The organism is Streptosporangium sp. NPDC001681 (genome assembly GCF_040298085.1).
Taxonomy (GTDB): Bacteria; Actinomycetota; Actinomycetes; order Streptosporangiales; family Streptosporangiaceae; genus Streptosporangium.
In genome coordinates, this window is the sequence record NZ_JBEOZN010000076.1 from 1 (window position 1) to 48,198 (window position 48,198).

The window sequence follows — 48,198 nt, forward strand, 5'->3', positions numbered from 1 at the left end:
CTGCGCGTAACCGACGACGATGCCGGAGGCCTGGCATTCGTACTGGACGTTGTGCTGGCAGTCGGACATCTTGCAGGCGCCGCCGCCGCCGTCACCCGAACCCGTCAGCAGCCGGACTCGATGGTGTACGCGATGTAGCAGAGGTGCACCGTGAGGTAGCTCGTCCGCGGCCAGGCGCCGGGAGCGTCGCTCCCGGGGACCGCGGCGACCTCGGCGAGCGAGGTGTACGCCTCGGCACCCTCCATCAGCAGCTCAGTGGACATGTATGTCACCTCCCTTCTTGGTTCTCGTAGGGGCCGGTCCCGGGTTCGGGGCCGGAGGTCTCGAAGGGCGGCGTCGGCGAGCCGAGGTTGCGGTGCACCGCGTCGGGGTCGACCCCGGCGGCCCGCAGCGCCTCGCGCACCGCGTCGTCCCGGTCGCCGCCATGCTCGGCGTGGGCCAGCAGCCCAGCCGCGATGGCGTGCGAGCGGTGCTCGCCGAAGCTGAGCCTGCGTATCTCGGGCCGCGGATCCTGCGGCTCCCACGCCCAGCCGATGCCGCGGCCGAGCGCGGCGACATAGGTGGACAGATCCTGGCGCAGCCCGCCGGTCGCGGTGGCCGCCGCACCGATCTCCGGCACCGCGTGCCAGGCACGGCGTCCCAGGTAGACCACGATGCTGTCGCGGCGCGAATACAGATCGCGGGCGGAGAGCACCTTGGCCTTGTAGGGGAGTCGTAGCTTCTCCAGCCGGTCGAGCACCGCGCCCCACAGGGCGGGGGCGGCGTCGGCCGTCTCGGCGCCCAGGTACAGCCGCAGACACGTGTTCTCCTCCAGGCCGTGCCCCGCCGAGCCGCTCACCAGCAGGAACCCGGGCGAGACCGTCGGCTGGACGGCCGGCAGGCTGACCCGGCGAGCCGACCCCGTGGGGGTGGCGACCTCATCGCCGAGCCGGGACTCGGGGATCCGCACGCGCACCCCGTTCAGACGGACCACGTCGGGCGCTCCGGGCTCCACCACGGCCAGGGCGGGGGAGTCGTGGTGCGGGACCATGGCGCGCAGCCGGTGCTCGAAGTCCGGGTCGCGCAGTGACTTGTGCTGCGGTCCTTCCACGGGCTCGCGGCCGGTGTGGAAGGCGTTGTACAGCGCGTCGGCCAGCGCGCTGCGCAGCGCCTTGGGGCCGTCGGCGGTGACCTCGCGGTCGTCGACGGTGGCCGAGTTGAGATCCGCGTCGATGCGTACCCGGTCCAGCGGTTGCCTCATCGTCCCTCTCCCAGGCCCAGCGTGGTGGTGAGCTCGGCAGGGCGGAGCAGGGCGGTGCGGCCGACGCCGGCCACCGCGCGTTCCAGGGCACTCAGCCGGCCGCGCTGGTGGGCCGCGACGATGATCCGGTCGATCAGGTGCCAGCCGGCGAAGGCCGCCGCCCGGGCCGCCAGCTCGTGGTCGTCGCGGGCCGCGGGCCGGGCGTCGAGGTAGCCGATCCAGAACGCCTCGACGTAGGGGCGCAGGGCCTCGAAGCGGCGGGCGCCGTTGGCGATGACCTCGCGTTCGCTCATGCCGTCCTCCGGGCCTGCCATGCCGAGCACGCCGCGGTAGAGCCATTCGCCGGCGAAGGCGCCCACGTCCCGCGCGGCATCGGCGAGCCGGGCCTCTTCCCAGTCGGTCAGGTACAGCGTGCCGTCCTGCTGGAGGAACTGGTCGAGCCGCAGGTCGCCGTGGACCAGGACGTGCGGGCCGCGGCTTTCCCGGTCGCACAGGTCGCTGATCGCCTTGGTGATCACGGGGTCGTTGTGCAGGATCGCCCACACCTCCAGTTCCGCGCCGCTGGCGGCGGTGTAGACCTCCAGCGGCAGGACCGCCAGGCGGTCGCGCGGCGGCAGCGGCGGCTCGGAGGTGTCTGCCGCGATGGGCTGCGGTGCGCGGAGGGTGTGGAGCGTTCCGATCTGGATCCCCGCGGCGTGGGCGAGGTCCCAGGTGAAGGCGTCCTCCCCGGCGAGGTCGGCTCCGCTGTGCGCGTCCTGCAGCAGCGTGAAGGCCAGCAGGCCGGAGGCGTCGTCGCCGCCCAGGAAACGGGGCACGTTGATCACCGGGTGCGCGTCGAGCACCATGCCCATCGCCCTCGTGCGGTTCACCCTCCGGCGGACCTGGTCCGCCTCCCCGAGGGTCCGCTTGACGAAGACGGGGAGGCCTGCGTCGGTCACGCCCGCCCAGGTGTCGTTGCGGCCGAAGAACGCGGAGACCGTGTCCTCCCGCAGCACCCCGAGCTGGAGCGCCGTGAGGAACTCCGCGACCTCGGGGACCTGGTCGAGCGGCACCGGGATTGGTTTCGGCCCCTCACCCACGGCCATCACCGGCCCCGAGGCGGGAAACGCGGCGCGGCCGGGTGCCGGTGACCTCGCCGGTGTACGAGCACCGGCATTCCGTAAGCATGACTGTGTCTCTTTCGACGCCCGATGGATGACGATCGACGGCGGTGCCGCGCGGGGATGACGAAGACGAGCCCGAGGTGGGACCGGCGGCCTCGCCGCGGGCTCGTCGTCGCACGCGTTGCGGTGGCCGCGGCCGTCGGCGGGCCGCCGTCATGAGCGTCCAGCCTGGCCGTTCGGCGTTCGTCAGCGGATGGTCTCGGCGCAGGTGTTGTTCGTCCTGCAGGTGTGGCCGCAGGTGATCTCGCACGCGGCCAGCTGGCTCTCCGTCTGGGCGGGGAGCAGGTCGAGGGCCTTGATGTCGAGTTCCATGGCGTTTCTCCTTTCTTCGGTGGGGGATTTCCGCCTGCGCCGCGGCGGCCTTCGTGGCCGCCCATTGGCCGGCGGAGTTCGCGGAGTCGCACGGGCGTGATGGTCGCCATGCGCGCCCTGCGACGGGGTCAGTTGATGATGGAGCGCGCGGAGGTGACGCCGCTGCAGGTCACCAGGCAGGTGATCTCGCACTTGGCCAGCTGGCTCTCCGTCTGGGCGGGGAGCAGGTCGAGGGCGTTGATGTCGAGTTCCATCAGCTGCCCCGTCACTACTGGCTCGTGACTGTGCAGGTGATGGCGCAGGTGCCTTTTGGCGGACAGGTGATCTCGCACTTGGCCAGCTGGCTCTCCGTCTGGGCGGGGAGCAGGTCGAGGGCGTTGATGTCGAGTTCCATGGGGTCGTCCTTTCGTGGGAAGAGATCTCCGCTGATGCCGCAGTGATCACTAGGAGAGCTGGGTGACCCCGCAGGTGAACTGCTCGCAGGTCACGTCGCAGGTGATGGTGCAGGCCCGCAGGTGCTGCTCGGTCCGGCCGGGGAGCAGGTCCAGGGCGTTGATGTCGAGTTCCATTTCGTTCTCCTTCCATGCGCGATCGTTCCGCCGGCACGACGGCCGACACGGCGATTTCGTCGTGCGAGAGAAGCATGGTGACGGGTGCTTAGGAATCGCTTTCGGCTGGAATGACGCTGTGCTCCGGACTCTTGTCTCCGGATCTTGTCAAGGGCGGAGACGAGCCTCATGGGAAGCCCTCCGGCTTGCCTTTTTCCTGGTCACGGCGGTGTCCGGGATGCTTGCGAAAGCTAAAGAGCGTCTCGCATCGTGAGACGAGGGGCGATCGACGGACCGCCCGTCACCGCCGCCCGGTCCACACCGGGCCGCGGTCTGGCCGCCACCTGCCGTCGTGTGGCGCTCGCGGCCGTTCTCGGTGATGCCGGCGAAGGTGTCGCACCGCTCGCCCTGCCCTCGTGGCCGACCGTCGTGAATCGCCGCCGTTCCGGCCATGATCCGGATGCTTGACTCATACTTCGACAAGCTGTCAGGATCTTGTCAGGGCGCAGCCGGACGGCAGAGGGTGAACCTCTCCGGAGACCTGGGCATCTAACGGGGCAGGAGGCTCATCATGAACCGCACCCTCGTTCCCCTCGTGCTCGTCCCCCTCTTCCTGCTGGCCGGTTGCGGCTCGGACACGCAGACCGCGCCCCCGTCCTCGGGGGCCCCGGCGACCACGACCGCGGATCCCGCCGTCACTCCGACCTCCACGCCGGCCGGGCCACGTCCCCCGACGAGTACCAAGGAGATCGAGGTCGAGCGCACCACCGTTGCCTCGCCGGCCGTCACCGGGGCCAGGTTCGGCCGGCACCAGGGGTTCGACCGGGTGGTGATCGACCTGAACGGAGAGGTGCCCGGCTACACGGTGCGATGGGTGCCCGAGCTCGTCCAGGACGGCTCGGGCGATCGGATCGACGTCAAGGGCGGGGCCTACCTCCAGCTGACGATGAGCCCCGCCATCGCGCACACCGAGGCGGGCAAGCCGACCTGGACGGGCGGGCCGATCTTCCAGGCACAGCTCGGCAACGTGCAGAGCGTGGTCAAGACGGGTGACTTCGAGGGAGTGGTGAGCGTCGGCATCGTCCTCGACCGCAGGGCACCGTTCCGGGTGCTGGAGCAGAAGAACCCGAACCGGCTGGTCATCGACGTCGCGCACTGAGCGGCGCACCCCGTGACCAGTGACAGACTGGTCTGATGGTACGCAAAATCGACAACGCGACGCGGATTCCCGTTCCGGGCGGCAAGACGATCGACGAATACGTCGGCCGGGTCAACAGCGGCGACGATCGGATCTCGATCGCGCGGATGGTCGCCCCGGCGGGCTGGGAGGAGCCCGCCCAGACCCCGGAGTTCGCCGAGTACACCCTGGTGCTCAAAGGCACGGTGATCGTGGAGCACGACGGGGGCATCACCGAGGTCGGCGCGGGGGAGGTGTTCACCTGCGAGCCGGGGGAGCGGATCCGCTACCGTTCGGGGCCGGACGGCGCCGAGTACGTCGCCATCTGCCTGCCCGCCTTCTCTCCGGAGACCGCCAACCGCGACGACTAGTCGCCCCGTAGGGCATCGACCAGGCCCGCGGCACCGGGGCGGGCCTGGTCGTGAACACGTCACCCGAAACACGTGGGGCCGTCACGCACTCCGCCCCCGTGACTAAAGTCGAGGTCTCCCCGCTGGAAGAAGGATGTAGATGAGTCAGCCACCCACTTTTGAGCAGATCCGCCTGGCTCCGAAGGTGTTGCTCCACGATCACCTCGACGGGGGGCTCCGGCCGGAGAGCATCATCGAGCTGGCCCGCGAGTCGGGCTACGACAGGTTGCCGGCGACCGACGCCGACAGCCTGCGCGCCTGGTTCAGGGAGGCCTCCGACTCCGGCTCGCTGGTGCGCTACCTGGAGACCTTCGACCACACGGTCGGCGTCATGCAGACGCGCGAGTCGCTGGTCAGGGTCGCCGCCGAGTGTGCCGAGGACCTGGCCGACGACGGCATCGTCTACGCCGAGGTGCGTTACGCGCCCGAGCAGCACACCTCCAGGGGGCTGAGCCTCGAAGAGGTCATCGAGGCGGTCCAGGAGGGCTTCAGGGCCGGTTCCGAGGGGCGGGGCATCCGGGTGGGCACCCTGCTCACCGCCATGCGCCACCAGGCCAGGTCGATGGAGATCGCCGAGCTGGCGGTCCGCTACCGCGACGCCGGGGTGGCCGGGTTCGACATCGCCGGCGCGGAGGCGGGCTACCCTCCCACCCGTCACCTCGACGCCTTCGAATACCTCCAGCGGGAGAACGCCCACTTCACCATCCACGCCGGTGAGGCCTTCGGCCTGCCGTCGATCTGGCAGGCGATCCAGTGGTGCGGCGCGGACCGGCTCGGTCACGGCGTCCGGATCATCGACGACATCTCCGTCTCCGACGACGGGGAGCCCAAGCTGGGCCGCCTGGCGGCCTACGTCCGGGACAAGCGCATTCCGCTGGAGATGTGCCCGACGTCCAACCTGCAGACCGGTGCGGCGACCTCCATCGCCGAGCACCCGATCGGCCTGCTGCGCCGCCTGAACTTCCGGGTGACCGTCAACACCGACAACCGGTTGATGAGCGGTACGAGCCTCTCCGAGGAGTTCGCCAAGCTGTCGGAGGCGTTCGGCTACGACTGGGACGACATGCTGTGGTTCACGGTCAACGCCATGAAGTCCGCGTTCCTGCCGTTCGACGAGCGCCTGGCGCTCATCAACGGCGTCATCAAGCCCGGTTTCGCGCGCCTCAAGTGGCAGGCGTGACCGGGCACGTACGAGTGAAGTGAGCTTTCTCCCATGAAGCAGGTGTTCCGCTCCAACTTCGCGATGATCGTCGGTTGGCTCTGGATGGTGTTCGCCGCGGGCAACGCGGTGGATCTGTTCCTCCGCTACAACGGCCGTCCCTCGATGGTCGCCGCGGCGGTGCTGGGGGTGCTGACCGCGCTGGTCTTCGTCACCTGCCTGCGCCCGATGATCGTCATGTCCGAGGAGGGGGTGCTGGTCCGCAACCCGCTGCGGAACGCCTTCGTGCCCTGGAGCGGAGTGGACGAGGTCAAGGTCTCGCACTCGATCACGATCACCTCCGGCGGCCGGAGGGTCCGCTGCTGGGCGCCGCAGACCTCGGCCCGTGAGCGGGCGGCGGCGGCGCGCAAGGGAAGGCCCGCGCTCGCGCGGGGCCGCTTCAGGACCGAGCCGGTCCGCTCGAAGGCCGAGCAGGCCGCCGCCGAGGCGATGGCGGGCAAGACGCACGCCGACTGGGTGGCCGAGCAGATCACCGAACGTGCCAAGGCTGCCAGGCGGGCGGCCTCGGTCGCCGGGACCCCGGAGAGCGACGCGACCGTGCCCGAGGCGGAGGCCGGGGTCACGAGCGGGACCGGCACCGCCTCCGAAACAGGTGCGCTCAGGATGAACTGGGCACCGAGTGCCCTGGTCGCCGTGGCCGTCGCCGCTCTGCTGGTGGTCGCGGCCTTCCTGGTCTGATCGCCCCGATCGCGGTGGCGCCGGGTTCGGGGAGGTGGTGTGGCCGGGGACGATCACGGGGAAGCATGATCGTCCCCGGCCGTGGAACAGGCGCGGTCAGAGGCCGAGGGCCTTGGTGAGGTCGGCCTTCAGGGCGTCGAGATCCCGTACCGCCCGCCCGCGGGCCTCGGCGACCTCGCCGGTCACCGGGACCACGACCTCCAGGTAGCACTTGAGCTTGGGTTCGGTACCCGAGGGCCGGACGACGACCCGGGCGCCGCCGGACAGGTGGTAGCGGAGGCCGTCGGTGGGCGGGAGCCCGCCCGCGCCCTCGCTGAGGTCCTCGGCGGTCTCCACCTCGCGGCCGCCGAGCCGGGTGGGCGGCGTGGCCCGCAGCCGGGCCATGGCGCCGGTGATCAGCGACAGGTCGGCCACCCGGAACGACAGCTGGGAGGTGGCGTGCAGGCCGTGCCGGCGCGCCAGGTCGTCCAGGAGGTCGAGCAGGCCGCGGCCCTCCAGCTTGGCCCCGGCGGCGATCCCGGCCACGGTCAGCGCCGCACCGATGCCGTCCTTGTCGTGTACGGGCAGCCCGAGGTCGGAGCCGACGCTGTACCCCAGCGCCTCCTCGTACCCGAAGAGCAGGCCCGGACCGGCCTTCATGATCCATTTGAAGCCGGTCAGGGTCTCGGCGTAGCGCACACCGTACCCGGCGGCGATCTTGCCGAGCAGGGACGAGGAGACGATGGTGGTCGCCACCAGGCGGTCCTCGCCGGAGGTCCGCGTGATCACGTGCTCGCCCAGCAGGGCGCCCACCTCGTCGCCGGTCAGCATCCGGTAGCCGCCGCCGGGCAGCGGCACGCCCACCGCGCAGCGGTCCGCGTCGGGGTCGTTGGCCAGCACCAGGTCGGCGCCGACCCGCTCCGCCAGCTCCAGCGCGAGGTCCATCGCGCCGGGCTCCTCCGGGTTGGGGAAGGCGACGGTGGGAAAGTCGGGGTCGGGGGCGGCCTGGGCCTCGACGACGGCCGGCGCGTCGAACCCGGCGGTGGCGAAGGCCCTGGCCAGGGTGTCGCCGCCGACGCCGTGCAGCGGGGTGTACGCCACCCGCAGCTCGCGGGCGGTGCCGATCGGGAGCGCGGTCACCGCCTCCAGGTAGGCGGTCAGCACACCGTCGTCCAGCGTGGTCCACGCGGGATCGTCCGGGGAGCCGAGGGGCAGCTCGGAGACCGGCCCGACCGCGTCGATGGCGGCGGAGATCTCCGCGTCGATCGGCGGCACGATCTGGGAGCCGTCGCCCCAGTAGACCTTGTAACCGTTGTCGCGGGGTGGGTTGTGGCTCGCGGTGACCGTCACGCCCGCGTCGGCGCCGAGGTGGCGGACCGCGAAGGCCAGCACGGGCGTGGGCAGCGGCGCGGGGAGGACCGAGGCGCGCAGCCCGGCCCCGGTGAGCACGGCCGCGGTGTCACGGGCGAAGACGTCGGACTTGTGCCGGGCGTCGTAGCCGATCACGACGTGCCTGCCGGGACCGAGGACGCGGGCCAGACCGGCGGCGGCGCGCATGACCGTCACCCGGTTCATCCGGTTGGGGCCGGCGCCCAGCTCGCCGCGGAGCCCGGCGGTGCCGAACTCCAGCTTCGCGCCGAACCGCTCGCGCAGCGCGTCGCCGTCGCCGCGTTCCAGCAGCTCGGTCAGCTCCGCGCGGGTGCCGGGGTCGGGGTCCTGGGCCAGCCAGGAACGGGCGAGCCCCACGAGATCGCTGCTCATCGTCACCTCTCGGGCCGGGGCCCGTCGCCGGTTGAACCCTTGCAAGCAGGGTGATTCTTGAAAGCCGGGTGTTTCCCCGAAGGGAACCGATCCTCGCGTGTGGCCGGTTCCCGCGGCCGGGGGTGCTCCCGGACCGTGTGGTCTCGGCCGGTGCGGCCCCGGACCGTGCAGTCCCGGTCGTGTGGTCCCGGTCGTGTGGTCCCGGACCGTGCAGTCCCGGTCGTGTGGTCCCGGCCGTGGGGCCTACAGCTTGCCGACGACCCTGGCCAGCAGGCCGCCCATCCGCGTGGCGGTGGCGCGGCCGACCTCCAGCACCTCCTCGTGGTTGAGCGGCTCGCCCACCAGACCGGCGCCCGGGTTCGTGACCAGGGAGATGCCGAGCACCTCGGCGCCGCCCTCGCGGGCCGCGATGGCCTCGAGCACCGTGGACATGCCCACCATGTCACCGCCCAGGATGCGGCACATCCGGACCTCGGCCGGGGTCTCGTACGTCGGGCCGCGGAAGGCCACGTAGACGCCCTCGGCCAGCGAGGGGTCGGCCTCGCGGGCCAGCTCGCGCAGGCGCGGGGTGTAGACGTCGGTGAGGTCGACGAAGGTGGCGCCGCTGATCGGGCTGGCCCCGGTCAGGTTGATGTGGTCACTGATCAGCACCGCCTCACCGACCTCCTGGGTCTCGGGGCGCAGACCCCCGGCGGCGTTGGTCAGCACGACCGTGCCCACCCCGGCCCTGATCGCGGTCCGCACCCCGTGCACGACCGGCTCCACCCCGCGGCCCTCGTAGAGGTGGGTGCGGCCGAGGAAGATCAGCACGTTCTTGCCGGACTCGGTCCGCACGGCGCGGATCCGGCCCGCGTGGCCCGCCACGGCGGGCGGCGCGAAGCCGGGCAGGTCGGTGACCGGGATCTCGGCGACCGTCTCGCCGATCGCGTCGGCGGCCGGGACCCAGCCCGAACCCATCACCAGCGCGACGTCGAAGGAGTCCACGCCGACGGCGCTTCTCAGCGCGTCCGCGGCGTCCGTGGCGAGTGCATAGGGATCGTTGCTCACTCACCGAGCGTACCGGTCAGCGGTGCTGTTCCGTCCGCTCCGTACCGCTTCCTGCATGCCTGTCCATGGCCGTCCGGCGGACGGCCATGGACAGGCATGCTCCGCTCGCGGGCGGACCTTGGGCCACGGGAGCCTCGCAGGGCGTCTCGTTCGTGTCGCACATCGGCGTCTCCGGCGAGCGTCTGCCCCGGACGCCGGGGACGGCTCCGGCCTGGGGCAGGCGCTCGTCCGCTCAGCCGGCCCTGGTGTAGAGCATGAACTGCCGCGCGTACCCCTCGTCGTCTTCCGCGCTGGTGGCGAGCACCCGCTTCACCTGGCCCTTGAAGTCGATCACCAAGGCTTCGTGGCCCGAGCCCTGCTCGCGCCAGGCCACGATGTGCTGGTCGTCGTACCAGCCGATGATCCGGTCGGTCGCGAAAGGGATCCGGACTTTCGGTTTCCCGTCGTCGCCTGCGGTGGACAAGAGGCAGATCTCCTTGCCCGTCGTGCAGAGTGTGATCATCAGCGTGCCGGACGGGTTGGTGTCCTCCCCCTCGACCCAGATCGGGTCGCTCACATCCGGCAGGGTCTGCAGTGCGGTGCCCCGCAGGTCGTAGAAGCGGACGAGATCGGTGTCCCCGGTGATCGCCCAGGTGCCGACCGCCTGGCTGTCGGCCCGCCAGAAGTAGGGCCATCCCCCTACGTCCTTGTCTTTCACCCGGACGACCGATGCCTTCTTCGTGGCGATGTCGATGATCGTGTAACCGCGGACGCGTATCTCGGCGTCGCCCTTGACCGTCTCGTACAGGGTGACCAGGCCCTTGGTGCCGTCCGGCGACCACCGCGGGTAGTACCCGAAGAGCGGCGCCTTGGCGGTCTTCACGTCGCCCGCCTCCCCGGTCCTGTGGTCGACGATCGAGACGATCTCGTGGTTGTCCGCGCTGTAGGTGCGAGCTATGGCGAGAGCGTGTGTACCCGAGGAGTTCAATGTGTAATGGACGTACTCGTCGTTCTCGACGAACTCGTGGGTACCGGCCCCGCGGGTGTGGAGGCGGTACTCGTCTCCCGTTCCCAGGGTGTAGGAGGTCAGCCTGATCGGGTCCTTGTCACTCTCGTGGATCGTGATGGAGCCGCCTGGGAGCTTGATCTGCCGACCCTCGGCGGTGGCCGTCTGCGGGCCGTTGCCCAGTCCGGGGATGGCTCCGCCGAGGGCCGCCAGTGTGATCGCCACCGTGACAAGCGTGAGCACGAGTCCGGCACCGACCGCGGCCCAGACACGGCGCACGCGCCTTCTCCCGCCGGGGTACGGCTTCGCCCCCTGACTCGTGGCCCCGTACAACGGCGGGTACTCGCCCTGGTCGTTTCGGGGCGGGAGGAGAAAGCCGTTGGAGTCCAGGGCGACGCCACCTGTCTCCTCAGAGATCAGCAGGGCCGCCAGCTCACCTGTCGCGAGGATGTCCGGTGTGAGCGCGGCCGGATCCTCGACCTCTATCGAGTACTCGATGTTGCCGCGATACCGGATGAAAAGCACCTTGATCGGGCTCGTCTCGCTTCTGAACGAGATGGTCTCATCGTCGATCCAGTCGTGGAACCGCAGGCCCGGAAGCACCTCTGCCAGGAGTTCCACCAGCCGTTCGACGGGTATCTCGAGGCACTCGATCACCTCGGCGAGAGTGTCACGGGGCTCGGGCGCCGGATGCGCGCGTCCGTTGAGTCGCCGGGCCAGCCCCTCGACCACGTTCCACTGGAAGCAGTACCGCCCGCCGATGTCACGCCAGGTGTCCTCCAGCACGTAGGCCGTCCGCCACCCCGTCGGCAGGCCCGCCCGCGCGGCGAGGGACGGCGTGAGGTCGATCGGGCCGCGCAACCGCATCTTTCGCGTCACCCGGATCCCCTTGCGGTCCTGGTACGCGATCGGGCTGCACAACCGCACGGTCTCCAGCAACAGCGCCGGATCGGGCTGATAGCCGAGCAGCAGTGCCCGCCCGGCGCGTAGCCGCCTGGCCCGCAAGGAATCGGCAACACCCACGTGGAAGACCTCCGGTGACCTCGGTACTGGTCGTCATGGTCGGGCATCCGGCTTGTCTCCCACTTGGAGTCGGATGGTGTCCTGGGGCGAACGGGGTGTGCCGGCCCTCCACCGGAAGGCCGGCCGGGTGTACTCGGCGCTGCGGCGGGGCCTCTTGCCGGACTTGAACATCGGATACCCCGCCCGCGGGTGACCAGTGCCTGCTGGAGCGGCACCGACGACACCTCGTCCAAACTCAGGCCCAGGGGGCGACGACGGTGAGAGGGAGGCGGTGGTAGTGGATTAGGGTCAAATGGTGGCTGAATCGATCATCGTGGTCCGTGACGTGCGCGTGGAGTTGAGCGGTAATCCGGTCCTGCGGGGTGTCGACCTCACGGTCGCCCGAGGTGACATCGTCGCCGTGGTCGGGGTGAACGGCGTGGGCAAGTCGACGTTGCTGCGCTGCCTGGCGGGTCTCCAGCCGTCGAGGTCCGGCGAGGTCAGCGTCCTTGATCGGCCGCCGGCGGATGATCCGGACTTCTGGCGCGATGTCATCCTTGTCGGCGACGAACCGGCGTGGTACCCGGGGCTGACCGTGCGGGAACATCTGGAACTGATGCACGCCGTACACCGCTCGTCCCGTCTGGAGGTCGAGACGGTCCTGGAGGTGTTCGGCCTGGCGGGGCGAGGGGACATGGCGCCGCTGACGCTCTCCACCGGCCAGCGACAGCGGCTGTCGCTGGCGATGGCCCTGCTCCGGCCGAGCCGGCTGCTCCTGCTGGACGAGCCGGAGCGCGGACTCGACGCGACGTTCAGGAAGCGGCTGGCGACCATGCTGACCGAATACGCGGCGGCCGGTGGCGCCGTGGTGATGGCGACCCACGACCTCGACTTCGCCCACGTCACCCGCGCACGCCAGATCACGCTGGAGGCCGCCGCGTGAACGAGGTCCAGGCCGTGCGGGCGCTCATCCGGCCGGGTGGCCGGGCACCGATGAGCTGGTCGGACCGGTACGTCGCCCTGTTCGGGCTCGCGATGGCGGTGGCGATGCTGGCCCAGCCCGTCACCTCCGCAGTCGCGACCATGGCCGGGCAGGCGGATCCGTCGAGGCTCGGGGCCGGGGTGGCGTTGATCACCCTGGCCTACGCGGGCCTCCTCGCGCTCGCCCGCACGCTCGGCCCCGTCGCGCTGCCGGCCGCCGACGCCGCCTGGCTGCTGCTCTCCCCGCTCCCGCGCCGCGCCGTGCTGGGACGGAGCGCGGCGATCCTGCTGGCGATCTCCTTGCTGGCCGGCGCGGGACTGGGCCTGGCCCTGCTCGCCGTACTCGGTGCGCCGGATCAGTTGACGCCGCGGCTGGTCACCGCGGTGCTACTGGGAGTCTCGGCGGCGGCCGGCGGGATGGCGGCGGCCGTGCTGGCGCAGGCGTCCCCGCAGTGGGACTCATGGCTGCAGGGGGCGCTCGTCGTCCTCGTGATCGTGGCCGCGCTCGCGGCGGTGCTGGGCAGCGGTCCGGGGCGGCACCTGCTGGTCGCCGTCGCCGGCGCGCCGGTCTCGCTGGGCGCGGCCTCGGCGGCGCTCTGCGGCACCGTGACCGCCCTTCTGGTACGGCGGGCGTGGGTGGCACTCGGGCGTGTCCACGCGCGTACCGTCCTGGCCGCGTCCACCCGCGCCGGCGGGGTGGCCGCCGCGACGGTGGCCCTGGAACTCGGAGCCCTGACCTGGATCGCCGAGGACGGTCACTGGCGCGGGCGCACCCTGCGTTCCAGCCCGTGGCCGGCGCCGCTGTCGGGGGCCCTGTCGTGGCCGATGCCCCGGCTCCTGCGGCCCCTGTCCGCCCCGCCGGCCCTGGCCTGGCAGGACTGGCGCAGGCTGGGGCGCCGCCCAGGCCGGCTGGCCGCCCTGCTCGCGGCGGCCGCGCTGCCCGCGCTGGCCGCCCAGGCCGCAGGCGGTCTCTCCCCGGTCGCGATGATCCTGGTGGCCGGCGGAGCGCTGACCGCCGCGGCGGCATGCACCACGGGTGCGCGCCGCGACAGGGAGGACCCGAGTCTGGCGCGGCTCTTCGGCGTGGGCGCCCGTGCGGCGCTCACCGCACGGGCACTGCTGCCGATGCTGCTGAGCGCCGTCTGGCTCACCCTCGCCCTGGCCGGACTGACCGCGATGGGTGCCCTGCCCGCCGGTCCGTGGTGGCTGTTCGGCCCGCTGTCCGCGCCCGCCCTGGCCGCCGGAGCCCTGCGGATGGCCCGGCGGGGTTTCGTCGATCACTCGATGCCGGTCATCGACACTCCGATGGGCTCCGTACCCATGGGGCCGCTCGTCTGGGCGATGACCGGCGTGGACATCGCCGTGCTCGGCTGCGCCCCCGCGCTACTGGCCCTGATCACCGGGCCGTCCGCCCTCGGTGCCCTGGTGGTCGCGCAGGCGCTGTCCGGGGCGGCCGTGCTGACCGCGCTCCTGCTTCGCGCGAGGAGAGCCGTCGCCGGCACGACCCGCCTCGGGTGAGACAGCGGAGGCGTCGCGGACAGCCGTCCTGCGACGCCTCCGGGCATGCGACATCGTCACAGGCCCGATGCCGGGCGGAAACGCCAGGCCTAGCCTCCCAGGGAGGTGCAGGGGCGGCCGCGCATCTCCTTGACGTAGTCGTCGGGGGCGCCGGCGCGCTCGGCCGCCTCGGCCAGGATGCCGAGGTAGCGGGCCGAGGGCAGCCCGCCCTCGTATCCGTCGAGCACGTAGAACCAGGCCAGGACCTCGCCCTCCATGGTCTGCACCCGGAGTTTGACCTTGTGATAGAGGCCGCGCGCCGCGCCCTCCCACTGGTCGAGGGAGCTCTCGTCCCACTCGGGCACGTCATAGAGGACCACGAAGACCTGATCGGCGGAGTCCTCGACGATGGAGGCGAGGGCGCCCTCCCAGCCGAGATCGTTCCCGCCGAAGGTCAGACGCCAGCCCTGGAGCCAGCCCGTCCCCCTGATCGGGGAGTGCGGGGCCCGCTGGGCCATCTGCTTCGGGTCCATGTTGCTGCCGTAGGCGGCGTAGACAGGCACGTTGGCCAACACTAATCGAAGATCCGCGAGACGCTCACCCAGCCTCGAAGCCACGCCGATGTCTCGTGGAATTACGACGGTTTTGGGGGACTTTCGTGCTTTGAGAGGGATGCCGAGCGATGGCCGGTCGCGCGATGCGGGAGAATGGGGTACGTGACGAGGATAGTGATCATTGGTGGCGGACCCGGTGGATACGAGGCCGCGCTGGTCGCCGCCCAGTTAGGGGCCCAGGTCACCGTCGTCGAACAGGACGGCCCCGGCGGAGCCTGCGTGCTCACCGACTGCGTGCCCTCCAAGACGCTGATCGCCACCTCCGTACGCAAGCAGGCGCTTCTCGACGCCAGCATGCTCGGCGTGCACTTCACCGGCGGCCCCGACGGCGACGTCGGCGGCGTCATCGCCGACATGCCGCTGGTCAACAGGCGCGTCAAGGAGCTCGCCAAGGCGCAGTCCGCCGACATCGCCGCGCGACTGGCCGCCGAGGGCGTCGAGGTGATCAAGGCGCCGGGACGGCTGGTCGACCCGCAGGTGGTCAGGGCCGGAGACCGGACGATCCGCGCCGACGTCGTCATCGTGGCGACCGGCGCCACCCCGCGCATCCTGACCGGCGCCGAGCCCGACGGCGAGCGCATCCTCACCTGGCGGCAGCTGTACGACCTGGGGGAGCTGCCCGAGCACCTCATCGTGGTCGGCTCCGGCGTCACCGGCGCCGAGTTCGCGGGCGCCTACCGCTCGCTGGGCTCGGAGGTCACGCTCGTCTCCTCCCGCGACCGGATGATGCCCAACGAGGACGCCGACGCCGCCGAGGTCCTCGAAGAGGTCTACCGCCGCCGCGGCATGAACGTCATGGGCCGCTCCCGCGCGGAGTCCGTCAAGCGCACCGCGGACGGCGTGGTCGTCACGCTGGAGGACGGCAGGACCGCCGAGGGCAGCCACTGCCTCATGACCGTCGGCATGGTCCCCAACACCGCCGGGATCGGTCTTGAGGAGGCCGGGGTGACCCTCGACCGGGGCGGTTTCATCCAGGTCGACAAGGTCTCCCGCACCTCCGCCCCCGGCGTCTACGCGGCCGGAGACTGCACCGGGGTCCTGATGCTCGCCTCGGTCGCCGCCATGCAGGGCCGGATCGCCGTCTGGCACGCCCTCGGCGAGGCCGTGCAGCCGCTTCGCCTGGCCACCGTGGCCTCCGCCATCTTCACCGACCCCGAGATCGCCGCGGTGGGCGTCGCCGAGCGGGCGGTCGAGGCCGGCGAGATCGAGGCCAACATCGTCAAGCTGCCGCTGGCCACCAACGCCCGCGCCAAGATGCAGGGTTTCAACGACGGCTTCGTGAAGCTGTTCTGCCGCCCGCACACCGGCATCGTCCTCGGCGGCGTGGTGGTCGCCCCCCGCGCTTCGGAGCTGATCCTGGCGGTCTCGGTGGCCGTGCAGCAGCGCCTGACCGTCGACCAGGTCGCCCACACCTTCGCGGTCTACCCCTCCCTGTCCGGCTCCGTCACCGAGGCCGCCCGCCGCCTCATGCAGCCCATGACCCCCAGCGGCATCTGACCGGCCGCCACCCGGCTCATCTGGCCTCATCCGTCCCCGGAGCCGGCCGTCACGGGCGGGACGGCGTACGGGTACCCCCGATCTCATGCCGTGACCGGAAACCCCTGCCGGGATCATGGGCCGTGTCATGGTCGGCGATTCCCACCTGGGAGGCGCGGATGGCATGCTGGGAAACCTGCGATCACGAGGAGATCAGCGATGACCCACCCTCTCGGCACGTCGCCCGCGCCTCTGCGCACCCCGCTCAGCGCGGAGGAGAGGGCCCGGAGCGAGGCGAACTTCGCCCCCCTCGTCGCCCAGCAGCTCGTCGTCAACGGACGGTTCAGGGTGAGCGCCGACACGCCGGAGATGGTGGAGCTGTTCCAGGCGGTCGCCCGCCGGGTGGGCGAGATGCTCGGGCGGCCTGTGGTCAGCTACGCCAACGGCAGGTACATGGTGATCACCTTCGGCCAGGAGGAGGCCCTGACCTCACCGGTCGAGGCGCCCGCTCAGCACAGGGGTGACCGCCAGGTGTCGTCCATCTGGTGACTCCCGAGCCGGTGCTCGGCTCCGGCCGCGTTCCCCGACGCCCCCGGCCACCCCTCGTTCGAGGCGGAGGGGCCTCACCTCGCGGACGAGGGGAGAGGCCACCTGTCGCCTCTGCGTGCCGGGCCGACAGCGGATCCACGCGCCTTGAGCCGCCGCCGTCCTTCCGGTGATCACCACCTCGTCACGTTCGGCGGCCCGATGCACGCTCATCTGCGGCGACCAGCCCATCCGGTGCGGCGGCAACGAGACTCCGCGCAGGCCGTAGCGGATACGAAACAGCCGGGCGATCAGCTCGGTGACCCGCGCCGGTGTCCGGCGCTGATCTTCGATCCGGCCGTGCGCGACCGGTTCGGCATCGCGGCGATGTCGCTCCACCGGCACGTTCCCAGCCGCGATGCCGCGCCGGCTGAGTTCAGAGCCGGGCGAACCAGTCGAGCGGGAACGGCGGCCGGGCCAGGGGCGCCACCGCGATCCGCATGAGGGCGAGCGGGTTGTCGTCACCCGCGATGCGGTTGGTGTCGAGTGCTCCGCAGCCCGTGCAGTGGTGGACGAGGGCCCACTCGCCGTGGTGGCGGACGTGGACGGCTATCGGGGCCATCGACGACCCGCAGTCCGCCGCCCTGTCGCCTGGAGTGTTGTCCAGGTGCCTGCTCCACAAGCAGGTCGGGCAGTGGTTGCGGTGCGCCGTGCCAGGTGCGTCGGCGGGGACGTCGAGGCCGCAGTGGACGCAGCGGAAGGAACGGATGCGAGCGCGGTCGCGGGATGGGTTGCGGGACAAGGGGACTTCCTCAGGGATGATGATGGGCACAGGTCACCGGTGCCTTCGTCACGCCATGTCGTGGGCGTGCGACGGCGGCTTCGGTGCCCGCAGGCATCAAAATCCCCCCTTTCGAAAACTCGTCGCGACGATGCGAGTGAAGCGGAGGACGGGAGAGATATCAACAGGTTTTCCTCTTACTGCGAATCGCCCCGAAGCCGCGTTCTGCCCCGAAGCCGCGTTCGCCGGGAGTGACTCCGCGCCCGAGGTGACCGCCACGCGCACGAGGCGATGATCTGCTGCCCGAACCCGCACGCTCCCGGTTGTCGCCGTCCTGCCGGACGGCGTCAGCGGACGCGGGAGCGGAGGCGGTTCAGGGCCGCTCTGCCGTCCTGGACGGCGCGGGCCACGAAGTGCAGTTCCTCCTCGCGGCGGGCGATCGACAGGGCCTGCTTGGCGGCCTCGTAGGCGTCGAGGGCGTGCCGCCAGTCGTGGTCGGCGGTCATGCCGCCACGCCCGCTGATCTGGAACTCGTAGTCGAGCTGGTCGATCTCCTCGCCCAGCCGGGTGATGTCGTCCTCGGCGCCGCGCCGCACCACGGCGAACCGCGCGGCGCGCCGGGTCCGTTGCTGGGCGCTGACGCCCCAGGCCACCACGGTCAGCGCCAGGCCCACCGCGCTGAGCACGACCATGACGAGCCCCACGGACGGACCGGCGCTTTGCGCGGGCTCCGCCTGCGGAGTGTCCGCCTTCTCCGCGTCCTCGGTCTGGGAGGTGGGCAGCGAGGTCGGCAGCGGGATGGTCAGGCCCGTGGGGGTGCCCTTGGCGCCGGCGAGGTCGACGTCGTCGGCCTGGATGAAGGACGCCCCCTGGACCAGCGCGCCGGTGAAGTCGGCGCCCTTGAGCTCGGCCTGGGTGAACTCGGCCTCGCTCACGTCGGCGTACTTGAACGTCGCGTTGCGCAGGTTCGACTGGCTCAGCTTGGCCTCGCGGAGCTTGGCCCTGGTGAAGTCGGCCTTGCGGGCCTTGAGCTGGCCGGGGGTGCTCTCGTCGAGGTCGGCGTCGATCAGCTTGGCGCTGGTGAAGTTGACCTGGGTCAGCTCGGCCCTGGTCAGCTTCGCCCCGGTCAGGTTCGCGTGCGGGAATTCCGCCTGCCCGGCCTCGGCGTCGACCAGGATCGCCTTGCGCAGGTCGGCGTAGTCGGCGTGCATCTGACCCAGGTCGGCCTCGGTGAGGTTGGCGCCCCGCAGGTCGGCGTACTTCAGCGTGGCCTGGGTGAGGTTGGCCTGCCTGAGCGAGGCGCCGCGCAGGATCGCTCCGGTGAGGTCCTTCTGGATGAGCTCCACGTTGTTCAGCTTGGCCCCGGTCAGGTCGGCGCAGCGCAGGTCGGCGGGGAGCCGGGCGCCCCTGGTGAAGTCCCTGCCACGCAGGTTGGCGCCTTGGCCGGGCTTGCACGGCCCGGCCGCGGCCTGGGCGGGGGAGACGATCGTCCCCGACAGCGCGAAGATCGCGACAACGAGAGCCAGGGGGATGGAACGACGCACGGGGGAGCCTCCTTCAAAGCGGCCCCGATCGTGTCAGCAGATCATTGCATCACGCTAAACGACCACTTGCACCTTTTATTACCAGGTGCTCACGGGCAGTCCCTCCACCGGGATCCTCTTTCGCCGCGTGACGGCCGGTGTCCGCGTTCAGGCCGGGCCGAGCAGGTCCCATCGGTTGCCGGCGATGTCCAGGAAGACGGCGATCCGCCCGTAGGGCTCGGTGCGCGGTACGGTCACGAACTCGACGCCGGCCGCCGTCATCCGCGCGTGGGCGGCGTCGAAGTCGTCCACCCGCAGGAAGAACCCCACCCGCCCGGCGAACTGCTCCCCGACGGCGGCGGCCTGGCGCTCGCCGTCCGCACGGGCGAGCAGGATGCCGGTCTCACCGCCCGGCGGCCGGACCACGACCCACCGCTTCGGGCGGCCGTCGTTGGTCAACGACGGTGAGTCCTCGACCAGCTCGAAGCCCAGGGCGTTGACGAAGAATTCGATGGCCCGGTCGTAGTTCTCCACGACGATCGCCACCAGATCGATCCGCATCTTCATGATCGTAAATTTTACGGTCCTCCCACGGTTGCCGATCTCCAGGACGGAGCCACCGTGCCAAGAGCCGATGTGGACGTGGCGGATCGCGGCCGACACCCTGGCACCACTTCGAATGTTGTGACCATTTGGATTTTGTGAGTATCCTAATTTGGATTGTCCAGGGAAGGGGCAGTGATGGTTCGGCTGACTTGGGGTGCGGTGTGCTCGAACTTTCCGAGCAAGCCTGCGCCGGGTGGCGGGGACGAGCGTTGGCTCCTGCCATGCGCTATGGATCTGAGGCCCGGGATCTGACAATGGCGACTCGGCACCTGTACGTGATGCGGCACGGCGCGGCGGACCCGTTCGGCGAGTTGACCGATGTCGGGCAGCGGCAGTCGGAACTGGTCGGGGAGCGCCTGGCGGGCCTGCCGGTCGATGCCGTGTGGCATTCGCCCCTTCCCCGGGCAGTGCGCTCCGCCCAGATCGTAGGGAAGTACCTGCCGGGCGTTGCCGTGCGGGAAGCGGCCGAGCTGATTGACCACGTGCCGCACGTGCCGGACGAGATGCCCCCCGCGTGGGCGGGGTTCTTCGATGGTTACGACGCCGCGGAAGCCGCCGCGGGCGCAGGCCTCGCGGATGCACTGATCGACAGGTTCGCGCGCCCCGCCGAAACCGAGACCCATGAGGTCCTGGTCACCCACGCCTATCCGGTGGCCTGGCTGGTGCGGCACGCCCTCGACGCGCCGCCGGCGCGGTGGCTGGGGCTGAACTGCGGAAACACGGCGCTGACGGCGATCGAGTATCGCGACGGTGTGGCGCCGACGGTGCTGTTGTACAACGACATGGGTCACCTCCCGCCTGATCTGCGTTGGACGGGGTTCGGGCCCGGCGCGCGGCCATGAGCGGTGGTGTGGCAGAAAGCCGCACGATCAACCAGGACCGTCCCCCGTCCGGCGACGAGTGATCCTGTGGCGCTGCCGAGCGCTCAGACGAAGACGACGTGGACTACTTCACCAAGCGGCAGACCCCACCCAACTCGGTGATCGAACAGCCCCCGGGCAACTAATTCCCGCTTCTTTCGTTCGAGCATCCGAACGCGCCGGCCCGTCGTCCATGACCCGCGACCTCTAGCTCCGGCCGCGGATATCGATCCTTACCGACGGTACCGGTGGCGGGCGCCCCCTCGGCGCGCAGGCCACTGTTCTTCCCGTGCAGTGCCGCCTGCGGCTGGGTGACGCGCTGTTCGGCACGGCGGTGGGTGGCTTGGGCGTCCTGGCGGCGAGGACCGTCTTGGCACGTCCTGCCGGCGAGGCCGCCCGTTGAGACCGGCCTCGCCCTACACCTGGTGATGCGCGGATACGGCCGCGGTCAGCGGATGAGTCCCGGCACCACGAACGGGCCATCGTCACGCAGCGCGAACAGCTCCCTGCTCTCGCCCGTCCGCACGTCCACCGCGTACACCACCGACGCCGGCCCGTTCGGCTCCTGAGGTACGGCGAGCACGGTCAGTTCCGTGTCGTTCAGCCAGCTCCCGAGCCCTGAAGGAGCGAGCCCTTCCGGAAGACCGGATATCGGAATACGGGTCTCCCTGCCGCCACGAATCGCGTCGAAGATGACGATTGAGCCGTCCTGCCGCACCATCGGCTTTCGATTCCGATCGACGGTCTGCCCCAGCCGGACGAGCGTCCGCCCGTCGGGTGCGAGGGCGCTGTAGTAGTACGTGAAGTCCTGGATGGTGATCGGATCGTGGCCGAGCACCCACACCCGGCTGGTCATGTCATGCGGCTTGGCCAGCACGACGGGTCCGGACCCGTCCGACACGCTCACCGGCCACCACCCCCGGGCGAGGGTGGTCACGGTCTTGCGCTCCACGTCCACCAGCTTGTTCGGCTCTCGACGCCCGCCCCACCCCGACACGACAAACCGTAGCCCGCTGGGCGACAGCCGCAGCGTGTACTCGACCGCAAAGTCCTCCTCGGGCTGTTTCAGCGGTGCCTTCCACATCCTGCCGCTCGCCAGGTCGCGTACCACGATCCCGCGCTGCTTCGAGCTGTAGTACACGATCCTGCGGCCGTCCGCCGTGACTGCCAGCGGCCCCGTCGCCGCCTCGGCCAGCTCGTAGGTGTCGCCTTCACGCGTCACGATCCGCCAGGCGCCCTCGGTGCACGGCCCGCCGTTGCTTCGGCACCTGGGCCGGTACGCCTGCTCGGCCGGTCCGATTCCCTTCCCTGGCAGTGGGAGCACTGTGGTCTCCGGAGGTGTGAGCAGGACTTGGGGTGCGGGGGATACCTGCTGGAGCAGCGCGACGCCGCCACCGGAGATCACGCACAGCACGGCGGCCGTGGCCACGACCAGGCGGTTCACTCGCCTTCTGCGGGCGCCCTGAACCGCCCGAGCCGCCAGATCGACGGTGGGCGCCTGCTCGGCCAGCGTCCGCAGATCCTCACGCAGCGTTTTCATCGATACACCTCCTGAGGGGCGAGCGCGCGCAGTTTCGACAGCGCGTAGTTGGTCTGGCTCTTGACGGTGCCGATTGAGACGCCCATGAGCTGCGCGGTCTCGTGCTCGGTGCGATCCTCGTAGAAGCGCAGCACAATCACGGCCCGCTGCTTCGGCGTGAGCTGGGCCAGCGCGTGGTGCAGGGCGATGCGGCGCACGGTCGCCTCGTCATGCAGCTGCCCGGACTCGGCCCGCTCGGGCAGTTCGGCTCCGGGCAGCTCGACCTGCTTGCGTCGGCGCCACGAGATGGTCTGGTTCACCAGGGCTTTGCGGGCGTACGCCTCGGGGTTACCGCCATCGGCGAGCTTGGTCCAGTGCGCGGCGACACGGATAAGGACCGTCTGCAGCAGATCCTCGGCGAGATGGGCGTTCCCGGTGAGCAGGTACGCCGTCCGCATCAGCGATTGCTGACGAGCGCGTACGAACTCATGGAACCCCTCGTAACGGTCCATGTATCAGAACAACTCTGCCGAAGGGGGCCAGGTTGGAACGTCAGCGTATCGGTCGGGTAACGCGGCGGCGGGACCAGACATCGGTCAGGAGCTTGTACAGGCGTAAAAGAGCGCCACCCGGCTCGCCGAACTCTTCTGTCGTGACGCTCGACACCACGCGCCGCTACATACCGCCCACAGAAGCAACAGGGCAGCCGCACTGGACTCTTGTCACCGATCACCAGCAGAGCGAAGAAGTCAGGGCACGGTTCGACCGGGTGAACCTGCGGTGTGGGACACGTCACGAACTCGCTCTCACAGCGGAGTTCGCTCTCTGCTGTGCCAGCTGCCCGCCACGCCCTGGAGCACGCCCTGGAGCACGCCCGGGTGGCCGACGAGCTGGCAGCGCGCCGGGCCGACGAAAGCGAGCCTCCTGCGGCGCCGTCGCCGAGGCCGGACCGCTGACCTACGGCCCGGCAGCGAGATAGGTAATCAAGGGCCCTGATCGCGGTCCGGTCCCTCCGGGGCGCTGCGCTGAGCCGGCGAGCAGACCAGTTTCTGGACCTTCCGGACCCCCTACGCGCGGGCGCGCGAGGTCTATTCACAGAAGTCTGGTTCTGTGATCCCCTCCGGCGGATCAGCTGGTTCCCAACCGGCCTCCGGGGAGGATCGGACCGGATTTTGGTGGTAGGGCTGAAGCGGTGATGATCTACTGGGTCAGCGGGTCGGCCACAACCGCACCGTATTGTCGTAGCTGCCGCTGGCGAGGGTTTCGCCGTCCGGGCTGAAGGTCACCGAGGGGACCCAGGTGGTGTGGCCGGTGAGGGTGGCGACGGTTTCGCGGTCGGTCACGTCCCACAACCGCACCGTGCTGTCGTAGCCGCTGGTGGCGAGGGTTTTGCCGTCCGGGCTGAAGGTCACCGAGGTGACAAAGCCGGTGTGGCCGGTGAGGGTGGCGACGGTTTTGCGACCGGCCACATTCCACAACCGCACCCTGTTGTCGCTGCTGCCGCTGGCGAGGGTTTCGCCGTCCGGGCTGAAGGCCACCGAGGAGACCTCGTTGGTGTGGCCGGTGAGGGTGGCGACGGTTTTGTGGCTGGCCACGTCCCACAACCGCACCGTGTAGTCGCTGGCGCCGGTGGCGAGGGTTTCGCCGTCCGGGCTGAAGGCCACCGAGTAGATAGCGGCGTTGTGGTCGGTGAGGGTGGCGACGGTTTTGCGGTCGGCCACGTCCCACAACCGCACCGTGCCGTCGTTGCTGCCGGTGGCGAGGGTTTCGCCGTCCGGGCTGAAGGTCACCGAGGAGACCATGCTGGTGTGGCCGGTGAGGGTGGCGACGGTTTCGCGGTCGGCCACATTCCACAACCGCACCCTGTTGTCGCTGCCGCCGGTGGCGAGGAGTTTGCCGTCCGGGCTGAAGGCCACCGAGGAGACCACGCCGGTGTGGCCGGTGAGGGTGGCGACGGTTTTGTGGCCGGCCACGTCCCACAACCGCACCGTGCCGTCGAAGCTGCCGGTGGCGAGGGTTTTGCCGTCCGGGCTGAAGGCCACCGAGGTGACCCAGTTGGTGTGGCCGGTGAGGGTGGCGCTCGGTGCGAGGTTAGTGGCGCTCGGTGTGGGGTCGGAGGTGCTCGGTGTGGGGTCGGGGGTGATCGGTATCGGTATGACGGTGGTGCAGGCGGCCGTGGTCGGTACGCCGATGGCCAGGGCGAGCCCGCCCAGGAGCAGGGTGCGGCGAGATAGTGATCGGCGCTGCTGCGAAGGGGTCGTATTCACCCCCATAGGGGTAGAAGATCACGCTTGAGATTGACTTGTATACCTCTGCAGCACCTTCTGCCCGCCCGGGCCGAGCGGCTCGCCGGCGGCGAACGGCCTCGGAGCGCGGCCGCGCCCGGTATCACTACCGGGACCTCGATGCGCGCCCCGGAAAACCCGGTCCTACTGATTAGTAACTTGCGGGAAGTCCCGGTCGCAGGCCCCGTTGATGTGACAGGGAATCGGCTGCTCCCTGTCGCATCACGACCCCGGTGGCACCACATCCGAAAGACTCCCTGACCTGCCCGGACACGGCCCGCGTGTACCGATTTGCGCACTGCGTTCGGGGGCGTGACGCGGTATGGCAGCCTCGTCCAGGGGAACGGTGAGCCGGCTCGGGTTCGTGCCGGGTTTCAAGGCAGTGCCCGGCAGGCGGTCACCTCGATCTCAATCATGAGTTCGGGAAGAAGTAGCTGGTTCACCTGGACTGTCGTGGAGGTTGGGAATGGCCCGTTAGCGTAGATGCTCTTGCGGTACGGCAAGGCGTTGATCAAGGCAGGTATATCGGTTACGTACATGTTCTCGCGCACGACATTGCGAAAATCGAGGGCGTATTTGGCCAGGCTCTCCTTGATACGCTGGTAGATGAATTGCATTTGAGCAGCCAGGTCGCCGGGGGATACCGGGTTGAAGTCCGTGTCGAGGGCCGCCGTACCCGATAGCCACAGAGTGTTGTCCACCTGGACGCCCTGGGAGTAGCCGAGGGAAAGTTGCTGGGACTTCCAGTAGTAGAAGAGATCGGTGCGTTTGGAGGCCGTCGCCGGGGCTGCCGACGCGTCGGGGGTGGCGAGTTGACCGGCGATAGCGGCTACTCCCGCAGCGCCGACGCCGGTCAGGAGGCGGCGGCGGACTGCTCCGCTGTTGTGTAAGGCGTCGTTTGAGTCCGGCTCGCTCTGAGCGCTCATCTTTGCGTATCTCCTGTGGTGGGGGATGTCGATGTTGGGCGTCGGCTCCTATGGGCAGCGGGGCAACAACCAGGGGCGACCATCACAACACGCGCTGCGCCGCATCTAAAAGCGCAGGCGACTTTGGTCTTCGTGAGAAACGAGAGCGAAAATTATTTGCTGCTCACCGGGGGAGAGCAGCACCGTCTCGGACGAGCCGGGAACCCATAAGTAGTCATTGGCGTGAGTCGTACCCATGGCAAGACCTCCTGGCCGTTGTTTCGGTTACCCGAATCCGGCGCATTGGCGGATCTGAAACCACTGGGAAGAGTGTTTGTCCGCTGCGGAGCTATAGTCAAGGCCTGTGAGTCAAGATCTTTTAGGGCCTGTTGGCAGCGGCTTACGGTAAGGCCGGCCCGGCGCCACCGACCCCGCCTGCCAGACCGGCACGATCACCATCTCCAACCGCCGCCCGGCCGCCCCGCCGTACGATCCGTAGCAGCCGGTTGCCTTCATCGTCATCGATCTCACGTACGCGAACCCGTTCAGCCACACGCGGAGTCTGAAGCGATCACGCCGACCAAGGCAGGACCTCAATCGGCGTGTCACCACGAAACGGGGCAAACCCCAGCTGCTACCGCACTAGTCGTGACGAAGTACGGCATGGGCGGCACCGAGGCGCCGGGCTTCGTCGCGTTCGGAGTGGTCGCCCGATACGTCGTCGGCCCATTCGAGTAGCCGACGCAGGTGGGCGCCGGCCGTGGTCGTGACGATGCGGGGGCTGCCGAGGGCGACCTCGCCACCGGTCCCGTCGATGGTGACGAGGGTGCCCTCACCGATGGTGCGCCCGCCGGCTCTCACTGAGGCGATGTCAACGGTGAGGTCGCCGATCCCCACGACGGCGGGTTTTCCCATCGCTCGTGCGACGACCGCGGCGTGGCTGGCCGGCCCGCCACGGGCGGTGACGATTCCGGCGGCGACCGCCAGGCCGCGCATGTCGTGCGGGGAGGTCTCCGGCCGTACCAGGATGACCGGGCCGTCCGCGGCCATGCGCACTGCTCCGTCGGCCGTGGTCGCCACCCTGCCCACCGCGACACCGGGACAGGCACCCAGCCCTCGGGCCAGGATGTCGACCTGCTCGGTTGTCGCTATCCGGGGTGTGCGGACGTGCTGGAGATGCCGCGGTGAGATCCTGAGCAGCGCTTCGTGACGTCCGATCACACGCTCGTCGGCGAGGTCGGTCGCCACGCGGACAGCGGCCCCCCCGACGAACCGGCCAGGCCGGACCTGCAGAATCCACAGCTCCCCGGCCTGGAAGGTGAACTCGACGTAGCACGCGTCGCGGTAGTGCCCCTCGACCCGGCTCAGGGCATCGAGGAGGCCGGTCCACACCGCCGGTTCCCGGTCGGCGAGTTCGCGCAGGGGCCGGGTCAACGATCTGCCGGAGACGACGTCTTCGCCCTGGTGCCCGAACAGGACTTCGCCGAACGGGACGTTCTCCCCGGTGTTGGGGTCGCGGCTGAACGCGACTCCGGTGCCGCTGTGCTCATCGCGGTTCCCGAACACCATCGTCTGTACGATCGCGGCCGTGCCGAGATCGTGCGGGACGTCATGCAGCTCGCGGTAGGTTCGCGCACGCGGTGTGTCCCATGACGAGAACACGGCCTTGACCGCCAGCTCCAACTGCCGGGTCGCGTCGTCCGGAATCGGCCGGCCACATCGTTGCCGGATGAGGTCCTCGATCGCTCCGATCCGTGCCTCCTCGTCGCCGGTCCCTCGCCCTCGGGCTCCGCCGCCGTCCACGTCCTGGTTGGTGATCGCAGCGGCGAAGCTGGACAGGAACCGCAGCCGCGAGTTCAGCGCGAACCGCGAGTCGCCCGTCTCGGCCGCCAACCCGGCGGTGGCTCCGGTCGTGAGGCCGAGGTTGAGGATCGTGTTCATCATGCCGGGCATCGACACGCCGGCCCCGGAGCGAACGGACACCGCCAACGGCAGCCGTGCTCCCCCGAAGCGGCGCCCGGTGGCGGCTTCGAGGTCGGCGACGGCCGCCGCGAGCTCGTCGTCGAGCCCGTCGGGAAGACGCCCGTCACGCAGGAACGCGCGACATGCCTCCGTGGTGACCACGAACCCGGCGGGCACCGGCAACCCCAGACGGCGGAGGACCAGGAGGCCGTGTGCCTTGCCGCCCAGCAGCTCCGCCGTCTCCTCGACCCGCGTGGAGAGCGGGCGAATCCATCTCATCCCCATCGGGGGATCCCGAGTGTGGCGAGCAGGTCTTCGTGCAGCTCGGCCCACACGGTGTGGTACGACGCGGTGTTGTCGGCCACGTACTCCAACGCGCCGGAGCCGGCGCGATCGAGGGCTTCGGTGAGGCGGGCTCGGTAGCGGCCGAATCGAGGCAACGCCGCGGACAGCTCGGCGCCGACGACGGCGGCACGCTGGTCGAACTCGGCGAATCGGGCGAGGACCCGGGCGTCGTAGGAGGGATCGCCGTGGTCGTTGGCGGTCATGACACCGTCGATGGATCGGAGTTGCCAGGCCGTGCAGAGGTCGAGCAGTTCCGGGTTGAGCACCAGAAAGCCGTCGAACGCCGCTGTCACGGCGGCGCGAGCACCGGCCGACTCCAGCTCGTCGGTGATCCGTTCGGCATCCACGGCACGGCCGGTGTCCGTCAGACTCCACCCGCCGAAGTCGCCGGCCATATGCGTGACGAGACCGGCGACCGCGAGATCGATCAGCTCGGACTCGACGTCGGATTCACCAAGACCCGTGGCACCGGCCAGGCGGGCGAGGCCGGCGGCGCCGCCGCAGCGCAGGGCGTGGAGGACCAGCAGGCCGGTGCCGGTCGCGGGAAGCTCGGGCCGGGTCATGTCCGGGCACTCCGCGGCTGGGTGCCGTTCGACGCGTCGGCGGTCGATGCCGCGTACGCGGCGCCTCGCCCGTGGGCTCGGGCGACGATCGCGCCGCCCCGGACGCGTACGGCGGACTCCGTCTCGTCGTCGAGGTCCGTCAGGCCGATCGCCGACGCGGTCAGGGCTTCGTCATCGAGGACCAGCCGAACGCGCTGCCAGGCCTCGGGAGCGAACACCCGCCGCAGGCAGCCGATGAGGTCGGTGATCCTGAGCCGTACCAGGCGGCCCGTCTCGGCGGAGTCATTCGTGACGACGACCACCGTCACCTGCTCGCCGGGCCGGGCGGAACGGACGGCTTCCTCGGCGGCGGCGAGACGACCGGCCCCCAGCACCGCGATCAGACCATCGGCGCCGAAGTCGACCCGACCCCCGCTGATCTGATTCGCGAGTCCGGTGGGCGGATCCCATGCGTCCCCACACAGTCGTGCCGGAGCGACAAAGGGCAGATACGACGGCGTCCAGGTGTCGGCGAGATCGATCCCGGACAGATGCGCACACGCACGTGCCAGGTCGAAGGGGTCACCGAATCCCGGTGCGCTCTCAGCCAGGTGACCCGAGCCGTCCAGCAGCGTCAGCACCAGCTCGGCCAGCCGTACGCGCCGCACCGGCGTCGCCTGGGCCGGCTCGCACGATTCCAGCGCGATGGCGAGCAGCAACGCCTCCAGCCGGACGACCTGCGCCAGCACCGTGCGCCCGTGCTCGTCATCGAGGACGCCGACCAGAGAGCGCAGGTGCAGCCGCCCTCCCGAAGCCGTGTCGCCGACCAGGGGCAGCCGTTCAAGCCAGGTCCGGGCGAACACACCCAGCACCTCGGCCGGCGACGTCGGCGACGTCGCCGGCTCACCCGTGGCGGCGTTCTCCACCATGTCGATCAGCACCGCCAGATACAGCGCGCGCTTGCTCGGGAAGTTCGAGTACACCGCCCCGCGGGTCAGCTCGGCCCGCTCGGCGATCCGATCGACCTTGGCCAAGGCGTAGCCGTGCTCGGTGAACTCCTCCCTCGCCGCCGCCAGCACGGACCTCCGGGTGCGCTCCTGCTGCTGCACCCGAGTCAGTCGAACCATCGCAGTTCCTTTCCCTAGATCGCCGGTATTAGGATACTCTCAAAATCCAGATGTTAGAAACATCTGAATCGCGAAGTGACTGAGACGAGGGATGGTGACGGTGAGCGATCATGGGTTCGAGACCGAGGGACTGGCCAAGAGATTCGGCAAGGTCACCGCGCTCGACGGGGTCAGCCTGGCCGTCCCGCGCGGGCAGGTGCTCGGACTGCTGGGACCCAACGGTGCCGGCAAGACCACCGTGATCCGCATCCTGGCGACCCTGTTGCGTCCCGACAGCGGACGCGCATCCGTGGCCGGGTTCGACGTGGCACGCCGGCCGGGGCAGGTACGTCGGCGGATCGCACTGTCGGGCCAGCACACCAGCGTGGACGAGGAACTGACCGGGCTGGCGAACCTGGTCATGATCGGCCGGCTCCTCGACCTGCCCCGGCCGCAGGCTCTCCGGCGCGCCGCGGAGCTGCTGGCCCGTTTCGGTTTGGAGGAGGCGGCGAAGAGGTCGGTGGCCGGCTACTCCGGTGGCATGCGCCGCCGCCTCGACCTGGCCGCGAGCATGGTCGGACACCCCGAGGTGGTCTTCCTCGACGAGCCCTCGGTGGGATTGGATCCCGGCAAGCGCGACGAGCTGTGGCAGATGATCCGCGGCCTGAGCGCCGACGGCGTCACCGTCCTGCTGACCACCCAGTACCTCGAAGAGGCCGACGCCCTCGCCGACGCCATCACCGTCATCGACCAGGGACGGGTCATCGCCTCCGGCACTCCCGCGGACCTGAAACGAGAAGTCGGCGGGCACACCATCGCCGTGCGGCTGAACGACCCCGCCGACACCGACGCGGCCGCCGCCATCCTGGCCGATGTCGCCGGCCGGACCCCGGAACGCTCCACCCGCCACGAGTTGGTCGTGCCCGTCGCCGGTGACGAGGACTTCTTCGAGATCACCGCCCGGCTGCGCGAACACCGCATCGGCGTCTCCGAACTGTCGCTGCGTCTGCCCAGCCTCGACGAGGTCTTCCTCGCCCTGACCGGAACACCTACCGCCACCAACGAACCAACTAAGGCCGCCTGATGACCGCCATCGAACAACCGCGTACTCGCCCGCTCGCCTGGCTCCGGCACAGCCTCGTGCTCGCCCGCCGCAGCCTCGCCAAGACCACCCGCAACCCCGGCCCGATCATCAACGGGGTCGTCACACCCGCCCTGTTCATGGTGCTCTTCCTCTACCTCTTCGGCGGATCGGTGGCCGGCTCCACCGCCGGCTACCTCCAGTACCTCTTCCCCGGCATCCTCGTCATGGGCACCGGCCTCGCCGGGATGGTCTCGACCGGCACCAACATCAACCTCGACCTCAAGAACGGCGTCACCGACCGGTTCCGCAGCCTGCCGATCAGCCGCCTCGCGCCCCTGCTCGGCTCCGTGCTGGCCGACATCGTCCGCTACCTGCTCGCCGTCGCCATCCTCTTCGCCATCGGCGCACTCCTCGGCTTCCGTGTCCACGGTGGCCTCGCGGACGCCCTCGCCGCCGCCGGCCTGGCCATCGGTTTCGGCTTCTGCCTCAGCTGGGTCACCGTGTTCGTCGGCGTCCTGGTCAAGAACGCCGACACCGTCCTTGCGATCAGCTTCATCAGCTTCCTGCCGTTGCAGCTCGGCACCAGCCTCGCCGCCCCCGTCGAGACCCTGCCCGGCTGGCTGCGAGCCTGGGCCGAGATCAACCCCGTCACCCACGTCATGAACGCCTGCCGCGCCCTTCTCAACGGCACCCCGGTCGGCGGCACCGTCACCACCACGCTCATCTGGTGCGCGGCCCTCTTCGTGGTGTTCTGCCCCCTGGCCGTCCGCGCCTACAGCCGCCAACAATGACCCGGCCGGTTTTCGTGGTAACTCCTGATGAGTACTGTGATCCCGGCATCCGCGGACACCGACCTGGAGGAAGCCGCGGTGAAAACGCGGCGAGGGTGGTGGAGTGGTTCGGGGCCGTTCATCGCCACCGCTTCGCGCGGGGCGCTCTCGCCGGGGGGATGGGTGCGGGGACGGGCGCGGGGTCCGCAGGACGCCCGGTTCACGGGTCGCCCCCGGCCGACTCATCATGGAGCAGGCGCTCGCGTTCCTCATCCGATCGGCCGAGGCCGGTCTGACCTCCGGAATCGCCGCACACGTCATCACCACCGAGGGGGCCGTCCTCTTCGCGAAGGCGGCCCCTCCGCTGCACCCATCGCTCCTCACTACGTACGGGAGCGCGCCGCCAACCAGGCGCTCCCCACGGGTATCCCAGCACCCCGCATGGTGTGGGCCGATGACGTCGCTGACCGGCACCTACTCGTCAGCCCAGCACACTCGGGACGCAGCCCGTCACCTGACTCGCCAGGCGCGCCTCAAGCGGGGGTGATCTCGAGGACCAGGTCCCCGCCGTCGACCTGCTGCGTGCCGCTGAGGGCGATGCGCCGTACGGTGCCGGAGAATGGCGCGGTGATGGAGGCTTCCATCTTCATCGCCTCGATGGTGGCAACGGTGTCGCCGGCGGCCACGACGTCGCCGACCTTGACGACCGGGGTGACCACGCCACCGAACGGTGCGCCGACGTGCCCGGGGTCGGCCGGATTGACCTTCTCCTGGGCGGGTGCCTCGGTGGAGACGGCCCGGTCACGGACGTTGATCGGGCGGAGCTGGCCGTTGATCGTGCACATGACGGTGCGGATGCCGCGTTCGTCGGGGTCGCTGATCGACCGCAGGCCGAAGATGAGGGTCTTGCCCTCGTCGATGACGACCTCGTGCTCCTCGCCGGGCCGGAGTCCGTAGAGGTAGGCGAACGTGGGGAGGGTGGAGACGTCGCCGTACTTCTCGCGGGACTCGAGGAAGTCCCGGGTGGGGCCGGGGAAGAGCAGCGTGTTGAGGGTGAGCCTGGCATCCTTCTCCAGGCCGTGGCGTTCGTCGGGGGTCAGGCCGACGGTGGGGGCCTTGTGGGTGCGGCCGGCCAGTGCCTTGGTGCGGAACGGCTCGGGCCAGCCTCCGGGCGGGTCGCCGAGCTCCCCGGCCAGGAACCCGATGACGGAGTCGGGGATGTCGTACGCGCCGGGGTTGTCGGCGAAGGCGGCGGGGTCCGCTCCCACGGCGACCAGGTGGAGGGCGAGGTCGCCGACGACCTTGCTCGACGGGGTGACCTTGACGATGTTGCCGAGGATGCCGTTCGCGGCGGCGTACATGCTCTCGACCTGCTCGAACTTCTCGCCCAGACCGAGCGCGATGGCTTGCTGTCGAAGGTTGGACAGCTGGCCGCCGGGGATCTCGTGGGTGTACACGCGGCCGGTGGGGGACGGCAGTCCGGACTCGAAGGGGGCGTAGAGGCGGCGGGTGGCCTCCCAGTAGGGCTCGAGGTCGCAGACCGCGGCGAGGGAGAGCCCGGTCTCGCGATCGGTGTGGTCCGTCGCGGCGACCAGTGAGGAGAGCGCCGGCTGGCTGGTGGTCCCCGCCATGGCGGCGCAGGCGGCGTCGACGGCGTCGACCCCGGCGTCGATGGCCGCGAGGAGGGTGGCGAGCTGGCCGCCGGGGGTGTCGTGGGTGTGCAGGTGGACCGGCAGGTCGAAGCGCTCGCGGAGGGCGGTCACCAGTGTGCGGGCGGCCGGGGCGCGGAGCAGACCGGCCATGTCCTTGATCGACAGGATGTGGGCGCCGGCGCCGACGATGCGTTCGGCCAGGCGCAGGTAGTAGTCCAGTGTGTAGAGCGTCTCGCTGGGGTCGGACAGGTTGCCGGTGTAGCAGAGGGCGACCTCGGCGACAGCGGTTCCGGTGTCGCGGACGGCCTGGATCGCGGGGGCCATCTGGGACACGTCGTTGAGGGCGTCGAAGATCCGGAAGATGTCGATGCCGGTGGCGGCGGCCTCGTGGACGAAGGCCTCGGTCACCTCGGTCGGGTACGGCGTGTAGCCGACGGTGTTGCGGCCGCGCAGCAGCATCTGCAGACAGATGTTGGGGACCGCTGCGCGGAGCGCTTCCAGTCGCTCCCAGGGGTCCTCGGACAGGAACCGCAGCGCCACATCGTACGTCGCTCCGCCCCAGGCCTCCAGTGACAGCAGCTGGGGCGTGGTGCGGGCCACGTGTTCGGCGACGTTGAGCAGGTCCTTGGTCCGTACCCGGGTGGCGAGCAGCGACTGGTGGGCGTCGCGGAAGGTGGTGTCGGTGACCGCCACGGGGGTCTGCTGCCGCAGCGCCCGGGCGAACCCGACGGGGCCGAGTTCGAGGAGCCGCTGACGGGAGCCGTCGGAGAGGGCGCCCGGCCCGGTGGGCAGCTTGGCCAGGGGGTCGATGGTCGTCGGTGCCGGGCCGTGGGGCTGATTCACGGTCACGTCGGCGAGGAAGGTCAGCAGCTTGGTGCCGCGGTCGGCACTGGACCGGGCGGTCAGCAGCTGCGGGTGGGTCTCGATGAAGCTGGTGGTGAGCCGACCGGCCTGGAAGTCGGGGTCGTCCAGGACCGCCTGGAGGAACGGGATGTTGGTCGCGACGCCGCGGATGCGGAACTCCGCGACCGCGCGGCGGGCCCGGGCGACGGCAGTGGCGAAGTCGTGGCCCCGGCAGGTCAGCTTGGTCAGCATCGAGTCGAAGTGCGCCGACACCTCCGCGCCGGTGTACGTCGTACCCCCGTCGAGGCGGACCCCGGCCCCACCCGGCGAGCGGTACGTCGTGATCGTGCCCGTGTCGGGACGGAACCCGTTGGCCGGGTCCTCCGTGGTGATCCGGCACTGGAGGGCCGCGCCCCGCAGCCGCACCGAGTCCTGGGAGAGCCCGAGGTCGGCCAGGGTCGCACCCGAGGCGATCCGCAGCTGCGCCTGCACCAGGTCGACGTCGGTGACCTCCTCGGTCACGGTGTGCTCGACCTGGATCCGCGGGTTCATCTCGATGAACACATACGTGCCCGCCCGGTCGAGGAGGAACTCCACCGTGCCCGCGTTGACGTACCCGATCGCGCGCGCGAACCGCACCGCGTCGGCGCACATCCGGTCCCTCAAGTCCGGGTCGAGGCTCGGTGCCGGCGCGATCTCGACCACCTTCTGGTGCCGCCGCTGCACCGAGCAGTCCCGCTCGAACAGATGGATAACCTCGCCCGTGGCATCCGCCAGGATCTGCACCTCGATATGGCGGGGGTCGACCACCGCCTGCTCGATGAACACTGTCGGGTCCCCGAACGCAGCCTCGGCCTCACGCATGCACGTCTCCACCGCATCACGTAGACCAGTGGGCGAATCGACCCGGCGCATTCCCCGGCCACCACCACCGGCGACCGCCTTGACGAACAGCGGATAGGGCATCGCAGCGGCAGCCTCGACCAGGCTGTCCACGTCGGTCGACGGTGCGATGCTCGCCAGTGTCGGAACCCCGGCAGCCTTCGCCGCGGCGATGGCGCGCGCCTTGTTGCCCGTCAGGGTGAGCACATCGGCCGACGGGCCCACGAACGTGATGCCCGCCGCGGCACACGCCTCGGCGAGCTCAGGGTTCTCCGACAGGAAGCCGTAGCCCGGATACACCGCGTCCGCACCCGCGGACCGCGCCGTCTCCACGATCAGCCGCGGGTTCAGGTACGCCCGCACCGGGTGCCCACGCTCTCCGATCTGGTACGCCTCGTCCGCCTTCAGCCGGTGCTCCGAACCCCGGTCCTCGAACGGGAACACCGCCACCGTCTCGGCCCCCAGCTCGTACGCTGCGCGTAAGGCACGGATGGCGATCTCACCTCGGTTGGCGACGAGGACTTTGCTGAACATGGGGGGACCTAGCCTTCCTTGCGCTGGGAGGTCTCGGCCGGACATGCCAGACCCTGCAACAGACCATCGCACAACCCGGTGGCCCCGGACCATGGCGGGGCCAGGCCGTAGCGCCGCCCGTCGAGCCAGGCAAGCACCGGCGCATGGTCTTGATCGCCTTGTCGAGGCTTACCTTGTGTCTGCCCGTGCCGTTGATCGCGAGGCGGGCCGCGTTGATCGCCTTGACCGACGCGATCGCGTTGCGTTCGATGCAGGGGATCCGCACCAGGCCGCCGACGGGGGCGCAGGTGAGCCCGAGGTTGTGCTCGATCCCGACCTCGGCGGCGTTCTCCTCGTTGACCGCGAGCGCGAACAGGTTCACCCAGTCCATCAACCCGCAGCGGGTCGTCGGACCCGGCTCCGGACGCGAGATCGCGATGCAGCGCGGGCGCTCGGCGCGGGACCTTCAGTCCGCCCGGTCGTAGTCATCCACGACAATCGCTACCGAAGCGCGCATAGGACGGCGAGGGAGGGGGCGAGGACCTCGCTCCGGTCGCGCGTTCAGACCGTTTCGGCGCCGGCCACCCCGACCTGCCGCCACAGGTCATCGTCGAGTTGCTCGCCGATGACGACTGGCAAGTGGTGGAGGCGGCGGCCGCCAATCCGTCACTGCCGCTCGCGGTGATGTCGAAGCTGATGCCTTGACCGGTGACAAGGCGGATCGCAGGCTCCGGGCAGAGCACGCTGCTCGGCACCGCCCCCAGGGGCCGTTACCGCTGCGGGCGAAGCGTGCGAGGACCGCTACGGCTTGCCGGGCATGGGTGGAGTACCGCACTGGCTGATCCGTGCGCGACGTCGTGGATCAGTCGGTCTCCGAACCCGCTTCGACCGGCAGGGCACCGGATCGGCCGCGCGGCACGCCTGGTTGGTCGAGGAGTGCTCATTGAACCCGAGCTCGGGCTGTTCACGCTGCCCCGAGTGAACCATCGCGGGTAGGCGCCCGCCACCCAGGCTCAGACGGAGGGAAGCCATCTCCCTTTGGGATGCAGGCGCTTACTACAGTACGGCGCGTGCCAGGGCGTTACCCTTGCCCGGCGCGACCGGCGCGGTCAGGAACACCGGCGTCTGGGCCATGAAACGCGGTCGCGTCCCCCGGTGCTCGTCGGCCGCGTGCACGGTCAGCGGGTGAACCAGGTACATGTCGCCCGGCTGCCCGGTCGCGTACGCCGTCGGCCTGTCCTTGGAAGCCGCATCCAGTAGCGGCCCAGCCTCGAACGGGTCGAGCACCTGCTCACCCAGCACCTCGGCGGCGTCCCGATGCGAGCCCACCCTGATGCGGGTCGGCGCGTCGTCGTCCCCTACCTCTGACAGCAACACCAGCAGCAACATCGTCTCCGGCCGTCCCGACACGGCCCACGAGCCGTCGGGCCGGGCCACAGAGGCGTCGATGTGCCAGCCTCGATCGTCGACCGGCGCCACACTGGGGAAGCGGATCGGCATGTTGCCGATGGCCCCAGGCGGCACCCACCCACCGGGACCGGCCACCTCGTCCAACGCCTCACGCAGCCGCGGACTGCCCGCGAGCTCTCCGAAGGGTCCGTGGCCGGTCAGGTCGGCGGCCCATACCACGGGCTGTTGCCAGCCAGAGGGGTCGTCAGGCGACAGGCCGATCTGCCGCCATACCAGCGCCCTGGCCGCGTCCCCGATCTCCCGGGGTACGGCCGCCTCCAGCTTGACGAAGCCTTCGGCAACAAAACGGTCAACATCCACCATCGCCATACGAGCACCATAACGACGCCGTCCACCGATTTTCCGGACGCTACTCCTACAGATATGCAGGCATCAATCACTCATATCCCCTTAAAACGCCCCTCTCAGTTCAAATGGCCGCAACGCGGAGACGCCGATGATGCGTATTGGTGTTACCGGCCATATGAGGAGTCGGTCGGCGCAGTGATCGACCGCGCCGCCCCGACCGCGACCGCGGCGATGAACACGCACACCGCGGCGATAGCCGGGTCGTAGACGGGGCTCAGGGACCATGAAACGTTGTAGGCGGCATGGGCGAGTGTCGGGCCCGTCACCCCGGTTCCGGCCGCGTAGAGGTGGACCAGGACGATGCGGAATCCGACCGTGAACACGCACTGACCGACGATCCAGTCAAGCCCGTGCCCCTGCTGGACGTACGGGAGGACATGCCAGAGCGCCCAGATCACACCGATCACCGCACCGGCCCGTAGCGTGCCCAGCCGACGCAGCAGCGGGCCGGTGGCATAGGCGCTCCAGCCCAGTTCCTCGGCCACGGCGCTGATCAGGTAGAGCACGACCAAACCGAAAACGGCCTCCCAGGTGACCACCGCACCCGGCGGCCCGGCCCCGGCCGCCACTGCGGCAGCGGCGACGACGAGCGGCATGAGCACGACCGACACCGCGTACCACGGCGCATCGGAAAGGCGTGGACGAGGCCACAATCCCCGCAGCCACGCGCGAACGCCTTCGCGACCGCGCACCAGAACGGCTGCGGCGATCACTGGGCAGACGAACATCAACGCCGAGGCCGGCAGCTCGGCCAGCACCGTGCGCGACGGATCGTCCAGCAGCGGGCCCAGGACGTAGAACACCGCGCCGAAGATGAAGACGAGCATCACGAACGGTCCGATCGGCTGGTCCGTCTCGTCGACCGACGGTCGAGCAGCCATGGTGAACCGCCTTCCTGCGCAGGGTCACCCTACTGGCGCGGCCCGGCGCCATGATCGGACAGGTTGTACACGTCCTGAGAGGGGGGCGGTAAGGAGTTCAAGCTCGATTCGGCGGTGAAAGGCCACACACGCGACAACCCGGAAACCTCCGTCCGCGCTCCGGTGCCGCTGGCGGCATGAGCCTTACCGACACCTCAATTCAACGAAGGTGTTGACGTTCACATGGGTAATGGTTATGTTCGCTAAAGAGGCGCGGGCAGCGGCACCGCGAAGGCCACGGAATGCGATGAGGAGTCATCGATGACTGAAACTCACACGTTGGTCACTCGGGAGTTAACCCCGGTCGTCGGCGCAGAGGTCCTGGATGTCGATGTCGACCGACTCCGCAACGACGAAGATCTACCGCGTGCCGTTGCGGCGGCGCTCGAGAAGTTCCATGTGCTCTTGTTCCGCGAGTTGCACATCGACGACGAGACGCAGGTGGCGTTCTGTAAGAAGTGGGGCCCGGTGCAATCGCAGGCGGACTTCAGTAGGAGGTTGACTCCGGGGCAATCGGTTCCTGAAGACCTGCATCCAGAGATCTTCGAGGTGAGTTGGAATCCCGACAACCCATACGGGGATCAACTCCGGGGTAACGTCTTCTGGCACCTTGACGGCATTCTCAATTCAGACCGTCCAACGAAGGCGGCGATGATGAGCGCCAAGGTGGTCACGCCTGCCGGCCAGGGCGGCGAAACAGAGTTCGCCAGCAGTTATGGCGCCTACGATCTGCTGTCCGACGAGGAGAAAGAACGCTACGCCGACCTCCGGGCCGTCTACAGTTTTGAAGCGACTCAACGCCGGGTTTTCCCGGACCCGACAGATGAGCAGGTCGCCGAGTGGCGGAACCGGGAAATCAGCACGCGAGAACATCCGCTCGTGTGGACGCACGCCGACGGTCGACGGTCGCTCGTGCTGGGCGGGCACCAGGACCACGTGGTTGGGATGGATGTCGAGGAGGGACGAGCTCTGCTCGACGATCTGCTCGTTCGAGCGACGTCGCCGGACCGGGTCTACAGCCACACATGGTCGGTGGGCGATACCGTCATCTGGAACAACTATGGCGTCTACCATCGCGCGAGGCCCTTCGATCCGAGCACACGCCGTAGAATGCACCGCACAACCATTCTTGGCAACGAGCCGATCCGCTGAGCCGAGCCTCGGTCGCGGGAGTGATGGACGGGTCGAATGATTGAGGCTTGTTCACCCGGCCTCGCCCGTCAGGGAACTGAGATAATCAGTGTCATGCTGCGCGGCGTGCCAATTCGATCGCATGCTGAGCACCGCGTCGAGGTGTCGGTAAGACTCGTGCCACCAGGCCCAAACGGGCGGGGCGTCCGAGACTGACATAAAGATAGATATCAAGTACCGCGACCTGGGGAAAACCGGTGATCGCGTTATCGTGCCGGACTTATCCGGCCTTGTTCGAGCTCGGAACCATCCGGCGCGGCCCTTTCCTCCGTATTCCGGTGGTGCTCTGACCGGGTGCAACGCGAACGCCTGTATCCGGTGGCACGAGTCTTACCGACCCCGAATTTCTTGGATGCCCGCGTGGCCGAGTCATTTCCTCTGCCCATGTGAACATCAACATCTTCGTTGAATTGGGGTGTCGGTAAGACTCGTGCCACCAGGCCCAAACGAGCGGGGCACGGCGTCCGAGGCTGACATAAAGCCAGATATCGAGTACCGCGACCTGGGAAAACACCGGTGATCGCGTTATCATGCCGGACTTATCCGGCCTTGTTCGAGCTCGGAACCATCCGGCGCGGCCCTTGCCTCCGTATTCCGGTGGTGCTCTGACTAGGCGCAACGCCCAGCACCGGCCCTCCGGGGTCGGTGAGGATCGCAACCTCTTGTCATGTCACGTTGATCAGCGGGGTGACAGGCCCGGCACCGGCCCTCCGGGGCATCGTCACCGCCGAAATAATCATGAGCCATGTGATCACAGCCCCGGGCAGGATGTTCCCGTGAACCATGCCCTGTGCGGTCTCGCCGCCAATCCGGCCTTGCCGTCTGAGCTGGTCGACCGGCTGATCACGACTGCCGACGAGGACATCGCCGCAGGTCTGGCGGAGCGTGAGGACCTCACCCATGCACAGGCCGCTGCGCTGGCCTCGCGCATCGAACAGAGCGTTGTGCGGCTTGCGGAACGAGGTCTGCTGACGGCTGACGACGTCGATCCCGCAGCGCAGCCGCTCGCCGCGCTCGCCCTGCTTGCTGAGGGTGCCGGCCGCCAGGCGTGGGCACGCCTGCTCGCGGCGGACCCGATCGTCGAACATCGGGAGAAACTGGCCGCCTGTCCCGGCCTTCCGCCCGAGGTGAGGGAGATCCTCGCAGCCGACGCGGACATAAGGGTCGTCGTGGAGCTCGCGCTGTGGACGACGCCGGACATGGCCGCCCGGCTGGCAGAGCATCCGCATGCCGAGGTCCGCTGCGCGGTGGCGAGCAACGAGGCGACACCGCCGACGGTGCTGGCTGCGCTGATCACTGGCGAGGGGCTGACCTCGGCACGATGGTGCTTGGTCTGCGACCGCGAGGAAACTCCGTTCACCCGCGATCCGCAATGCCCCAGGCCCGACTGCGACCTGCCACCGGGTGCCTTATGCGACGGCTCCCACGAATCCACCGTTCACCAGACGCACATGAACGCGCTGTGGAACCCGGCCACGCCCACCACAGCCGTCCTCGGCTTCGCCGACCATCCCTCGATGCTGCTGCGCTGGCCGCTGGCCGTCCGCACCGATCTGCCTTCGGCGGCATACGAACGTCTCGCAGGCAGCCCGGAACCCGGTGTCCGCGCCGCCCTCGCCGCGAATCCCGCGATCGATGACGACTTGATCCGCGTACTGGCCACCGACCCCGGCCACGACGTGCGACGCAGCCTCGTCCACAACCCGCACGTGCCGCTGGAGGTACTCACCCGCCTGGCAGGCACTACCAAAATCGGCTCCACACTGCTGTCACGAATCGCCGCCGCCTCGCACGCCGAGGTCGAAGACCTGGCCGCCTCGCCGAATCCGGCCGTACGGATGCTGCTGGCCGAACGGCGCGATCTGCCGTCCGAGATCCGCGATGCGCTGGCCACCGACCCCGACGCCAAAGTGCTCAAGTCCATCGCACCGCACCCGGGCCTGTCCGAAGCCCGCCTACGCGCCATGGTGAACCGGCACGGAGTGCGAGTCATCGCCAAGGTGGCGAAAAACCCGGATGCCTCACCAGCATTGCTGGAAGACCTGACCCGGCACCGGCCACCGGCGCAAAAGGCGTTCCGCGAGGTCGCCCGGCATCGCAACGCGACGGCCCCGGCACTGCTGGCCTGCTTGTCAGACCGGCAGGCCAGGCCCATCGCCGCCGGCCACCCCGACCTGCCGCCACAGGTCATCGTCGAGTTGCTCGCCGATGACGACTGGCAAGTGGTGGAGGCGGCGGCAGCCAATCCGTCACTGCCGCCCGCGGTGATGTCGAAGCTGATGCCCTGACCGATGGCAAGGCGGATCGCAGGCTCCGGGCAGAGCACGCTGCTCGGCACCGCCCCCAGGGGCCGTTACCGCGTGATTGCTGCCTTGGCGGAATTGGCGATGCAACTCTTGCATGGCTGGAAGGACACGATCTCCCCCCGGGTGGTCCCGAAGCCATTGCCAAGGAGAGTCGCCCGCTCCATCAAGATCCATTGATTATGGAATTTTATATGAGAGATGTGAGCGTGATTCCAGTAGGTAGATTCGTATCGTCGATGTGCACTTTGTAGTCGTTGTGTGAGCGTGGTACGCCTTCGTTCAGAAGTGTCACTTGAACGCGGTCGAACAGGGTCGAGGCGCGGGCGCGGCCGAAGGCGTTATCGTGGCTGAAGACGTAGAGGCCGCGAATGGCCATCTCACCACGAGTCGCGCTGCGATCGTGGTCGAACATGTTCGCCAGTATCTGCCAGAGCGTGTCGAGGTCTTGGCTGGTGACGCCGGTTTTCTGGCCACGGGCGGCACTGTAATAGGCATGGGCGCGGTAGAGCCCGTAATGCACGGTCCACTTGGAGCCCATCTCGGTCTGCTCGCCTTTGTCGATGTCGGCCTGTCGGGTCTGGGTGACCCGGGTGATGGCGTGGTCGACGGGGAAGATGGGACTGATACTGCGGGCGAAGTTGATCTGGAGTGGTCCGCGGACGTGCCCGGCCTGTGCGTCACCGGTGGACAGCACGCCTCCGAAAAGTCGGATGTCGAAGAAGTTGTCGCACATCCACTGTTGGACGGCATCACGCTCTTGCGGGGTGGCCTTCTTGCTGGGTTTGACTCCGGTGCCGACAAAGCCGCGCTCAATCTGGCTATTGAGTGCGATCCCTGCCTCTACGAAGATCTTGTAGCGGGGATCGTCCGGATGGAGCAGCGGGATGGTGTCACGGATCTTGCGTTTGAGGGCGACGTCGGTAACTAGGCCCTGATAGGTCTCAGTGTCTACTCGCGGCTGGTTGCCGGCGTCGGGGTCGCCGTTGGGGTTGCCGTCGTGGACGTCGAAGAGCATGACGATGTCGTGGCGACGCGCTGGGTCGAGGTGGGCGGGAATCTCATTTGGCATGGCTAGTTCTCCTGCGGGGCATGTTCGGTGATGTCGGTTTCAGCGTCGTCATCAGTCGTGCTGTCGGGGATGAGATCGTCTGCAGCCAGACGTCGGGCTCGTGCGCGGGTGATGTCGTGGTTGCGTTGGTCGGCATAACCGTTGAGGAACTGTCCCTGGTCGTAGAGAGCCAGGGAGGTGGGGAAGGGACGCAGTCGCCCTATCAGCTCGTTCAAGGTGCGGGCGAAGAAGTCGGAGTAGTTCTGCCTGTCGTGGGTCTGCAGCTTTTTGAGGTGAGCCCGAGAACCACGTACAGCAGGGATCAATGCAGAGGCGGGGCTGGTCACCGCTCGGCTGAAATAACGGTCCGCGACGGTAGTGTTGATCTTTCCGCCGCCCGCGCGAGCAGCGGCGTACTGGAGTGATTCAAGGACGGCAAACATGCGTCCAGCCAGGTAGGCCGGAGTGTTATCGGCGGGATCCAGAGCCATGGACAGCCTCCGGGCGTGGTTTGGATGAGAGCGGGTTAGACACAGGCGCAGCAGGGCTTGACGGGTGAGGTCGAAGCCGCCGTCAGTGCGGATACGCAGCAGGAGGTGGGCCAACATTGCCGAGGACAGTGGCGTGCCGTTGAGTGCGGAGTGTAGAAGGCCACGCTGGATCCAGACGGGGCGTTGGGCGCCCTTGGCGCCGAACTTCGCGTAGGAGCCGTGATTTCCGTTCTTGCCGGGATACCAGCGCCCCAGGGCGAGGGCCAATCGGTGCAGCGAGGGGGAATGCCGCTGGTCAGTCCAGGGATTAGTGATCTCCATGTCGGCGAACCAGGAGGCGATGCGATCCTCTGCCTGAGGCAGTGGAATGTCGATCCAGTCTCGGACCATGATGCGGGCTGAGTTGTTGGACAGGGTGGCCGCGCAGAACATTTCCGTCCGGGTGGTTCCGGCGATGACGCGGGCGCCCTTACGCGGTGCGTCCAGCATTAGGGCGATCTTTACCGGATCGGGCTTGAAGAGCAGTTTGATGGGCGCTTTGCTCTGTACAGTCGCAGCGTTCTGGGTGCCGTCTGTCGGGGTGACCCACCAGATGATCGCGGTGTCGCCGATGGTACGGCGATGGTCGGAGTGTTTGAGTAGGTGTTCCAGCGCGCCGGTGTAGCCCTCGACGCACACCTCACACAATGGAGTGTGTGAGAGTCCGATCTCGAAGTTGAAGCCTTGCGCCGGCTGGTTGACGCTGACTAGCGAGGGGCCGTTGCCCAGCTTGCGATCAGTCTTGCTGAATGGGTCGTGGCCGACGGTGGGGATCAATCCAGGCCGCACGGGCCGAATGGCTCGTTTGATCACTGGACGCACCGTGTTACAGGCTAAGCAGCGGTCTTGGGCACCGGAGGATTTGCGTTGTGAGGCGACGCTGCCCCAGTAGGCGCTGGCGCTGGTGCTGGCGTGCGCCGGGTGGCCTTCGACGCGGAACATCACCACGTCGCTGGAACTGTAGTGTTCCGGTGGCTGGATGAGGGCGACGGCTCCGGAGGTGAGGAAGATCCGCAGTGCTTGAGCGATGGAATCGTCTGGGTGGCATAGAGCCCATTCGGAAACTTGATCGGTGAATGCCTGGTGGTAGCGCTGCGCCCGAGCGCGTTTCCGCTCGTCCTGAGCATCTTTCGGATCGGCCCACCCCAACGCGTATTCGATCTTGTCGCAGGCCAGTAAGGGGACCACGGCGGAGGTACGGCCCACACTGGGCACCACCATCGGAAGGCCGCGGCGACCATTGGGATCAGCCGGGTCGCGGATGGCGATCAGCTCAGCGATCGGGTCGCCCGTGGCTGGACGGCCCATGGCGTCGAGATCGATCAGCCAGCGGACTCCGGTCTCGATGTGAAATAGCGGGGGAATCTGCTCGGGGTGGGCTGCGGCGAATTGCGCCAGGCGGGTCAGCAGCATCAGGCCCCCGGCCGTCCGGCTGAGATGATCGAGGCGTCACGGGCCGGGTCATGGATACCTTCTTGTGGCACCTCCACGATGCCATCGCGTAGCCATGCGGTGAACCACAACGATCGTGGAGTTGGACCGCTCTGATCGATGTCTAAGAGCATCACGCCCAGTTCCTCACTACGGGTGATGGGTGGCGTGGCGGGGTCGGGCGGGCCGAAATCGGTGCAGGAGAACTCGCGGGTTCCCAGGTAGGGGTGGGTGAAGCAGGCTCCCCGTGCCAGTCGGCGGCGAAACTGGTCACGGTATTTAGCCACCGGGTCGGTGGCGTGTTCCTTTAGCCGCATGGTGGCGTGAATACGGTAGGCGACATCTCGCAGGGCTACGGTGTTGCGCTGGTCGCGCTTGTCGGAGGTGTGGAAGTGGTAGCGGCTGCCTTCCTTGAGTACGGTGCTCAGGCTCGGGGCCTCAGTGACTTCGTTGCGCCGGATGCTGAACCATCGGATCGGCTTGAGGACCTCGATCCTCACGATCCGATAGGAGAATTCCGGCTTCCAAAACACCGCCTCCAGCACTCCCCGAGCGGCGCTGGGCGTCATCACCGGATAGCTGACCCGCTCGGTTTTGAGTTCGGGCCGGGTGAAGCAGGCGAAGTCGCCGCTGACCTCCATGACGAGGGGCGACTGGCCGTCGTCACTGTGTTTAGGCATGGGACGTCTCCTCGTTCGTCGGGATCACGATGCCGGTGTTCAGGTCGTAGTTGCCGGCCCACTCGTGTAGATCTCCGATCACTGGCCGCAGCAGGGATGCGACGTGCGGCTTGGCCGCCAGGCTCTTGGGCAAGGAGATGGTGTACGGCTGGAGGCGACGCAGCCACACATGCCCCCTGCCGGGATCACGTCGCAGGGACTGCAGCCACGTGTCGATCGGATCCGCCGCAGTATCGGCTTTCGGATTTTCGTAGCGCACCACAACCGGGACGGTGTCGTCGTCGATCATGCGGAAATTCTCGGTCACGACGGGGAAGTTCCAGGACTCGCGGGCAGCCAGGATGTCCGCACCCATCGCCTTGTCCGGCAAGGTGCCGTAGTAACTGCGGAAGTAGCAAGCAAGCGTAGGCAGGTCATCGGGATCAGATTTTTCGGAGCCGAACAGGCGCCGAGTCTCTGCAACAGGCAACCCGTAACTGGACGGCATGGCCTGCTCGACAGGGTCGAAGATGACCACAAGCCCACCCTCGGCCCTTAGCCCTTCCCGATTGGCCCGACCGGCTGCCTGCAAGATCGATTCCGCAGGAGCCATCGCCCGGTACACCACAGGAAAATCAAGATCAACCCCAGCTTCGATCAGCTGGGTCGAAACCAGGTACAACGGCTGAACCGGCTTCTGCTTGAGAATGGCGGTGACGTTCTTCAGCACGGCCTGGCGATGTGCGGGGCACATCCGAGTGGACAAGTGCTGTACCGCTGCCGGGTCGGGTTGCCCCTTGCAAACGGCCTGATACACCTTGCGAGCGTGGTCAACGGTGTTGACCACGATGAGCACCTGCTTTTGGGGCTCTTGGGTCGCTTTCTGTGCGACCTGCTCCAAGGTCGGCCGGGGAGCAGTCAACCAGCGATAGCGCATGGGCCGAAGCCGGCGCAACCGCTGCTGCAGTTCAGTGGGGTTAGGGAGGATTTCCACCGGGCGCGCCTCGCGCAGGGGCGGCATCTCCCAAAACTCCGGCTGAGTGGCTGAGGACAACAGGACTGTGACACCAAAATGGTCGACCAGCTGTCGCAAAATCGTCAAGATCGGGATTAGCAGGTGCACCGGCAGCGCCTGAATCTCGTCCAAGACGATGACCGAATTCGCCAGCCGATGCAGCTTACGCATCGCCCAAGGACGCCGATCATGCAGCGACTGCAACAACTGAACTGTTGTGGTGACAATAAAAGGCGCGTCCCAGTTCTCCGCCGCCAGACGCTGCCATCGGCTGCCTGCCCCATCCAGGGTGACGCTGCTGTGATGCTCCAACACCACTGGATCGCGGGGGGTCGAACTCAGCAGCTCGCGGTACTCCGCAGCGTTCTGCTCAGTGATCGAGATGAACGGCACCGCCACAATCACTCGTCGCAGGCCCCGCGCCACCATATGATGCAGGGCAAACCCAGCGCTGGAGATCGTCTTGCCGAGTCCGGTCGGAGCGGCCAGTTTGAAGAATCCGGGGGCAAGCCGGGCCGCCGCAACGCACGCCTCGTACACCTCGATACGCAACGGATCGACCGGGCTAGGGCTGGCTTTTCGCTTTTTCAGCTTGGCCTTGAGTCCATCCTCGAAACGGTCCAGCAACTGTGCCACAGAGACTGGGGTGGTCACGTGCTGACGCCTCTTGCCGAAGTGGACCTGGGTATCCAGATGATCGGCATCCACCAGGGCACTGAAGAGCATCCGGGTGAGCATCTCGCCGCCGAGCAGATCAGAGGCGGAAGAGGGCCAGATAGGCGGGGTTGGATCGCGCAATTCCGGAAGCAATGACTGAAGTCGTTGGATCGCCTGTCGTTCATGTGCGATGTCCAGCGGAGGCGACGCCAGGAAGTTCTCCATCTCCCCCGGATGCTGCAGTCCACCATGATGGCCGTAGACGGGCAGGGCGAATGCGTCGAAATCTAGGCGTTCCACGAGGAATCGAGTCCCCGCCGCCCTGTGATCGATGCCTACCGGCTGATCGGTACCCTCAACTTCAAGCAACCGCTGCTGCCACCCCGGGGCAGCTTTGCCGAAATCATGTGTCAGCCCAAGCCAACGCGCGGGCTGACCTGCTCCAAATGGCTCGGCGAACTCCGCTGCCCACCAGGCCACCGACCGAAGATGCTCCTCAAGCCGATGCCGTTGGCCCGATGTCGTACTGAGAGTATGCGCCCATATCGGGCACCCATCCGTACCCGGAGCCTCGTCTGAGAGATCGCCAGCTTCCATAGCCGGGACCGTACAAGAAGCCACCGACATTTAGCCTGCATCTCATCAAGACCCCTCTTCTTTTAGTTGGGAGCCTGAATTCCTTGCAAAGGGGTCCCTTTGAGAGGAGGTATGGCACGATATATTGCTTTATGGGCAAATTGACGAACTCGGACGATCGGGCTCTCGCGGGCCTGGAGTTGCCGGAGTGTTGTGGTGGTCTCCTGTCCAAGTGATCAAGAATTACGACATTTACGGCTAAATCCTCGCAATTCCTTGCAAAGGTGGTGATTGCTTACCTGGATAGCCGAGGGCGCAACATCGCCATCACAATGGGAGTCAAACCGACATAGGGTTGGCGATGCCGACACTGGCCCTTCGGGGAGGTGCGAATCGCAACCGTGATGGAACAAGAGTTTCTTGAGAATTGCATAGTGGACCAGCACCGGCCCTCCGGGGTCGGTGAGGATCGCAACGGGGCAGTATCCGGGGCGCCGCTCGGCTTGCTGGTCTGACCAGCACCGGCCCTCCGGGGTCGGTGAGGATCGCAACACCGCAAGAAGCTTCCTGTGGCGCTCCGCGAGGATGGCCAGCACCGGCCCTCCGGGGTCGGTGAGGATCGCAACCGCAACAGACCGATGAGCCCGCCGAGGGCGTCTCCGCCCAGCACCGGCCCTCCGGGGTCGGTGAGGATCGCAACAACCCGGCGTCGTACGGGACGCCGACCACCTACCTGTCCAGCACCGGCCCTCCGGGGTCGGTGAGGATCGCAGCTGGCCCGGCGCCGAGCACCCAGTGCGGCAGGTCAACCAGCACCGGCCCTCCGGGGTCGGTGAGGATCGCAACCGCGGCCTCTGGCCACGTGGCGCGTACTTCCTGCCACCAGCACCGGCCCTCCGGGGTCGGTGAGGATCGCAACTGCGATGCCGGGACACGGCCCGAGGAGTTGAGGGTGGCCAGCACCGGCCCTCCGGGGTCGGTGAGGATCGCAACCGGCACACCTGGTCAAGTGGAGTAAGCCATCCCTGCCAGCACCGGCCCTTCGGGGTCGGTGAGGATCGCAACGAGGTCGGCGTGATGGAGAAGACGCGCAAGAACCACCAGCACCGGCCCTTCGGGGTCGGTGAGGGGCGCGACACGTCTTTTCGGGTAGAGGGCATGCGGTCGTGTCTGGCCCCGCGGGCGGTCCCCGGTTGTGCACCACCGCCTGCGGGGAGTTGGGGCGCGGCGGCACGGGAGGTGGGATCGCCGTGCC

At 68.6% G+C, this 48,198-nt stretch carries 43 protein-coding genes, 1 pseudogene and 1 CRISPR repeat array; of the genes and pseudogenes, 14 read left to right on the forward strand and 30 right to left on the reverse strand.

Annotation, left to right across the window (positions count from 1 at the left end; translation table 11 throughout):
- Window positions 1-104: 104 nt before the first annotated feature.
- The 7 genes from ABT130_RS29465 to ABT130_RS29495 form a co-directional block, all read right to left on the reverse strand.
- A complete protein-coding gene (locus ABT130_RS29465) occupies window positions 105-263 on the reverse strand; it encodes a hypothetical protein (protein ID WP_350960659.1) in 159 nt (52 codons plus the stop codon).
- A 5-nt stretch (window positions 264-268) separates the two neighbouring features.
- Window positions 269-1,240 carry a T3SS effector HopA1 family protein gene (locus tag ABT130_RS29470; protein ID WP_350960662.1) on the reverse strand — a complete coding sequence of 324 codons (972 nt, stop codon included), beginning with the start codon at window positions 1,238-1,240 and terminating at the stop codon, window positions 269-271.
- On the reverse strand, window positions 1,237-2,325 hold the full coding sequence (gene lxmK / locus ABT130_RS29475; RefSeq protein ID WP_350960663.1) for a class V lanthionine synthetase subunit LxmK: 1,089 nt from the start codon (window positions 2,323-2,325) through the stop codon (window positions 1,237-1,239). Before lxmK ends, ABT130_RS29470 begins: the two co-directional genes overlap by 4 nt.
- Window positions 2,326-2,589: 264 nt before the next feature.
- Entirely contained in the window at window positions 2,590-2,715 is a 126-nt protein-coding gene (locus ABT130_RS29480) for an ALQxL family class IV lanthipeptide (RefSeq protein WP_350960666.1), read from the reverse strand.
- Window positions 2,716-2,843: 128 nt separating this feature from the next.
- Window positions 2,844-2,984 carry an ALQxL family class IV lanthipeptide gene (locus ABT130_RS29485; protein ID WP_350960668.1) on the reverse strand — a complete coding sequence of 47 codons (141 nt, stop codon included), beginning with the start codon at window positions 2,982-2,984 and terminating at the stop codon, window positions 2,844-2,846.
- Window positions 2,984-3,109 (reverse strand): ALQxL family class IV lanthipeptide, encoded by a 126-nt coding sequence (locus tag ABT130_RS29490; protein ID WP_350960671.1) that lies wholly within the window; start codon window positions 3,107-3,109, stop codon window positions 2,984-2,986. The genes ABT130_RS29485 and ABT130_RS29490 overlap by 1 nt, the downstream gene beginning before the upstream one ends.
- A gap of 49 nt (window positions 3,110-3,158) precedes the next feature.
- Window positions 3,159-3,284: an ALQxL family class IV lanthipeptide gene (locus ABT130_RS29495; protein WP_350960672.1), complete on the reverse strand. Its 126-nt coding sequence runs from the start codon at window positions 3,282-3,284 to the stop codon at window positions 3,159-3,161.
- Window positions 3,285-3,834: 550 nt separating this feature from the next.
- Here ABT130_RS29495 and ABT130_RS29500 point away from each other — a divergent pair.
- The 4 genes from ABT130_RS29500 to ABT130_RS29515 all read left to right on the forward strand — a co-directional run bounded on the left by ABT130_RS29500 (window position 3,835) and on the right by ABT130_RS29515 (window position 6,747).
- The gene (locus ABT130_RS29500) at window positions 3,835-4,422 is read left to right on the forward strand and encodes an AMIN-like domain-containing (lipo)protein (protein WP_350960675.1); all 588 of its coding nucleotides are present in this window, start codon (window positions 3,835-3,837) and stop codon (window positions 4,420-4,422) included.
- 35 nt (window positions 4,423-4,457) lie between these two features.
- Window positions 4,458-4,811 (forward strand): cupin domain-containing protein, encoded by a 354-nt coding sequence (locus ABT130_RS29505; RefSeq protein WP_350911688.1) that lies wholly within the window; start codon window positions 4,458-4,460, stop codon window positions 4,809-4,811.
- Window positions 4,812-4,950: 139 nt separating this feature from the next.
- Window positions 4,951-6,030, forward strand: coding sequence for an adenosine deaminase (locus tag ABT130_RS29510; protein WP_350960677.1), 1,080 nt, complete (start codon window positions 4,951-4,953; stop codon window positions 6,028-6,030).
- 33 nt (window positions 6,031-6,063) lie between these two features.
- Window positions 6,064-6,747, forward strand: a complete 684-nt coding sequence (locus ABT130_RS29515) for a hypothetical protein (protein ID WP_350960680.1) — start codon at window positions 6,064-6,066, stop codon at window positions 6,745-6,747.
- Between the two features lie 96 nt (window positions 6,748-6,843).
- Here ABT130_RS29515 and ABT130_RS29520 read toward each other — a convergent pair whose 3' ends face one another.
- From ABT130_RS29520 to ABT130_RS29530, 3 genes are all read right to left on the reverse strand, one after another.
- On the reverse strand, window positions 6,844-8,487 hold the full coding sequence (locus tag ABT130_RS29520; RefSeq protein WP_350960683.1) for a phospho-sugar mutase: 1,644 nt from the start codon (window positions 8,485-8,487) through the stop codon (window positions 6,844-6,846).
- A gap of 243 nt (window positions 8,488-8,730) precedes the next feature.
- Window positions 8,731-9,534: a purine-nucleoside phosphorylase gene (locus tag ABT130_RS29525; RefSeq protein WP_350911695.1), complete on the reverse strand. Its 804-nt coding sequence runs from the start codon at window positions 9,532-9,534 to the stop codon at window positions 8,731-8,733.
- 232 nt (window positions 9,535-9,766) lie between these two features.
- Window positions 9,767-11,542, reverse strand: a complete 1,776-nt coding sequence (locus ABT130_RS29530; protein WP_350960686.1) for a hypothetical protein — start codon at window positions 11,540-11,542, stop codon at window positions 9,767-9,769.
- Window positions 11,543-11,834: 292 nt separating this feature from the next.
- Here ABT130_RS29530 and ccmA point away from each other — a divergent pair, with 292 nt between their 5' ends.
- Window positions 11,835-12,464, forward strand: coding sequence for a heme ABC exporter ATP-binding protein CcmA (ccmA, locus tag ABT130_RS29535; protein WP_350911697.1), 630 nt, complete (start codon window positions 11,835-11,837; stop codon window positions 12,462-12,464).
- Window positions 12,461-14,020, forward strand: coding sequence for a DUF6297 family protein (locus ABT130_RS29540; RefSeq protein WP_350960688.1), 1,560 nt, complete (start codon window positions 12,461-12,463; stop codon window positions 14,018-14,020). The genes ccmA and ABT130_RS29540 overlap by 4 nt, the downstream gene beginning before the upstream one ends.
- An 89-nt stretch (window positions 14,021-14,109) precedes the next feature.
- On the opposite strand, the gene ABT130_RS29545 is transcribed toward ABT130_RS29540, so the two are convergent.
- Window positions 14,110-14,571 carry a gamma-glutamylcyclotransferase family protein gene (locus ABT130_RS29545; RefSeq protein WP_451936220.1) on the reverse strand — a complete coding sequence of 154 codons (462 nt, stop codon included), beginning with the start codon at window positions 14,569-14,571 and terminating at the stop codon, window positions 14,110-14,112.
- Window positions 14,572-14,715: 144 nt separating this feature from the next.
- Here ABT130_RS29545 and ABT130_RS29550 point away from each other — a divergent pair, with 144 nt between their 5' ends.
- On the forward strand, window positions 14,716-16,110 hold the full coding sequence (locus tag ABT130_RS29550) for an NAD(P)H-quinone dehydrogenase (protein WP_350960691.1): 1,395 nt from the start codon (window positions 14,716-14,718) through the stop codon (window positions 16,108-16,110).
- A 198-nt stretch (window positions 16,111-16,308) separates the two neighbouring features.
- The gene (locus ABT130_RS29555; protein WP_350960694.1) at window positions 16,309-16,638 is read left to right on the forward strand and encodes a hypothetical protein; all 330 of its coding nucleotides are present in this window, start codon (window positions 16,309-16,311) and stop codon (window positions 16,636-16,638) included.
- Here the strand turns inward: ABT130_RS29555 and ABT130_RS29560 are convergent.
- From ABT130_RS29560 to ABT130_RS29575, 4 genes are all read right to left on the reverse strand, one after another.
- Entirely contained in the window at window positions 16,579-17,139 is a 561-nt protein-coding gene (locus tag ABT130_RS29560; RefSeq protein WP_350960697.1) for a helix-turn-helix domain-containing protein, read from the reverse strand. The genes ABT130_RS29555 and ABT130_RS29560 overlap by 60 nt on opposite strands.
- On the reverse strand, window positions 17,051-17,416 hold the full coding sequence (locus ABT130_RS29565; RefSeq protein WP_350960700.1) for an RNHCP domain-containing protein: 366 nt from the start codon (window positions 17,414-17,416) through the stop codon (window positions 17,051-17,053). Before ABT130_RS29565 ends, ABT130_RS29560 begins: the two co-directional genes overlap by 89 nt.
- 326 nt (window positions 17,417-17,742) lie before the next feature.
- Complete coding sequence (locus tag ABT130_RS29570; protein WP_350911707.1) at window positions 17,743-18,939, reverse strand: pentapeptide repeat-containing protein; 1,197 nt, start codon at window positions 18,937-18,939, stop codon at window positions 17,743-17,745.
- 147 nt (window positions 18,940-19,086) lie between these two features.
- Complete coding sequence (locus ABT130_RS29575) at window positions 19,087-19,485, reverse strand: VOC family protein (RefSeq protein ID WP_350960702.1); 399 nt, start codon at window positions 19,483-19,485, stop codon at window positions 19,087-19,089.
- A gap of 293 nt (window positions 19,486-19,778) precedes the next feature.
- On the opposite strand from ABT130_RS29575, the gene ABT130_RS29580 reads away from it, so the two are divergent.
- On the forward strand, window positions 19,779-20,366 hold the full coding sequence (locus ABT130_RS29580; RefSeq protein ID WP_350960704.1) for a histidine phosphatase family protein: 588 nt from the start codon (window positions 19,779-19,781) through the stop codon (window positions 20,364-20,366).
- A gap of 466 nt (window positions 20,367-20,832) precedes the next feature.
- Here the strand turns inward: ABT130_RS29580 and ABT130_RS29585 are convergent, their stop codons facing one another.
- Both ABT130_RS29585 and ABT130_RS29590 read right to left on the reverse strand, forming a co-directional pair.
- On the reverse strand, window positions 20,833-21,924 hold the full coding sequence (locus ABT130_RS29585) for a hypothetical protein (RefSeq protein WP_350960706.1): 1,092 nt from the start codon (window positions 21,922-21,924) through the stop codon (window positions 20,833-20,835).
- Window positions 21,921-22,415, reverse strand: a complete 495-nt coding sequence (locus ABT130_RS29590) for a SigE family RNA polymerase sigma factor (protein ID WP_350960708.1) — start codon at window positions 22,413-22,415, stop codon at window positions 21,921-21,923. The genes ABT130_RS29585 and ABT130_RS29590 overlap by 4 nt, the downstream gene beginning before the upstream one ends.
- A 318-nt stretch (window positions 22,416-22,733) precedes the next feature.
- Here ABT130_RS29590 and ABT130_RS29595 point away from each other — a divergent pair, with 318 nt between their 5' ends.
- Window positions 22,734-22,859, forward strand: a complete 126-nt coding sequence (locus tag ABT130_RS29595) for a hypothetical protein (RefSeq protein WP_350960711.1) — start codon at window positions 22,734-22,736, stop codon at window positions 22,857-22,859.
- Window positions 22,860-23,111: 252 nt separating this feature from the next.
- Here ABT130_RS29595 and ABT130_RS29600 read toward each other — a convergent pair whose 3' ends face one another.
- From ABT130_RS29600 to ABT130_RS29620, 5 genes are all read right to left on the reverse strand, one after another.
- The gene (locus tag ABT130_RS29600) at window positions 23,112-24,170 is read right to left on the reverse strand and encodes a WD40 repeat domain-containing protein (RefSeq protein WP_350960713.1); all 1,059 of its coding nucleotides are present in this window, start codon (window positions 24,168-24,170) and stop codon (window positions 23,112-23,114) included.
- A gap of 392 nt (window positions 24,171-24,562) precedes the next feature.
- On the reverse strand, window positions 24,563-25,114 hold the full coding sequence (locus ABT130_RS29605; RefSeq protein ID WP_350960716.1) for a RidA family protein: 552 nt from the start codon (window positions 25,112-25,114) through the stop codon (window positions 24,563-24,565).
- A 621-nt stretch (window positions 25,115-25,735) separates the two neighbouring features.
- Window positions 25,736-27,334 carry a pyruvate, phosphate dikinase gene (locus ABT130_RS29610; RefSeq protein ID WP_350960718.1) on the reverse strand — a complete coding sequence of 533 codons (1,599 nt, stop codon included), beginning with the start codon at window positions 27,332-27,334 and terminating at the stop codon, window positions 25,736-25,738.
- Window positions 27,331-27,963: a transcriptional regulator gene (locus tag ABT130_RS29615; protein WP_350960721.1), complete on the reverse strand. Its 633-nt coding sequence runs from the start codon at window positions 27,961-27,963 to the stop codon at window positions 27,331-27,333. The genes ABT130_RS29610 and ABT130_RS29615 overlap by 4 nt, the downstream gene beginning before the upstream one ends.
- Window positions 27,960-29,069 (reverse strand): TetR/AcrR family transcriptional regulator, encoded by a 1,110-nt coding sequence (locus ABT130_RS29620; protein ID WP_350960723.1) that lies wholly within the window; start codon window positions 29,067-29,069, stop codon window positions 27,960-27,962. The genes ABT130_RS29615 and ABT130_RS29620 overlap by 4 nt, the downstream gene beginning before the upstream one ends.
- 100 nt (window positions 29,070-29,169) lie before the next feature.
- On the opposite strand from ABT130_RS29620, the gene ABT130_RS29625 reads away from it, so the two are divergent.
- Together ABT130_RS29625 and ABT130_RS29630 are read left to right on the forward strand one after the other, a co-directional pair.
- Window positions 29,170-30,132 carry an ATP-binding cassette domain-containing protein gene (locus tag ABT130_RS29625; protein WP_350960725.1) on the forward strand — a complete coding sequence of 321 codons (963 nt, stop codon included), beginning with the start codon at window positions 29,170-29,172 and terminating at the stop codon, window positions 30,130-30,132.
- Window positions 30,132-30,923, forward strand: a complete 792-nt coding sequence (locus ABT130_RS29630; RefSeq protein WP_350960728.1) for an ABC transporter permease — start codon at window positions 30,132-30,134, stop codon at window positions 30,921-30,923. The genes ABT130_RS29625 and ABT130_RS29630 overlap by 1 nt, the downstream gene beginning before the upstream one ends.
- 512 nt (window positions 30,924-31,435) lie before the next feature.
- On the opposite strand, the gene ABT130_RS29635 is transcribed toward ABT130_RS29630, so the two are convergent.
- From ABT130_RS29635 to ABT130_RS29650, 4 genes and pseudogenes are all read right to left on the reverse strand, one after another.
- Window positions 31,436-34,813, reverse strand: coding sequence for a pyruvate carboxylase (locus tag ABT130_RS29635; protein WP_350960730.1), 3,378 nt, complete (start codon window positions 34,811-34,813; stop codon window positions 31,436-31,438).
- Between the two features lie 139 nt (window positions 34,814-34,952).
- Window positions 34,953-35,144 (reverse strand): annotated as a pseudogene (locus tag ABT130_RS29640) (L-serine ammonia-lyase, iron-sulfur-dependent, subunit alpha); the annotation flags it as partial.
- Window positions 35,145-35,848: 704 nt separating this feature from the next.
- Window positions 35,849-36,571 (reverse strand): phytanoyl-CoA dioxygenase family protein, encoded by a 723-nt coding sequence (locus ABT130_RS29645; protein ID WP_350960732.1) that lies wholly within the window; start codon window positions 36,569-36,571, stop codon window positions 35,849-35,851.
- A gap of 143 nt (window positions 36,572-36,714) precedes the next feature.
- Window positions 36,715-37,491, reverse strand: coding sequence for a CPBP family intramembrane glutamic endopeptidase (locus tag ABT130_RS29650; RefSeq protein WP_350960734.1), 777 nt, complete (start codon window positions 37,489-37,491; stop codon window positions 36,715-36,717).
- A 300-nt stretch (window positions 37,492-37,791) separates the two neighbouring features.
- On the opposite strand from ABT130_RS29650, the gene ABT130_RS29655 reads away from it, so the two are divergent.
- Together ABT130_RS29655 and ABT130_RS29660 are read left to right on the forward strand one after the other, a co-directional pair.
- The gene (locus ABT130_RS29655; RefSeq protein ID WP_350960736.1) at window positions 37,792-38,682 is read left to right on the forward strand and encodes a TauD/TfdA dioxygenase family protein; all 891 of its coding nucleotides are present in this window, start codon (window positions 37,792-37,794) and stop codon (window positions 38,680-38,682) included.
- 815 nt (window positions 38,683-39,497) lie between these two features.
- Entirely contained in the window at window positions 39,498-41,009 is a 1,512-nt protein-coding gene (locus ABT130_RS29660; RefSeq protein WP_350960738.1) for a hypothetical protein, read from the forward strand.
- Between the two features lie 205 nt (window positions 41,010-41,214).
- On the opposite strand, the gene cas7c is transcribed toward ABT130_RS29660, so the two are convergent.
- Genes cas7c through cas3 form a run of 4 tightly spaced genes read right to left on the reverse strand, consistent with a single transcriptional unit; the run spans window position 41,215 to window position 46,994 of the window.
- Window positions 41,215-42,096, reverse strand: coding sequence for a type I-C CRISPR-associated protein Cas7/Csd2 (gene cas7c, locus ABT130_RS29665; RefSeq protein WP_350960741.1), 882 nt, complete (start codon window positions 42,094-42,096; stop codon window positions 41,215-41,217).
- Window positions 42,097-42,098: 2 nt separating this feature from the next.
- A complete protein-coding gene (locus tag ABT130_RS29670) occupies window positions 42,099-44,018 on the reverse strand; it encodes a type I-C CRISPR-associated protein Cas8c/Csd1 (protein WP_350960744.1) in 1,920 nt (639 codons plus the stop codon).
- Window positions 44,018-44,716 (reverse strand): type I-C CRISPR-associated protein Cas5c, encoded by a 699-nt coding sequence (gene cas5c / locus ABT130_RS29675; protein WP_350960746.1) that lies wholly within the window; start codon window positions 44,714-44,716, stop codon window positions 44,018-44,020. Before cas5c ends, ABT130_RS29670 begins: the two co-directional genes overlap by 1 nt.
- Window positions 44,709-46,994 carry a CRISPR-associated helicase Cas3' gene (gene cas3, locus ABT130_RS29680; protein WP_350960748.1) on the reverse strand — a complete coding sequence of 762 codons (2,286 nt, stop codon included), beginning with the start codon at window positions 46,992-46,994 and terminating at the stop codon, window positions 44,709-44,711. The genes cas5c and cas3 overlap by 8 nt, the downstream gene beginning before the upstream one ends.
- 388 nt (window positions 46,995-47,382) lie before the next feature.
- A CRISPR array of direct repeats spans window positions 47,383-48,080; the repeat unit is 37 nt; unit sequence CCAGCACCGGCCCTCCGGGGTCGGTGAGGATCGCAAC.
- Window positions 48,081-48,198: the final 118 nt, after the last annotated feature.

Excerpts from the sequence above, each read along its gene's own strand:
- ABT130_RS29515 (WP_350960680.1), top strand. The coding sequence starts at position 6,064 with ATGAAGCAGGTGTTCCGCTCCAACTTCGCGATGATCGTCGGTTGGCTC.
- ABT130_RS29575 (WP_350960702.1), bottom strand. The coding sequence starts at position 19,485 with ATGAAGATGCGGATCGATCTGGTGGCGATCGTCGTGGAGAACTACGAC.
- ABT130_RS29520 (WP_350960683.1), bottom strand. The coding sequence starts at position 8,487 with ATGAGCAGCGATCTCGTGGGGCTCGCCCGTTCCTGGCTGGCCCAGGAC.
- ABT130_RS29610 (WP_350960718.1), bottom strand. The coding sequence starts at position 27,334 with ATGAGATGGATTCGCCCGCTCTCCACGCGGGTCGAGGAGACGGCGGAG.
- cas7c (WP_350960741.1), bottom strand. The coding sequence starts at position 42,096 with ATGCCAAATGAGATTCCCGCCCACCTCGACCCAGCGCGTCGCCACGAC.
- ABT130_RS29615 (WP_350960721.1), bottom strand. The coding sequence starts at position 27,963 with ATGACCCGGCCCGAGCTTCCCGCGACCGGCACCGGCCTGCTGGTCCTC.
- cas5c (WP_350960746.1), bottom strand. The coding sequence starts at position 44,716 with ATGCCTAAACACAGTGACGACGGCCAGTCGCCCCTCGTCATGGAGGTC.
- ABT130_RS29580 (WP_350960704.1), top strand. The coding sequence starts at position 19,779 with ATGGCGACTCGGCACCTGTACGTGATGCGGCACGGCGCGGCGGACCCG.
- ABT130_RS29470 (WP_350960662.1), bottom strand. The coding sequence starts at position 1,240 with ATGAGGCAACCGCTGGACCGGGTACGCATCGACGCGGATCTCAACTCG.
- ABT130_RS29630 (WP_350960728.1), top strand. The coding sequence starts at position 30,132 with ATGACCGCCATCGAACAACCGCGTACTCGCCCGCTCGCCTGGCTCCGG.
- ABT130_RS29480 (WP_350960666.1), bottom strand. The coding sequence starts at position 2,715 with ATGGAACTCGACATCAAGGCCCTCGACCTGCTCCCCGCCCAGACGGAG.
- ABT130_RS29500 (WP_350960675.1), top strand. The coding sequence starts at position 3,835 with ATGAACCGCACCCTCGTTCCCCTCGTGCTCGTCCCCCTCTTCCTGCTG.
- ABT130_RS29490 (WP_350960671.1), bottom strand. The coding sequence starts at position 3,109 with ATGGAACTCGACATCAACGCCCTCGACCTGCTCCCCGCCCAGACGGAG.
- ABT130_RS29670 (WP_350960744.1), bottom strand. The coding sequence starts at position 44,018 with ATGCTGCTGACCCGCCTGGCGCAATTCGCCGCAGCCCACCCCGAGCAG.
- ABT130_RS29655 (WP_350960736.1), top strand. The coding sequence starts at position 37,792 with ATGACTGAAACTCACACGTTGGTCACTCGGGAGTTAACCCCGGTCGTC.
- lxmK (WP_350960663.1), bottom strand. The coding sequence starts at position 2,325 with ATGGCCGTGGGTGAGGGGCCGAAACCAATCCCGGTGCCGCTCGACCAG.
- cas3 (WP_350960748.1), bottom strand. The coding sequence starts at position 46,994 with ATGTCGGTGGCTTCTTGTACGGTCCCGGCTATGGAAGCTGGCGATCTC.
- ABT130_RS29650 (WP_350960734.1), bottom strand. The coding sequence starts at position 37,491 with ATGGCTGCTCGACCGTCGGTCGACGAGACGGACCAGCCGATCGGACCG.
- ABT130_RS29635 (WP_350960730.1), bottom strand. The coding sequence starts at position 34,813 with ATGTTCAGCAAAGTCCTCGTCGCCAACCGAGGTGAGATCGCCATCCGT.
- ABT130_RS29510 (WP_350960677.1), top strand. The coding sequence starts at position 4,951 with ATGAGTCAGCCACCCACTTTTGAGCAGATCCGCCTGGCTCCGAAGGTG.
- ABT130_RS29465 (WP_350960659.1), bottom strand. The coding sequence starts at position 263 with ATGTCCACTGAGCTGCTGATGGAGGGTGCCGAGGCGTACACCTCGCTC.
- ABT130_RS29590 (WP_350960708.1), bottom strand. The coding sequence starts at position 22,415 with ATGGACCGTTACGAGGGGTTCCATGAGTTCGTACGCGCTCGTCAGCAA.
- ABT130_RS29505 (WP_350911688.1), top strand. The coding sequence starts at position 4,458 with ATGGTACGCAAAATCGACAACGCGACGCGGATTCCCGTTCCGGGCGGC.
- ABT130_RS29645 (WP_350960732.1), bottom strand. The coding sequence starts at position 36,571 with ATGGCGATGGTGGATGTTGACCGTTTTGTTGCCGAAGGCTTCGTCAAG.
- ABT130_RS29605 (WP_350960716.1), bottom strand. The coding sequence starts at position 25,114 with ATGAGCGCTCAGAGCGAGCCGGACTCAAACGACGCCTTACACAACAGC.
- ABT130_RS29620 (WP_350960723.1), bottom strand. The coding sequence starts at position 29,069 with ATGGTTCGACTGACTCGGGTGCAGCAGCAGGAGCGCACCCGGAGGTCC.
- ccmA (WP_350911697.1), top strand. The coding sequence starts at position 11,835 with ATGGTGGCTGAATCGATCATCGTGGTCCGTGACGTGCGCGTGGAGTTG.
- ABT130_RS29495 (WP_350960672.1), bottom strand. The coding sequence starts at position 3,284 with ATGGAACTCGACATCAACGCCCTGGACCTGCTCCCCGGCCGGACCGAG.
- ABT130_RS29585 (WP_350960706.1), bottom strand. The coding sequence starts at position 21,924 with ATGAAAACGCTGCGTGAGGATCTGCGGACGCTGGCCGAGCAGGCGCCC.
- ABT130_RS29555 (WP_350960694.1), top strand. The coding sequence starts at position 16,309 with ATGACCCACCCTCTCGGCACGTCGCCCGCGCCTCTGCGCACCCCGCTC.